Genomic DNA, 57,671 nt, shown 5'->3' with positions numbered 1-57,671 from the left:
GGCCGGGCGAATTCCCAGGGATTGCCCTCGGCCAGCCAGGTCTCCGGCGCCTCGCGCTGCCAGCCGTCCTCGAAGGACTGGCGGAACAGGCCGTGGTCGTAGCGGATGCCGTAGCCCATGGCCGGGATGCCGATGCTGGCCATGCTCTCCATGAAGCAGGCGGCGAGCCGCCCGAGCCCGCCATTGCCCAGGGCCGCGTCGGGCTCTGCGTCCTGCACGGCGTCGAGATCGATCCCGAGCTCCCGGAGCGCGCCGCGGGTCGTCTCGGTGAGGCCGAGATTGTTCAGCGCGTCCGACATCAGCCGGCCGATCAGGAATTCCAGCGACAGGTAATAGACGCGCTTGTTCGGCACGCTCCGCTCGGAGGTCAGCGCGGCGGCCACGATCCGCTCGCGCAGGGCCAGCGCCGTCGCGGCGAACCAGTCGCGCGGGCGGGCGGTCTCGGGCGTGCGGCCGAGCGTGAAGGTGAGCTTGGCGCGGATCGCCTCGCGCAGGTCCACCACCGCGTCGCCGCTGCCGGACAGCACCGGAGCGGTCCAGGCGGCCGGGGCGGGCGCCTCGGTTGCGCGCTCGTCGCGCGAGACATCTTGTGGCACAGGCCGGGTCAGAACATCGTTCAACACGTGCGGGTCCCCCAAAGTCGTCGCCCCGGATTCTAGCGCCGGGGGTATCGTGGGCGGATTATCTCTTTTGATGGATTGCCGCCGCATGAACGGACGGGCGATCCGTGCCCCGAAGCGTCCGACGATGCGGTCGGCTTCCGGCGAAGTCGTGGCAGCGCCGCTCCGGCGGAGCGCACGGGCACGGCGGAGGAGATATGGCAGGGCGGCGTGACATTCCAGGCACAGCCGCGCGGCGTCGCCCTGCGTGAGGGGCATGCGCACAGGTTTTGAGGGCCGCAGCCATTCCCTGGGCGACGCTGGCTCGGGGCGTTCCGCGCGCGGCGCGCGCTCTCGGCGCATCTGTCACCGGTCGCCAGCGCGCGGGTCAGCGGTTAAGCGTGGGCCGCCGATGCGAGGGGCGCAGCATGACCGACACCGTCTGGTGGAAGCGCGGGACCGTCTACCAAGTCTACCCACGCTCCTTTCAGGACACGAACGGCGACGGGGTCGGCGACCTGCCGGGCATCACGGCGCGGCTGGACTACCTCGCATGGCTAGGGGTCGACGCCGTGTGGATCTCGCCGGTCTACCCCTCGCCCATGGCCGATTTCGGCTACGACGTGGCCGATTACTGCGGGATCGACCCGCTGTTCGGCACGCTGGCCGATTTCGACGCCCTCGTGGCCGAGGCCCATCGGCGCCGGCTGAAGGTGATCCTCGACTTCGTGCCGAACCACTCCTCGATCGCGCATCCCTGGTTCTCCGAGAGCCGGTCGTCGCGCGCGAGCCCGAAGCGGGACTGGTACATCTGGCGCGACCCGGCGCCCGGCGGCGGCCCGCCCAACAACTGGCTGTCGAATTTCGGCGGCCCGGCCTGGACGCTCGATGAGTCCACCGGCCAGTACTACTACCATGCCTTCCTGGCCGAGCAGCCGGACCTGAACTGGCGCAACCCCGCGGTGCGGGCGGCCATGCACGACGTGCTCCGCTTCTGGCTGGAGCGCGGGGTCGACGGGTTCCGGGTCGACGTGATCTGGCACCTGATGAAGGATGCGGGTTTCCGCGACAACCCGGCCAATCCCGACTACGCGCCGGGCGCGCCCGAGATCAACCGCTTCACCCAGGTCTACTCCGCCGACCGCCCGGAGGTGTTCGACGTGATCGCCGGGATGCGGGATGTGCTGCGCGGTTACGGCGAGCGGGTGCTGATCGGCGAGATCTACCTGCCGGTGGAGCGGCTGGTCGCCTATTACGGTCCGGACCTCACGGGCGCCGACCTGCCGTTCAATTTCCAGCTGATCCAGACCCCGTGGCGGGCCGAGGCCGTGGCCGACCTCGTGGCGCAGTACGAGGCGGCGCTGCCCGAGGGCGGCTGGCCGAACTGGGTGCTCGGCAACCACGACCAGCCGCGCATCGCCGCCCGCGTCGGGGCCGATCAGGCCCGCATCGCCGCGATGCTGCTCCTGACCCTGCGGGGCACGCCGACCCTCTACTACGGCGACGAGATCGGGCTCGGCCACGTGCCGATCCCGCCCGACCGCGCCCGGGATCCCTGGGAGCACAACGAGCCCGGGCACGGCCGCGACCCGGAGCGCACGCCGATGCAGTGGGACGACAGTCCCCAGGCCGGCTTCTCCACGGCCGAGCCCTGGCTGCCGCTGGCGGCGGATTGGCCAGCCTGCAACGTCGAGAGCCAGCGCTCGGACCCGGGCTCGATGCTCACCCTGCACCGGCGGCTGCTCGCCCTGCGCCGCGACCACGCGGCCCTCGCCGTGGGCGGCTACCGGGAGGTGCCGCTCGGGGTCGCCGAGATCTTCGCCTACGAGCGCTTCGCCGACGGGGCTGTCCTGCGCGTGCTGCTGAATTTCGGCGCGGCGTCGCAGGACCTGCTACTGCCCGAGGGGGCCTGGACCGTGCTGCTCTCGACCCGTCCGGGGCGCGCGGGCGAGCCGGCCGGCCTCACCATGGCGCTGGGGCCCGCCGAGGGGGTGATCCTGCGCCGCGCGGAGTGAGCGGAGCCCGATCCCGGCACCCGTCGGGCCGAATCACGTCACCGGCGCGCGCCGCTCGTCGGCCACGGACGGTCGGCCGGGCCCCGCCCCGGGGCGCCGGTTGCCGTCGTTCTGGGCCGGAACGCCGTATCCAGGGACCGAAATCCGCCGTTCCGGCGCGATTTCTCGCTGCGATGCCACATAGGTAAGTGACGCTTAATCACCACGGTGGCCTATTTTGTGCGTCGCAACGGAACCGTCGCGGCGAAGGAGCATTGGCCGTGGTTGAGATCGTGACAGCCGTGCCTGCCCGATCCTCTGCCAGACCGGGGCATTCCGCCCGGCCAGGATCAATGCTGATGCTCGATGCGCGCCGTGGTGGTTCCTTCGCCGAGTGGTCGTCCGGCGAGGAGAACGGCGTCGGTCCCGTGCCGGTTCCGGCCCGGCCGGCCTCGCTGCGCCGCCGCATCCTCTACGCGACGCCCGAGATGGCGGATTTCGTGAAGACCGGCGGCCTCGGCGAGGTCTCGGCCGCCCTGCCCCGGGCCCTGGTCCCGCACTACGACATCCGCGTCCTGATCCCGGGCTACCGGCAGGTCCGCGCCGCCTTCCCGGAGATCCCGGTCGTCGCCCGCCTCGAGGGGTTCGCCGGCATCCCGGCCTGCGACCTCGGCCTGGTCGAGGCGGCCGACGGCCTGCGGATCTACGTCCTGCTCAGCCCCGACCTCTACGAGCGCGACGGCACGCCCTACGGCGACCAGCACGGCGATTTCGGCGACAACGACCTGCGCTTCGCCCGCCTCAGCCTCGCGGCGGCGGACCTCGCCGCCGGCGCCGATCCCGACTGGGCGGCCGACCTCCTGCACCTCAACGACTGGCAGGCGGCCCTGGCGCCGGCCTATCTCGCGTGGCGCGGCCGGCGGGTCCCGAGCGTGCTGACGATCCACAACCTCGCCTACCAGGGCCTGTTCCCCCGGGACGCCCTGCCCCGGCTCGGCGTGCCGGACGCGGCCTTCCAAGTCGACGGCGCCGAGTTCTACGGGCAGCTCTCCTTCCTGAAGGCCGGCATCTTCTACGCCTCGCAGGTCACCACGGTGAGCGAGACCTACGCGCGGGAGATCCAGACGCCCGAGCTGGGCTGCGGCCTCGACGGGCTGCTGCGCACCCGCGCCGGTCAGGGCCGGCTCGCCGGCATCCTGAACGGCATCGACGAGAGCTGGGATCCGACCACCGACCCGCACCTCGCCACGCGCTTCGAGATCGACGACTGGAAGGGCAAGCGCGCCAACACCGAGGCGGTGCGCCAGCAATTCGGCCTCGCGGTCTCCCGCGGGCCGCTCTTCGCCATCGTGTCGCGCCTCGTGCACCAGAAGGGCATCGACCTGAGCCTGCAGGCGGCCGAGACCATCGTGGCCGGGGGCGGCCAGCTCGTGGTGATCGGCCGGGGCGAGGGCCGGTTCGAGCAGGCGCTGCAGGGGTTGGCCAAGCGCCATCCGGACGCGGTCGGCGTGCATGTCGGCTTCGAGGAGGCGCAGGCCCGGCGGATGTTCGCCGGCAGCGACTTCCTGCTGATGCCCTCGCGCTTCGAGCCCTGCGGCCTCGCCCAGATGTACGCGCAGCGCTTCGGCTCCCTGCCGATCGTGCGCCGGACCGGCGGCCTCGCCGACACGGTCGAGGACGGCGTGACGGGATTCACCTTCGGGGAGGCCTCGGCCGCCTCCTTCGGGGCGGCGGTGCGGCGGGCGCTGGAGGCCTTCGGCCAGAAGAAGCGCCTCAACGCCATGCGGCGGCGGGCCATGGCGGCCCATTTCGGCTGGGACCGGGCCGCCGAGGACTATGCCGGGCTCTACGGCCGGGCCATCGGCAACAGCGTCGGGCTGCGCTGGCGGGCGGCGTAGGACCCCGGCGGCAGGACGCATTTCCTGTGCGAGGCCGCCCGGATCGGTGGATCCGGCCCGGCGGCTCTGCATGGTCGGGCCATGCTGACTTGGTCGACCGAATCGCTGCACCCGCGGGACCGCTTCGAGCAATGGCGTGAGGAGCGCGCCAGGCGGCTGTTCGGCGTCAGCATCGAACTCGAGCCCGGGAAGCGCCGGCACTTCCAGGGGGCCTACACCCTCCGCAGCCTGGGCGCCGCCGCGATCGCCGCGCTGACGGCCTCGGCCTACCGGGTCCGCCGCGGGCCCTCCGAGATCGCCGGCGGCCCGAGCGATGCCTTCTGCATCTGCCACCAAGTCGCGGGCGGCGGCCTGCTGGTGGCCGGCGGCCGCGAGATCCCGGTCACGCCCGGCACCGTCGTGGTCGGCCAGCTGGACCTGCCCTACGACACCGTCCCGGCGGTGCAGGAAGGCTTTTCCTGCCGGATCGTGCGGTTGCCCCTGTCGCAGGTGGCACGGGTCGCCCCGGGCGGCGGGGCGTACCCGTTTCGGCCGCTCTCGCCCGGGCCCGGGCTTCCGGCGCTCTTCGCCGCCTACCTGGACTCCGTCATCGCCCAGGCGCCGCATCTCACCGGAGCCGCCGCGGACGCTGCCGCCGACACGCTCCTGCACCTCGCGCTGCTCGCCCGGGAAGCCGGCGAGCCGCGGGCCGACTCGGCGCGCGGAGCCGTCCGGACGGCCCTGCTCGACCGAGTCCACGCCCTGATCCAGCGCCGCCTGCACGAGCCCGGCCTGTCGCCCGGGCAGGTCGCGGCGGCGCTCGGTGTCTCGGTCCGGCAGCTGCACATCCTGTTCGCGCCGACCGGCACGAGCTTCAGCCGCCATCTGCGGATGCGGCGGGTCGCCCGCGCCCGCCGCATCCTGGAGACCGCGCCCCGGACGAGCGTGACCGAAGCCGCCTATGCGAGCGGCTTCGACAGCCTGTCGACCTTCTTCCGAAGCTTCCGTGCCACCTATGGCTGCGCACCGGGGGATGTGCGGCCGTGAGGTCGGGAGCGCGCAGGACAACCGCCGAGGGGACAGGCGGTGGTGCCATGCCGGCGAGGGTCCGGGCGATGGGCTCGGCCCGCCGCGTCGGCCGGGCGGGCCGGGGCCTCCGAACGGGTGATCAGCGGCTACGCCACCTGGCCTTCCGCGAGCAGGCCTCCTGCTCCTCCGGATGCCGCTTCTCCCAGGCCGTGATCGAGAGGGTCTCGTCGCTCGACATCTTGTTGTTCATGCAGGTGCAGTAGACCGCGAGCGTGTCGGCGCTCTGCCCCTCGTCGGCATTGTCGGAGATGCAGCGCTTGATCCAGGCGATGTCGTCGGCATTCGCCAGGGCGGTGGTGGGAACGGCCAGCAACAGCGTGCAGGCGAGGGTGGGGATCGCGCGTCTCATAAGGTCCTCCGCCGGATCGGCGGAGGGTTTATCGGGGACGCGGCGCGCACCATCGTCTCATGGCGCGCAGATTTTATCCCGATGCGCGCAGATCGGTGCCTCTAACCCCCATCACGACCGGATCGGGGCCCGGCTTGGGAGAACTCTCCCACGCAGGCACCTCATCCCGAGGTGCCGGAGCGCAGCGGAGGCCTCGTAAGGAGCCCTCCCGCCGGTCGCGCGATCCCGGGAGCCCTCCGTTCGAGGCCCACCGGCGCGGGCGCCTCGAGATGAGGTGCGTCCGTGAGAAGCCGTCCTCATCCCAGCGCCTCTGATCCTCACCCCTCCAGCAGGAAGATCATCGTGGCGAGCGGCGGGAGGGTGAGCGACAGGCTCTGCCCCTGGCCGTGGCTCGCCTGATCGTCGGTGTGGCGGCCGCCCTGGTTGCCCAGGTTGGACCCGCCGTACACGCCGGCATCCGAGTTGAACGCCTCCCGGTAGAACCCCGCCTGCGGCACGCCGATCCGGTAGCCCTCGCGCGGCACCGGGGTGAAGTTCGACACCACGATGGCGATCTCGCCGGGCTTCGCGCCCTTGCGGGCCCAGGCGATGACGCTGTTGTCCTGGTCGTCCGCCACCAGCCACTGGAAGCCGGTATGCTCCACGTCGCGGCCGTAGAGCGCCGGAGTCGACACGTAGAGCCGGTTGAGGTCGCGGATCACGCTCTGGACGCCCTCGTGCAGGGGATCGTCCAGCAGGTGCCAGTCCAGGCTGTTGTCGTGGTTCCACTCCCGCTCCTGGCCGAACTCGCCGCCCATGAACAGCAGCTTCTTGCCGGGATGACCCCACATGAAGCCGTAATAGGCCCGGAGATTCGCGAATTTCTGCCAGCGGTCGCCGGGCATCTTGCCGAGCAGCGAGCCCTTCCCGTGCACGACCTCGTCGTGGGAGAGCGGCAGGATGAAATTCTCCGAGAAGGCGTAGAGCAGCCCGAAGGTCAGGTTGTGGTGGTGGTAGCGGCGGTGGATCGGATCCTCCTGCATGAAATGCAGGGTGTCGTGCATCCAGCCCATGTTCCACTTGAAGCCGAAGCCCAGGCCGCCCGTGTAGGTCGGGTGCGAGACGCCCGGCCAGGAGGTCGATTCCTCCGCCACCGTGATCGTCCCCGGGGCGTGGCTGTAGGTCGCCTCGTTGGTCTTGCGCAGGAAGTCGATGGCGTCGAGGTTCTCGTTGCCGCCGTAGCGGTTCGGGATCCACTCGCCCTGGCGGCGCGAGTAGTCGAGGTAGAGCATCGACGCGACGGCATCCACCCGCAGGCCGTCGAGGTGGTAGTGCTCCAGCCAGAACCGGGCGTTGGCAGCCAGGAAGGTCGCGACCTCGGTCCGCCCGAAATTGTAGATGTAGGTGCCCCAGTCCTGGTGGAAGCCCTGGCGCGGGTCGGCGTGCTCGTAGAGGTGCGTGCCGTCGAACAGGCCGAGCCCGTGGGCGTCCAGCGGGAAGTGGCCCGGCACCCAGTCGAGCAGCACGCCGATGCCGGCCTCGTGGGCGGCGTCCACGAAGGCCGCGAAGTCCTCAGGGCTGCCGAAGCGGCTCGTCGGCGCGAACAGCGAGACCGGCTGGTAACCCCAGGACCCGTCGAACGGGAACTCGGTGATCGGCAGCATCTCGATATGGGTGAAGCCGAGATCCTTCACGTAGGGGATCAGCCGCTCGGCGAGTTCCCGGTAGGTCAGGTAGCGGTTGCCCTCCTCGGGCACCCGCGCCCAGGAGCCGAGATGGACCTCGTAGACCGAGATCGCCGCGTGGCGCGGGTCCTTCGCGCCGCGGGTGCTCATCCAACCGGAATCGCGCCAGTCGAAGTCGCTCGACCCGTGGGTGACCGAGGCGGTCTCCGGCGGGTGCTGGGCCGCGAAGGCGACCGGGTCGGCCTTGAGCGGCACCAGGGCACCGTCGGGCCCGCGGATCTCGAACTTGTAGCGCACGCCGGCCTTGAGGCCCGGCACGAACAGCTCCCAGATGCCGCCGTCCTGCCAGAGGCGCATCGGGTGGCGCCGCCCGTCCCAGTCGTTGAAGTCGCCGACGACGCTGACCTTGCGGGCGTTGGGCGCCCAGACGGCGAAGCGGAAGCCGTCGATGCCGTCGAGCTGGCCCGACTGGGCGCCGAGCATCCGGTAGACGAGGTTGGTGCCGACCTCGCGGAGCGCCGCCACGTCGTACTGCTCGATCGAGGAGCCGAAGCCGTAGGGGTCGTAGCGGCGGCGCTTCGTCCCGTCCCAGAACTCGACCTCGATCTCGTAGAGGGGCCGGTGCTCGCCCTCGGCCTTCGCGACCCAGAACCCGTCCGGGTGGCGCTTCTCGAAGGGCGCGGTGCGGCCGTCCATCACCAGGGTGGCGGCCCGGGCCTCGGGCAGCACGGCGCGCACCTCCCAGGCCTTCGGCCCGACCCGGTGGGGGCCGAGCACCGCGAAGGGGTCGCCGTGGTTGGCGGCCATCAGCGCGGCGACCGCGTCCGGGTGGACGCTCGGCGGTTGCGCGGCGCCGGCGCCCGGGACATCCGCGGACCGCGCCGTCGCCCCCTCCGGGTCGACCCGCGTTGCGAAGGTCTCGTCGATCGCCGTCATTCGGTTGCTCCGGGCTCGTGTCCGTCCGTGTCCAGAATGGTGAGAACCCCACGGGCGGGGATTTCGATCCAGTCCGGCCGGTTGTTGGCCTCGTAGTCGACCTCGTAGAGCGCCTTTGTCAGCAGGCAGAGGCGCAGCAGCCGGGTCCGGCTCTCCGGATCGGTCACCACCGCCCGGGAGCCCTCGACCGCGGTCTCGTAGCCGGCGAGGAACGCCGCCTCGATCATGCCGCGCCACGCGGTCGCCGCGTCCCGCGCCCGCTCCTCCGAATCGGCGAACCGCGCGGTGATCTCCCGGATCACCGTCTCGGCGCCGTACGCGAAGGAGCGCATCAGCCCGGCGACGTCCCGCAGGGGCATCGACTTGGCCCGGCGCTCGTCGGCCGGGCGCGAGGGCTCACCCTCGAAGTCGACGATGATCAGGTCGTTCTCGGCGACCAGCACCTGGCCCAGGTGGTAGTCGCCGTGGATGCGGGTCTTGTGGGCGCCCCGGACCGGCGCTTCGGTGAGGGCGGCGATCAGCGCCTCGACCTCGCCCCGGCGCAGGCCGAGTTCCGCGCAGGCCGGCTTGCCGGCGTCGAGGCCCCGGTCGGCGAGGCCCTTGAGCGCCCGGAAGGCGCGCTCGGCCTGGTGGCGGGCGTCGCGCGCCAGCACGCCGAGGTCGTCCCCGGTGAACGGCTCGGCCGCGAAGGCCGGGTCGTCGGTCTCGATGGCGAGCGCCGCGTGCAGCTCGGCGGTGCGCCGGCCGAGCAGGTCGGCCCACGGCCGGTGGGCCTGGAACGCCTCCTCTGGGGTCGCGGCCTCGCTCTCGGGCGTGAGCACCACGGTCTCGAAGTCCCGGCGCAGGCCCTCCAGCATCAGGGTCCAGGCGTCGCCCTGGTTCATGACGAACCTCTGCAGGACCGCCAGCGCCGTCCGGGTGCCGTCCTCGGCGACGTGCTCCAAGGTGCCGAGCAGGGCGGGTGTATTCGAGAAGCCCGCCTTCTCGGTGAGGAAGCGCCCGACCTCGATCTCGGGATGCAGGCCCGGCTGCAGGCGGCGCAGCAGCTTGAGCATCATCTTCGAGCCGATGGCGATCGAGGTGTTGCTCTGCTCGCCCGAGAGCCGGCGGATGTCGGCCACGTCGACCGTGACGTCCGGGTCGAAGGCCGAGGTGACGGCGAAGACGAGCCGCCCGGTCTCCGTGGGGATCTCGCGGGTCTGCCGCATGTCGTCGATCAGGCAGGCGGCGAAGTCGTTGGAGCCGGCCGCCCCGTAGAGCAGGCCGGTGCGCGGCCCCCGGCGCACCCGCGCCACCGCGAAGGGCATGAGGGTCTCGTCCTCGCGGCCCTCCTCGACGCCCACGGGCACGAAGTATTCCTGGGTCTCGCCGCTGGCGAGTTGCACCTGCAGCCGCGGCAGCAGGAAGCGCGCGCTGCCGTCGACGTCCTTCAGGGCGGCGCAGTCGACGACCTTCGTGGCCTTGATCCGCGAGCCCTTGGCGCCGAACCAGCGCCGGCTCGTCAGGAACGGGGGCACCACGGTGCGCTCGAAGGCGACGCGCTCGCGCCCGCTCATCAGGGTCTCGATCCCGCCGGTGAGCACCAGGGTGAACAGCTCGGGCGGCTCCTGCTGCGGGCCGATCACCCCCGACCGGGCGGCGCTCAGGGAGAACCAGTAGAAGCCGTAGGACGGCAGGGTCAGCAGGTAGGGCAGGTCGCCGATCGGCGGGAACTCGGTGCCGCCGGTCAGCTCGATCGGCACCGCGGTGCGCAGCTCCGACAGGTCGAGCTGCACCGCCTGCGGCGCGCGCGACAGGTTCGCCACGCACAGGATCCGCTCGTCCTCGTGCTCGCGGATCCAGGCGAGCACCTTCCGGTTCGACGGGTACAGGAACTGGATCGTGCCGCGCCCCAGCGCGACGCTGTTATTGCGGATCGCGATCATGCGCCGCGTCCAGTTCAGCAGGCTCGTCTGGGCCTGGGTCTGCGCCTCGACGTTGATGGCGTCGAACCCGTAGATCGGGTCCTGGATCGCCGGCAGGAACAGCTTCTGCGGGTTCGCCCGCGAGAAGCCGCCGTTCCGGTCGGGCGACCACTGCATCGGCGTGCGCACGCCGTCGCGGTCGCCGAGGTAGATGTTGTCGCCCATGCCGACCTCGTCGCCGTAGTAGAGCACCGGCGTGCCGGGCATCGACAGGACGAGGGACTTCATCAGCTCGATCTTGCGCCGGTCGTTCTCGAGGAGCGGCGCGAGGCGGCGGCGGATGCCGAGGTTGATCCGGGCGCGCCGCTCGGCGGCGTAGAACGACCAGAGGTAGTCACGCTCCTCGGCCGTGACCATCTCGAGCGTCAGCTCGTCGTGGTTGCGCAGGAAGATCGCCCACTGGCAGCCCTCGGGGATCTCCGGGGTCTGGCGCATGATGTCGGTGATCGGGTGCCGGTCCTCCCGGGCGATCGCCATGTACATCCGCGGCATCAGCGGGAAGTGGAACGCCATGTGGCACTCGTCGCCGTCGCCGAAGTACTGCGCGGTCTCCTCGGGCCACTGGTTGGCCTCGGCGAGCAGCATCCGGTCGGGGTAGCTCGCGTCCAGCGCGGCGCGGATCGCCTTGATGACGTCGTGGGTCTCGGCGAGGTTCTCGCAGTTCGTGCCGTCGCGCTCGATCAGGTAGGGGATCGCGTCGAGCCGCAGGCCGTCGACGCCCATGTCGAGCCAGTAGCGCATCACGTCGATGACCGCTTCCAGCACCTTCGGGTTGTCGAAGTTGAGATCCGGCTGGTGGCTGTAGAACCGGTGCCAGAAATACTGCTTGGCGACCGGGTCCCAGGTCCAGTTCGACGCCTCGGTGTCGAGGAAGATGATCCGCGTGTCCTTGTACGGCTCGTCGGTGTCCGACCAGACGTAGAAGTCGCGCTCGGGCGAGCCGGGAGGGGCCTCGCGGGCGGCCTGGAACCAGGGGTGCTGGTCGCTGGTGTGGTTGATGACGAGCTCGGTGATGACCCGCAGGCCCCGGTCGTGCGCCGCCTCGACGAAGGCCTTGAAGTCCTCCATGGTCCCGTAGGACGGGTTGATGTCCCGGTAATCGGCGATGTCGTAGCCGTCGTCGCGCAGCGGCGAGGGATAGAACGGCATCAGCCAGATCGCCGTGACGCCGAGATCGCGCACGTAGTCGAGGCGCTGGGTCAGGCCCTCGAAATCCCCGATCCCGTCGTTGTTCGAGTCGAAGAACGACTTGACGTGGATCTGGTAGATGATGGCGTCACGGTACCATTGCGGGTCGCTGCGATCGATCATCGCGTCGCTGCCTCATCGGTCGAGTCTGACGGGACCGGCGGGGGACCCGGCCGGGGCGCGGGCGGCGGGCCGCCGCGCGGGTGCGAGGGTCGGCGACGGGAATTCCCGCCGCCGCATTCAAGGGCCATGGCCGAGTGCCACGCGCGGCCTCAGCCCGCAACCCGCCGCGGCGCCCGGAGGCGCCAGATCACGCAGGATCGCTCGGCCGGATCGAGGGCGATGCGGTGGGTCTTGCCGCGCAACTCGAACGTGTAGCCTTGCAGCAGGTCCTCGACCTCGACGGCGCCGTCGTCGGGCAGGCCGAACAGCCAGAGCGGCACCTCGTAGGTGCATTCCTGGCGGTTCTTCGGGTCGAGGTTGACCATGGTGAAGACGCAGTTGTCGCGCTCCGGCGTCGCCTTGGCGTAGGCGATGATGTTGTCGTTCCAGGCGCCCGTGAAGGTCACGTTGCGGAAGTCCCAGAGGGCGGGGTTCTCGCGCCGGATCCTGTTGAGCTTGACGATGTGCTCGCGGATGTTGCCGGGCCGGTCGTAGTCCCAGGCCTTCAGCTCGTACTTCTCGGAGTTGAGGTACTCCTCCTTGCCGGGATACGGCGCGGCCTCGCACAGCTCGAAGCCGTTGTAGATGCCGTAGACCGACGACAGGGTCGCGGCGAGCGTGCCGCGGATGACGAACCCCGCCCGCCCGCTGGTCTGGAGGAAGTACGGGTTGATGTCGGGCGTGTTGGCGAAGAAGTTCGGGCGGTAGTACTCGCCCATCTCGCCGGCCAGCTCCAGGGCGTAGTCGGTGAGCTCCTGCTTGGTGTTGCGCCACGTGAAGTAGGTGTAGCTCTGCTGGTAGCCGGCCTTGGCGAGCTTCTTCATCATCTTCGGCCGGGTGAAGGCCTCGGCGAGGAAGATCGCGTCCGGATAGCGGCCGTTGACCTCGCCGATCACCCATTCCCAGAACGGGATCGGCTTGGTGTGCGGGTTGTCGACCCGGAAGATGCGCACGCCCCGGGCACACCAGCCGAGCAGGATGTCGCGCAGCTCGATCCAGAGCGAGGGCAGGGCGCCCCCGTAGAAGTGGACGTTCGAGATGTCCTCGTACTTCTTCGGCGGGTTCTCGGCGAATTTGAGCGTGCCGTCTGGGCGCCACTCGAACCATTCCGGGTGGTTCCTGATCCAGGGATGGTCGGGCGAGCACTGGATCGCGAAATCGAGGGCGATCTCCATGCCATAGGCGTGGCTCGCCGCGACCAGCCGCTCGAAATCCGCCAGCGTGCCGAGATCGGGATGCACGGCCTCGTGGCCGCCCTCCTCCGCGCCCACCGCGTAGACCGAGCCGACATCGCCGGGCTCGGCCTTCAGGGTGTTGTTCTTCCCCTTGCGGTTGGTGCGGCCCACGGGGTGGATTGGCGTGAAGTAGAGAACGTCGAAGCCGAGCTCGCGGATCTCGGGCAGGCGCCGGATGACGTCGTCGAAGGTGCCGTGTCGGTTCACGTCCATCGACTGCGAGCGCGGGAAGATCTCGTACCAGGCGGAGAACCGGGCCGCGAGGCGGTCGGCGATCACCGGCAGGGTCACGGGGTAGCGGGTCAGGTTCACCCGCTCGGCGTTCCGGCGCACGAGGCTCGACGCCTCGGGGGCCAGGATCCGGTCGAGCTGGGCGGCCGAGCCGGTCTCTTCGGCGGCGAGCGCGGCCACGAGCGCGGCGAGGCGCTCGGCGTCGCGGCCGCCGCGGGTCCGGGCCAGAGAGGCGGCGGTCCCGACCAGCGCCACGCCCTCGATCGTCTCGAGCCGCACGTCGACGCCGGCGGCGCGCTTCTTCAGGGTGTCGCGCACCCACGATGAGAAGGCGTCGCGCCACGCGATCAGGGTGAATTCGTAGCGGGCGTTCCGCTCGAGGGGGAAGTGTCCGGCCCAGCGGTCGTTGTCGACGAAGACCATCGGGTCCTCGCGCCAAGTCTCGCCTCCAGACGCGTCGGTGCCGGCGACCCGCGACAGGATCGCGGCGTCGATGATCTCGTGGCCATCGGAGAAGATGTCGGCCTCGACCCGCAGGGACTCGCCGACGACCCGCTTCACCGCCGAGCGGCCGCCGTCGATCTCGGGGCTGACCGCCTCGATCACCACCCTTCCCTCTCCGTCCGGGGTGCCGCGCGCCGGCTGGCGGGCGACCTCCTGGGCGCTGGCGGCGAGGATGCGCAACTCACCGGGCATCAGGTCGATGGCGCTGCCAGGGTGGAAGGCGATCGGCTCGGCCTCGGGCGTCCGGTCGACGAAGGCGCCGAGCATCCCGCCGGTGCGGGCGACGAGCGCGCCGGCCTCGACCGGCACCGGCCGATCGGTCGGGTTGAAGAGCACGATCAGCCCGTGCCGCGCCGAGGCCGGGTGGCCGGTGTCGAAGCGGGCGAGCGCCACCAGATCGCTGTCGGGTGCCGAGATCCGGATCTGCGCGCCCTCGACATTGGCGGCCGGCAGCTCCGCCCGCAGGGCGTTGATGGCCCGGACGTAGCCGGAGATGTCGATGCCGGTCTCGTTCTCGCGGTCGCGCGGGGTGGTCTCGACCACGTGCAGCGCCCGGCGGTAGCCCCACTCGTAGCCGATCGGCATGAGCACGCCGGCTGAGAAGAAGGAAGCGAGCGCGTAGCGGGTGCGCAGGTGCGCCGCCACCGCCTCCGGGCCACCGCCGATCTCGGCGGCGAGCCGCGTCATGTCGTGATTCTCGGGGAAGGCGATGGAGGGCGCGAGCACCCGCAGGCGCTCGTACTGCTCGAGCGCCCAGGGCTTCCTCAGGTCCCACCACGCGAAGGAGTTGAACAGGTAGTCGAAGCCGGCGCCGGCCGTGGCCCGGGTCTCCTCGAAGGTGCAGCCCAGGGTCTCGGCGGCGAACAGGCAGGCGGGGTCTTGGCTCTTGGCCTGCCCGATCAGGACGCGCCAGGTCTCCGGCGGCACCTTGTAGGCGGCGTCGCACCGGAAGCCCTTCACGCCGAGGCCCTGGAGATGCGCCACGTAGGCGCCCCAGATCCGGGTCAGCTCATCCCGGACGGAGGGGGTGTGGTAGTCGAGCTCGGCCAGGTCGCCCCAGACGGTGCGGATCGACGGGTCGTCCGGGTCGACGGCGGCCGGGTGCATGATCGAGCCGTCGGGCTCCTTCATGAACAGGTCGGGCCGCTCGGTGGCGAGCCGGGCGTTGTCGGCCGTGTGGTTGATCACGAGATCGGTCATCACCGACAGGCCCAGAGCCTCGGCGGCGGTGCAGAAGCGGCGGATCTGCTCGTCGTCGGGCGTGCCGTCGGGGTCGCGGAACCGCTCGTCCAGGCGCTCGGGATCGGCCACCGCGTAGAGGCTCCGCGAGCCGCCGGTCTGGTGGAACGGGTTGAGGTAGACCCAGTCGAAGCCGAGGGCGGCGATCCGCGGCAGTTCGGCCGTCCAGTCCGAGACGCGCCCGACCAGGAGCGGGAACAGGTTGTAGATCCGCGGCCCCTCGGCCCGGGGGGCCAGCGCGGCCGGCAGGACGGCCGCGGCCCCGGACGTCGCAGCGGCTTTGGTCGGTGCGTTCATGCTGCCTCTCGGCTCCCGTTCCCAGTGTCGTAACGCCCGAACCGCCGGGCTGTGCCGCGCGATCCGGTCCGACGTGTCTCAGCAGAGTCGCGTGACAGGGTTGCGGAGGGGCCACCCGAAGACGCGCCCGGACCGCCGCCGTCTCTGCGAGCGGAGCGGGGCGATCCAGCGGCGCCACGCTGATCCAGGGTGCGCTGCCCTGGGTCGCCTCGCTCCGCTCGCGATGACGGCGCGGTCACGGTTCCCGCCGCAGCACCGCGTAGGGCAGGTCGCGCAGGAGGGCGCCGAGATCGGCCCCCTCCCCCTCCACCACCCGCCCCGAGGCGAGGTCCCGCCAGCGCGTCCCCGCCCCGAGATCGACCCGGGTGCCGGCAAAGGCCTCGCCCGACCAGACGGCTTCCCCGACGAAGCCCGCCACCAGCCGCGGCACCGCCACGAACAGGTCGCCGCCCTCCTGGACGGGGTCGGTCCGCCGGTACGCGATGACGTGGTCGGCCCGGGCGCCGGTGGCCGCGACGGGCTCGTAGGCGGCGCTGGCGTAGAAGTCCGGGCGTTCGGCCCGCTCGGCGAGCAGCCGCGTCAGCGTCGCCTGCTTGACCCGCCCGTCCGGCCAGTGGCCCAGCAGCTCCGCGGGCGCCCCGCCCTCCTCCAGCATCCGCTCCAGGGCCGGGTAATCCACCGGGCGGCGGTTGTCGGGATCGACGAAGGAGAAATCCCAGATCTCCGTGCCCTGGTAGGTGTCGGGCAGGCCCGGCAGGGTGCATTTCAGGACCGTCCGGCCGAGGCTCGCCAGCATGCCGAGATGGGCGAGCCGCCGGGCGAAGGGCCGGAGCGCGCTCAGGAACTCCGAGTCCGGGGCGATCAGCGCCGTGAACAGCCGCTTGACCGCGCCCTCGTAGACCTCGTCGACGTTGACCCAGCTCGACCGGCGCTTGCCCTCCCGCATGGCTTTCTCGCCGTAGGCGATCAGCCGGTCGCGGAACGCCGCGATCGCCCCGGCCTCGTCCCGCTCCAGCAGCTCCAGCGGCCAGGCGCCCAGGATCGCCTGGAAGAACATCCACTGGTCGTTGGCGTCGGGGGCCGGCTCGCCGTCGATCCGGGCGAGGTGCGGGCCGGCGACCCGCTGCCACAGGTCCCAGGCCCTGGCCCATTCCTCGGGGATCTCCGAGAGGGCGAGCATCCGCGTGCGGGCATCCTCACCGCGCTTGGTGTCGTGGGTCGCCGTGGTGATCATGGCGCTCGGCCAGTCGCGGGCGCGGGCGGTCTGCAGGTCGTGGAAGTGCTCCGCGTCGATCCCGTACTCGCCCGGATCGCCGCCGACCTCGTTGAGGCCCAGCAGGCACGCGTAGCGGTAGAACAGCGTGTCCTCCAGGCTCTTGGCCATGACCGGGCCGGTGAGCTGCTGGAACCGGCGGCGGAAGCGCAGGACCACCCGCGGGTCCGGCCGGCCCGGCCCCGCCGTCTCGATCCGCCCGAGCAGGACCGCGGCGGCGAAGTCGTGGACCGAGCGGTCCGGCAGGCTCGACCAGCGCTTGGCCTTGGCGACGGCCCCCTCGATCAGGCGCACGTCCTCCGGCTCGACCTCACCCTCCTCCAGGTCCGACGGCAGGTAGCTCCGGTAGGTCGGGAAGCGCGCGATGATCTCGATCAGCGCCCGGCGCAGTGCGTTGACGGTGAAGTCGCGGGTGCGCCGGTCGGCGTCGGCCACCTCCTTGAGGTCGGTCGTCAGCACCTCCAGCTCGCTCGCGAAGCTGATCTCCAGGATCTCGGCCTTGGCGGCGCGGAGCTGGAAGCCGTAGGGCTCGTCGAAGCCCGTGGCCCAGGTGTAGAGCCGCTCGACTTTCCCGCGCCGGGACTTGTCGACTAGGATCCCGTCGAGCTGGTTCAGCACGTCGTAGCCCGTGGTCCCGGCCACCGGCCAGGGCCGCAGCCGCTCGCCCGGCTCCAGGATCTTCTCCACCACCACGTAGAAGCCCGGGCCCACGGCCGCCTGGAGCGCCCGCGCGTAGCCCAGCGGGTCGGCGAGCCCGTCGATGTGGTCGATGCGCAACCCGTCGATCCGGCCCTCGCGGACGTGCCGGAACACGGTCTCGTGCGAGCGGTGGAAGATGTCGGACAGCTCGACCCGCAGGCCGGCGAGCGAGTTCACGTCGAAGAAGCGGCGGTAGTTGATGTCGCTCGACGCCACCCGCCAGTGGGCCAGCCGGTAGGCCTGGGCCTCCAAGAGCCGGTGCAGCGGCCCGAAGCTGTCCGGGCGGCCCTTGAAGCCGTTGAGCAGCGCCAGCGTGCTGGCGGTGGCCTCCTGGATCAGCGGCGACACCCCGTAGATCTCGGCGAGCCGGCGCTTCAGGCCCTCGGCCTCCTCGGGGAAGCTCCTGCGGCGGGTCTCGTCGGTGTCGATCGACATGGCCCGCAGCCGCTCGGAGATGGCGAGCAGCTCCGCGGTGGTGTCGTCGTCCACCGCGCCGATGGCGGCGATCACCCGGTTGAGGATGGTCGGGTAGCTCAAGGGGCGGATCGGCAGCTGGTGCTCGTAGTGCCAGACGCTGAAGGCGCCGGTCTCGGGATCGAATTTCAGCTCCAGCGTGCCCTTCTCCAGGGCCTCGCCGTAGCGGTCGCCGAGGAACGGGATCACGAGGTTGCGCCCGGCCCCGAGCCGCTGCCAGTCGATGTCGAAGGCGTCGGCGAAGGGCGACAGGGAGCCCCATTCCAGGACCGACAGCCACCACGGATTGTCGGCGCCGCCGACGCCCATGTGGTTCGGGACGATGTCGAGCAGCAGCTTCATCCCGTGGGCGTGGAGCGTCTCCGAGAGCCGGACGAAGCCCGCCTCGCCGCCGAGTTCCGGGTTGATCGCGCCGTGGTCGACGATGTCGTAGCCGTGGGTCGAGCCGGGCCGCGCCGTCTGGAGCGGCGAGGCGTAGACGTGGCTGATCCCGAGCCGGTGCAGGTACGGGACGATCCGGCCCGCATCCGCGAAGGTGAAGTCCTTGTGGAACTGCAGCCGGTAGGTCGACCGCGGCGGCGGCGCGGCGAGGCGCGCGGCGCCCGAGCGCGGGCCCCGCGCCTCGGCCGAGAGGGCGGCCGCGAGCTTCGCCAGCGGCCCGCCGGGCGCGGCGATGTCCACGAGATCCCGGTCGAGCTTGCGCCGCCAGTTCGGGTAGCCCTCGGTCGAGCCGGGCACGTTGGCCTGGGCGAGTTCCGAGACCACGTCCTCGTACTGGACGGCGGTGAGCATCGCGGGCGCCCGGGCGAGGTAGCGGGCGGCGGCCTCGAAGGGCGCGGAATCCGGCGGCTCGGCGGAGGGCAGCAGCTGCTCGGCCGCCAGCGCCTCGGCGAGGCGGCGGCGCTCGACGACGCGCTCGCCCCGCTCGACCTCGGCCCGCTCCTGGTCGTAGAGGCCGAGCGACTGGCGGGTGTCGGTGTCGACCCCGCGCCACCAGCCGACGAAGGTCGGCAGGTCGTGGGTGGTGATGGCGGTGAGCGCGTCCCGCGGGTAGGCCGCGGGCGGCTTGAAGCGTCCGTCGGCCTCGCGCTCGAAGGCGAGGATCCGGTAGCTCAGCACCCCGGCCCGCATCAGCGCGTCGGAGAAGCCTTCCGGCGCCGTGCCGAGATCCTCCGCGATGACGAGGCACTTGTTGCGATGGCTCTCCAGCCGCAGCACCGCCAGCATCGGCTCGAACGGCATGGCCACGTAGGCGCCGGCCTGGGCCCCCGCCCCCAGCGGGATCAGGAACAGGCGGGCGAGCTGGAAGGCGTGGTCGATCCGGATCGCGCCGGCGTGGCGCATGTTGGCCTGGACCAGGGCCCGGAAGGCCGCGAGCCCGTCGCGCTCCATCGCCAGCGGGTCGAAGGCCGGCAGGCCCCAGTTCTGGCCCTTCGGTGCGAGCAGGTCCGGCGGCGCGCCGATCGACACCTTGTCGGCGAAGCGCTCGGGATGCGACCAGATCTCGGAGCCGCCCCGGTCGGCGCCGACGGCGAGGTCTCGGTAGAGCCCGACCCGCATGCCCGCCCCGAGCGCCGCCGCGGAGGCCTCGGCGAGCTGCCGGTCGGCGAGGTACTGCAGCCACGCGTGGTAGCCGACCAGCTCGGCATTCTCCGCCGCGAAGGCCCGCACCGCCTCGGTGCCGGCCCGGCGATAATCCTCCGGCCAGTCGCCCAGCCAGTGGGCGCCCTGCTGCCGGAAATGCTCGGACAGCGCCTCGAACACGGCGTGCGACTCGAGATCCGCGCCGCCCTCCTGACGGAAGCGCTCGAAACCCGCATCGGTCCCGGCCCGGGCCGGCGACTCCGCCCAGAGCGCCCGGAGCACCGGATCGAGGACGTCGTGCACGCCCTGGTGATCGACGAGGGCGGCCTCGCGCAATGCCCGGATCGCGTCTTCCCGCTCGGCGAGCAGCGCCTCGGCCCGCGACCCGGCGAGCCCCGGAAGGCTGCGCGGGGCGATGAACAGGGTCTCCAGGAACAGCCGCGAGGACGGCGAGTAGGGCGAGATCTTGGTCCGGTCGGAGCCGAACAGGGCGTGGACCGGGCTGAGCCCCAGGAATGCCGCCCCGCGCAGGGCGGCCTCGCGGGCGGCCTCGCCGGCATCCGCGTAGGTGCCGATGCCGATATTGGTGGCCGAGCGGAGGCCGTAGAGCTGGGCGGCCATGCCCCAGTCGGAGGCGCCCTCCTCCGTGTAGGGCCGCGGGCGCCAGCAGCGCTGCGGCGCGGCGATCACCCAGGATTCGGTGCGGGTCTGCCCGGCCTGGACGGTGAGGCGGTGGTAGCCCGGGGTCAGCGGCGGCAGCTCGAAGCCGGGCTCCGACCCCTGCGGGTTGGCCCGGCCCTCGCGAGCGGCGCCGCGCTCGTCGACGAGGCGCCAGACCAGGGTATGGGGCGCGCCGTCCTGCGGGCGCACCGGCACCCGGGCGGCCCGGCGCGCCTCCACCGGCAGGAGCGGCGGGATCAGGCCGCGGCGCAGGCGCTCGACCTCCGCGAGGCTCGCGGCGATCGCCGGCTCGTCCTCGACCGCGAAGCCGAGGGCCGCCAGCAGGCCGCGGCGCACTTCCAGCGACGTCTCGACGGGCTGGCCGAAGGCGTCGGTGTAGCCGGGGGCGACGCCGACGAGGTCGGCGAGTGTCTCGAGGCGGCTCACGCGCGGGACTCCGTCAGGAACACGCCGGTCCAGGCGGGCAGCTCGCGCCCGGCCCCGTCCGGGGCGTTGGTCCAGACCACCCGGGCGCCGCCCGGATCCAGCGCGAAGGGCTCGGCCCCGACATTGGCGACGAAGCGCAGGGTGCCGGCGCCGAAGCGCCACGTGCAGTCGACCACGTCCGGGCGCGGCATCGTGGCGGCGGCGCCGTCGTAGCCGGACTTCGCCAGGGGCACGACCACGTCTCGGCGCAGCCCCAGGAGCCGCGTCGTCTCGGCCAGCACCTCGCGGTGGGGCGAGCGCTCCCGCTCGGACCAGTCGAGCTTCGAGGCCTCGAAGGTCTCCCGTTCCGTGGGATCGGGGATCTTCGAGGTGTCGTCCGCGAACGCTGCGAAGCTCTTGAACTCCCGGCGGCGGCCATCGCGCACCGCCTTGTTCAGGTCCTCGTCCGGCGCGAAGTCGACGAAGAACAGGAACGGCGCCGAGGCCGACCATTCCTCGCCCATCCAGAGCATCGGGATCTGCGGCGCGAGCAGGAGCCCGGCCCGGGCGAGGTCGAGCTTCTTCGGGTCCGCGAGGTGGTTGAGCCGCTCGCCGAGCGCCCGGTTGCCGACCTGATCGTGGTTCTGCAGGAAGGTCACGAAGGACGAGGGCGGCAGGTGACCGGAGGGCTCGCCGCGCGGGTGGTTGTCGAGCGTCGGGAAAGGCTCGCCCTGATAGGCGAAACCCTCCGCGAGGCAGCGGGCGAGGTGGGCGACCGGTTTGTCGGCAAAGCTTTTATAGTAGCCGGCGTCCTCGCCGGTGAGCAGGACGTGCCAGCAATGGTGCAGGTCGTCGGCCCACTGGGCGTCGTGCATCTTCGGGCGCCCGGCGGCGTCCCGCTCCAGCCAGCGGGCCTGGTTGGCCTCGTTCTCCAGCATCAGGTGGATTCGGCGGTCGGGAAACGTCTTCCGGATGGTCTCGCCGAGCTCCGCCAGGAAGTGCCGGGACGAATCGTCGAGGATCGCGTGGACGGCGTCGAAGCGCAGGCCGTCGAAGCGGTACTCCTCCAGCCAGTACAGGGCGTTTTGGATGAAGAACTGCCGCACCGTGGCGCCGCTCTCCTTGCCGTCGAAATTGATGCCGGCACCCCAGGGCGTCTGGTGCCGCTCGGTGAAGAAGGTCTTGGCGTAGGCGTGGAGGTAGTTCCCGGACGGGCCGAAGTGGTTGTAGACCGCGTCGAGATAGACCATCAGGCCGAGCCCGTGGGCGGCGTCGACCAAGCGCTTGAGGTCGTCGGGGCGGCCGTAGGCGCCGTCCGGGGCGTAGGGCTGGACGCCGTCGTAGCCCCAGTTGCGCGAGCCCTTGAAGTCGGCGAGCGGCAGCAATTCGAGGGCGGTGACGCCGAGCGCCTTGAGGTCGGGCAGCCGGGCCTGCAGGCCGGCATAGGTGCCCTCTGGCGTCGCGGTGCCGACATGGCACTCGTAGATCACCGCCTCCTCGAAGGGCCGCCCGGTCCAGCCCGCGTCGGACCACTCGAAGCTCAGCGGGTCGATCACCTCGCTGAGGCCCGAGACGTCGTCCGGCTGGAAGCGCGAGGCGGGATCGGGCACGACGAGGTCGCCGTCGACGCGGAAGCCGTAGCGGGCGCCGGGCTTCACCCCGGGCAGGGCGGTGCGGCGCCAGCCGCCGCCGGATTCGGGCAGCGGGTGGTCGACGCCGTCGACGACGAGGTCGACGCTCTGGGCGGTGGGCGCCCAGAGGGCGAAGCGGACGCCGCCCCCGACCATCTCGGCCCCGAAATCCATGCTGTGGGCGCGCCGCATCGGGCCACCGTCCTCGTCATTGGCCGCGCGACCGGGACGCAAGCGCGGCAGGATCATCTGTCGTGGGAGAAGGCCCCGGGCCCGATCCGGTTCCCGCAGCGCAGCTATGGCGGAGCGGCCGCGTGGCAATGGGGTATCGGCGGGAGTGACGGGAGGGGGCAGCGGCGTGACGGCGGGCCGCGCGGAAACTAAGCCGCAGTTCCGTCCGCGCGGGGCGGCCCTATCTTGCCCGGCCGGCACTCTCGTCGGTCTGGGAGCGGACACTGGGTCGGGCGCACATCATCGGCATCCACGGGCTCGCCAACAAGCCGCCCCGGGACGAGAAGGCCGCCTGGTGGCGCGCCGCGATCCGCGAGGGGCTCGACCGCAATCTCGGGCTCCGGATCGCGGAGCCCGACCTGCCCTTCACCTTCGTCTACTGGGCGGACCTGCGCTACCCGCAGCCGCTCGCGGGCGACCGCAACCGCGAGCCCTACCGCCCCGATCACGGCCTCGGGCCGTTCCCCTCCCCGGCGGGAGAGCCCGACCGCGCCGAGCCGACCCTCACCGACCGGATCTACCGCGGCCTGTCGCACCTGCAGGAGGCCGCCGGGCTGACGCCGGTGGACGACCTGATCTTGGAATACCGCCTCGACGACCTCTGGGGCTACTACGAGGACGCGGATTTCCGGGCGGCGGCGCGGGCGCGCCTGCGCGACGCCCTGGCGGCGGCCGCGGCGGACCGCGTGCTGATCGCCGCGCACTCGATGGGCGGCCTGATCGCCTACGACGTGCTGCGCGCCGCCGAGGCGGACGGGACGCCGATGCCCCGCTGCGACCTCGTCACCCTCGGCGCGCCCCTCGGGCTCGCCGAACTCAAGCTGAAGCTCGCCGACGAGCACGGCGACCTCCGGGTGCCGGCGGCGCTCGCCGCCTGGACCAACCTGATGGACCGCCAGGACATCGCCACGGTGGGCGACGACCTCGCAGCCCTCTACACGCCGAACGCCGCCGGGGTGCGGGTGCGGGACGTGCCGGTGATCAACGCCTACCGGAGGCCTGACGGCGCCGAGAACCGGCACAAATCCTACGGCTACCTGCGGACCCCGGAACTCGCCCGGGTCGTGGCCGGGTTCCTGGACGCCGCGGCGTGAGCGATCCGGGGGAGGTGACGCGCTCCGCCGCGCGCCTCCCCGACCCGGGACGCGCGCCGCCCGGGTCGGAGCGCGAACCCGCCGGGCCTCAGAGCCGGCCCGGCACCACCTCGCGCAGGACGCGCTCCGTGGCGGCGTCCTCGATCTTGTTGATCAGCCGCTTCGCCTCGTGCTCGTCGCGCAGGGTCTTGGCCAGGGTGAAGGTCGTGCCCGTGAGGAACAGCGACGCCATGGCGAGGTAGCCCTTGATCCAGATGTCGGCGGGCAGGAAGAAGATGCCGAACGTCAGCATGGCGGCGGCGACGGCGAAGCTGACCAGCGTGAAGGTCTTCCAGGCGCCGGTATGGGGCATCTGCGGTGTCATGGTGCGGTCTCCTGAGGAATGATCGACGGGGAAGCGGTGCGGCGCCGGTCAGGCGCCGGCCCTGAGGCGGTCGAGCACGGCCCGCGGGTCGGTGCGGGGGCGGCCGTAGCCCGCCGCCTCGAGATCGGCCTCGATCCCGCCCGCGGCCTCGGCCTCGAGCTCGGTCAGCGCGGCGGCGACGTCCGCCTCGGCCGCCTGCCGCTCGCGCAGGCGCGCCAGCGTCCGCTCGGCCTCCCCGAGCGCCCCCGCCGACAGGGTCGTGACCCGGCGGCCCTCCAGTCCGGCCCGCCGCAGCGCCTCGGTGGTGCGGGCGGTCTGGAGCCCGCGGTCGAGGTCCCGCAGCCGCTCGCCGCCCTGCGCGACCAGGCGCTTCAGCCGCTCGACCTCCGCGGCGAAGCGCTCGGCTGCGGCCCGGCGGTCGGCCCGCTCGTCCTCCAGGGCGGCGATGTGGATCGCCGCCTCGGTCCCGAGATCCTCGCGCCCGTCGCTGAGCGCCCGTCGCGCCCCGTCCGACAGGGTGTCGATGCGGGTGCCGATGGCGTCGAGGGCGCGCGCCTCGGCGGCGTGGTAGGCCATGGCGACGGCGAGTTCCCGCCGGGCGGTCGCCAGGGCACCGGCGGCGTCCCGGATCTGCTGGCGCAGGATCGTCACGGCATGGGCGTCGTGGATCGCCTGGGCGTTGTCGGCGATCACGCCGCGCATCAGGAAGGAGAGGGTCCTCATCACGGTTCACCTCGCGGGAACGACGGGCCGGACCGCGTCCGGATTTGATTGAACGTCGTTCATGAAACAAGTAAACACGGGACGCGCCGGGCCGCAAGAGATAAAATGAACGAGGTTCATAAAAAAGTGAGGGGCCGGCCGCGGAAGGAGCCCGGCGATCGGGCGGCCGATCGCCAGGCCCTGATCGCGGCCGCGGTGGCGATCCTGAACACGGGCGGCGCGGCGGCGCTGACCGCCCGCGGCGTCGCGGAGCGGGCCGGCACGGCGGTCGGCTCGGTCTACACGCAGTTCGACAGCCTGGAAGTGCTGCGGCTGGAGGCGAACGCCGTCACCATGCGCCGGCTCCGGGACACCCTCGCGGGGGCGCTGGCGGCCTGTCCGTCGCGGGAGACGGAGGCGCGGCTCCTGTGCCTGGCCGACGCGTATCTCGCCTTCGCGGCCGAGCACCACGCCGCCTGGGCGGCGATCTTCGAGCGGCGCACGGTGGCGGCGCCGGACTCGGTGCAGGCCGACATCGCGGCCCTGTTCGGGATCCTGGAGGGGGTGCTGCGCGACGGCGGCCGCCTCGGCGAGGCGGCGATCCCCGTGATGGCGCGGGCGCTGTGGTCCAGCGTCCACGGCATGACCTACCTCGCCGATCTCGGCAGCCTGGGTCCCCTCGGGGTCAGCGACGTGCGGCCGATGATCGACGCGCTGGTGCGGGCCGCGGTCCGGGGCTTCTCGGCGGGCTGAGCGCCGCGCCCTGCTCGCCCGCGGGCCCCGCCCCTCAGGCCACCCTCAGGCCACCCTCAGGCCGCGCCCTCAGGCAGCCTGGACCTCCGCCAGGAAGGCCTTCACGGCGTGGTCGAGCTCGTCCGAGCCGCGGGTGAGGTCGCGGGCGGCCGCCAGCACCTGCTCGGAGGCGCTGCCGGTCTCGTCGGCGCCGCGGCGCAGGTCGACGACGTTCTCGGACACGCCCTGTGCCCCGGTGGCGGCGCTCGCCACGCCGCGGACGATCTCCTGGATGGCGGCGTTCTGCTCCTCCATGGCGGCCGCGACCCCGACCGCGATGCCGCGCATCTCCTCGATGGTCCGGCCGACCGCGCCGATCGCCGCGACCGCGTCCCGGGTCTCGCCCTGAATCCGGCCGATCTGGCCGGAGATCTCCTCGGTCGCCTTGGCGGTCTGCTCGGCCAGCGCCTTCACCTCGGAGGCGACCACCGCGAAGCCGCGCCCGGCCGCGCCCGCGCGGGCCGCCTCGATCGTGGCGTTGAGCGCCAGCAGGTTGGTCTGGCCGGCGATCGAGGCGATCAGCCCGACCACGTCGCCGATCTTCTCGGTGCCGGCGGCGAGCGCCCGCACGGTCGCCTCGCCCTGGCGGGTGCTGATCGCGGCCTGCCCGGCGATCTCCGAGGCGCGGTTCACCTGCCCGGCGATCTCCTGGACCGAGGCCGACATCTCCTCGGTGGCCGCCGCGGCGGTCTGGACGTCGGCGGAGGTGCCGGCCGCCTGCGCGGCCACCGCGCCGGTGCGCTCGGTGGTGTGGGCGGCCGTGACGGTCAGCGTCCGCGCCGTCGCCTCGAGGTCGGCGGCCGCCGTCGCGAGTCCGCGGCTCAGGGTCCCGGCCCGGGTCTCGAAGGACCGGGTCAGACGGTCGAGGGCGGCGGCCCGCCGGGCATCCCCGTCGGCGCTGGCGGCGGCGCGGGCGTCGGTCTCGGCCTTGGCGATCAGCGCGTCCTTGAACACCTGCACGGCGCCCGCCATGGCGCCGATCTCGTCCCGGCGCTCCCGCGCCGGCACCGGCACGGCGGTCTCGCCGGCCGCGAGGCGGTGCATGGCGCCGTTCAGCGCGCGCAGCGGCCGCGTCAGCCGCCGGCCGATCAGCGCCGCGAGCAGGCCGATCAGCGCCACCACCACGAGCATGCCGGCCGCCGCCTTCCAGGCCGCGTCCCGCAGGATCGCCGCGGTGTCGTCGGCGTAGATGCCGGTGCCGATCACCCAGCCCCAGGGGGCGAAGCCGCGCACGTAGGAGAGCTTCGGCACGGGGGCGTCGGCGCCGGGTTTCGGCCAGTAATAGTCGACGAAGCCCTGGCCCTGCCGCTTCACCGTCTCGACGAAGTCGACGAACAGGCGCTTGCCGGTGGGATCCTGCACGGCGGCGAGATCCTTGCCCTCCAGCTCGGGCTTGATCGGGTGGGCGACCATGCGGGGCTGCATGTCGTTGACCCAGAAGTACTCCTTGTCGTCGTAGCGCAGGGCCTTGAGGGCCCGGATCGCGGCACCTTGCGCGTCCGCCCGGGACAGGCGACCGGCCCGCTCCTCGCCCTCGAAATAGGCCGCGACCCCGTAGGCGACGTCCGTGAGGTTCCGCGTCTTGGCCATCCGGTCCTGCTCGACCTGGGATTTCAGGCTGACGAGCCCGATGCCCGAGACCGCGACGATGCCGACCAGCGCGGTGGCCGTGATGGTGTGGAGCTTCGCTCCGAGCCCGATCTTCACCCACGCCCCCGCGATGATTTCAAGAAGATGATTTCAACGTGCGGTATTTTGCAGCTTCTGCGTTAGCGGAGCGTGAAGACGGCCTTGCGCGCGCCGGCCCGAGCCTGTCCACTCCCCGTCCAACGAAAGCCCGGCGCCGCTCAGGATCGTGCCGGGCCACAGGGAGAAGCGTCATGGTGCGTACGTCTCGGACGGGCTCGCTGCTGCCGGGCCGCCGCCGGCTCCTGCGAGCGGGATCGGTCCTCCTGCTGGCCGGGCTGGCGCTGGCCACCCCCGCCCGGGCCGACGATGCCAAGGTCCGGATCAGCCGGCAGCCGGGCTTCGTCTACCTGCCCGCGGTGCTGGCCGAGCAGCACAAGCTGATCGAGAAGCACGCCAAGGCCGCGGGCCTCGGGGACGTCACGGTGGAGTGGGTCAACCTGACGAGCGGCGCGGCCGGCAACGACGCGCTGCTCTCGGGCAACATCGACATCGTCGACAGCGGCTCGACCAACATGCTGCTGCTCAACGACCGCACCAAGGGCGACGTGAAGGGCCTGTGCGGGGTCGGCACCACGCCGATGATGCTGCTCACCCGCAATCCGGACGTGAAGGAACTCAAGGACTTCTCGTCCAAGGACAAGATCGCCCTGCCCTCCGTGAAGGTCTCGTCGCAGGCGGTGCTGCTGCAGATCGCCGCCAAGAAGGCGTTCGGGCCCGAGAACGCCACCAAGCTCGACCCGCTCACCGTCCAGCTCGGCCATCCCGACGCCGTGGCGGCGCTGGCGAGCCCGCACAACGAGGTCAACAGCCACTTCTCGCTGCCGCCGTTCCAGCAGCGCGAGCTGCAGGACCCGGCGATCCACAAGGTGCTCAATTCCTACGAGATGGTCGGCGAGCCGGTGAGCAACGCGATCTTCTACGCCCGGACCGGCTGGTACAACCGCAACCCGAAGCTCGCCGCCGCCATCGTGGCCGCCATCGACGAGGCCAATGCCGAGATCGCCCGGGATCCGCTGAAGGCCGCCAAGGACTACGTCGCGGCCACCAACGAGAAGACGCCCCCCGAGACCCTGGTCGCGATCATGAAGGAGCCCGGGACGAACTTCTCCACCACGCCCTACGGCATCATGCTCCAGGCCCGGCACTTCTACGCGATGAAGACCATCAAGACCGAGCCCAAGGACTGGAAGGACACGTTCTTCCCGATCGTCCACAACCTGCCGGGGCGGTAGGACCCCGGCCGCTCAGTGCGCCTCCACGGGCCCGGCGGCGCGCTGCGGCTTCTTGAGGATGGCCACCACGGCGAGGCTCGCCACGAGGCTCACGCCCACCAGCCAGAACCCGTCCGCATAGGCCATCACGTAGGCCTCGCGGCGGACCTGGGCGGCGAGCTGGCCCAGCGCGACGCCCTTGGCGGCCAGCGGGTCGGCGATGCGGGCGTGCATCCCGGCGGCGAGCGCCGCGAGCCGGTCCTGGGTGCGGGTGGCGTTGACGGTGATCGCCTCGGCCAGCATCGAGAAGTGGAAGTGCTCCCGCCTGTCGATCATCGTCGACAGCATGGCGATGCCGATCGAGCCGCCGAGGTTGCGCATCATGTTCGACAGGGCGGAGGCGTCCGCGGTGTCGCGCGGGGCGAGACCGACGGTGGAGAGCTGCGACAGCGGGATGGTGAAGAGCGGCTGGCCGATGGCCCGCATCAGCTGCGGCAGGATCAGCTGGTCGGCGCCGACATCGTGGGTCAGGCCGACGTTGATCCAGCAGCTCGCGATGAAGAACAGCGTGCCGGTGACCACCAGCACCCGGGCGTCGAAGGTCCGCATCAGCAGCGGCATCATCGGGAAGAGGACGAGCTGCGGCAGGCCCGACCACATCACCACGTAGCCGATCTGCTGGGCGTTGTAGCCCTGGATCTGCGCGCAGTAGACTGGGATGATGTAGATCGACCCGAACGAGACCGCGCCCAGCACGGTCATCAGCACGCAGGCGCCGCCGACCGAGCGGTTGGCCAGGACGCGCAGGTTGATGAACGGGCGCTCGGTCGTGAGCTCGCGGACGATGAAGCCGGCGATGCCGGCCGCCGCCAGCAGCGACATGTTCACGATGATCTGCGAGCCGAACCAGTCCTTGCGCTGGCCCTCCTCCAGCACGTAGGTCAGGGCCGGCAGGCCGATCGCCATCAGGCCGATGCCGATCCAGTCGCCCTTGAGCAGCTCGCCCCAGCGCGCCGGCACGCTGTCGAAGGCGCCGAGCTGGATCGCCGCCGCCACGGGGCCGAAGATCAGGTTCAGGTAGAAGATGTAGTGCCACGACAGGTTGTCGGTGAGCCAGCCGCCGACCGTCGGGCCGATCGCGGGCGCGAAGGTCGCGGTCAGCCCGAACAGCGCGATGCCGATGGGCTGCTGCGCCTTCGAGAGCCGGGTGCGCACGATCACGATGGCGGTGGGGATGAGCACGCCGCCGGTGAAGCCCTGGCCGGCCCGGAACAGGATCATCTGGCCCAGGGTCGTCGACAGCGCGCAGGCCAGCGAGAAGGCGGTGAACAGCATGGTGTTCACCGCGAGGTAGCGGCGCAGGCCGATCACCGAGGACAGCCAGCCGGTGAGCGGGATCACGATGATCTCGGCCATCAGGTAGGCGGTGGAGATCCAGCTCCCCTCCTCGGTGGAGGCGCCGAGCGCCCCCTGGATGTCGGCGAGCGACGCGTTGGTGATCTGGATGTCGAGGATCGCCGTGAAGGCGCCGAGGATCGCGCCGAACACGGCGAGCCAGTCCCGGGCGCTCGCCTTCGCCTCGGGCGCGGCCACGGCCGGCACGGGGCTCGTCGGGGCCGGGCTCATCGGGGCAGGGCCTCGCTGACGAGGGCCGGAGCGGGCTTCGGCCGGGCGGGCCGCACCGGCTCCACCGGATCCTGGGTGTGGACCGTGGCCTCCACCGACAGGCCCGGGCGCAGGCGGGCGATGAGCGGATCCGACGGGTCGAGGGCGACGCGCACCGGCACGCGCTGCACCACCTTGGTGAAGTTGCCGGTGGCGTTCTCCGGCGGCAACAGCGCGAATTGCGAGCCGGTGCCCGGGGAGAAGCTCTCGATCCGGCCCCGGAACGCGTGGTCGCCGAAGGCGTCGACCGTGAAGGTGACGCGCTGGCCCTCGACCATGCGGCCGGTCTGGGTCTCCTTGAAGTTCGCCACGAGGTAGATGTCGCGGCCCATCGGCACGAGGGTCAGGAGCCCGGTGCCGGCCGAGACGACCTGCCCGATCCGCAGCGCCCGGTCGCCGGCCACGCCGTCGATCGGCGCCAGGATGGTGGTGTAGCTCAGGTCGAGCCTCACGCCCTCGACCTTGGCCTGCGCGCCCTCCAGGCTCGCGCGGGTGCTGGCCTCGAGCGCCTGCAGGCTGTCGATCTGCTTCTGCGCGGCGTCGAGCGAGGCGGCGGCCTTGTCGCGGGCGGCGTGGCGCTGGCGGAGGTCGGACTCCGCCTGCTGCTGGCGCTGCACCGTGCCGGACCCGGTCTGCAGCAGGTTCTGGTAGCGGGTGTATTCCTGCTGCGCGAAGGTGAGGGCGGCCTCGGCGTTGGCGAGGTCGGCCCGCGACGAGGCGACCTGCGCCCGCTGCTGGACGATCGCCGAGGCGACGCCCAGGATCTGCGCCCGGTCCTTCTCGACCTCGGCCTCGGCCTGCTTGAGCTGGACCCAGTAGGACCGGTCGTCCAGGCGGGCGATGACGTCCCCGGCCTTCACCGGCTGGTTGTCGCCGACCAGCACCTCGGCGACGGTGCCGGCGATGCGCGGCGCCACCGTGACCTTGTCAGACTGGAGATAGGCGTCGTCCGTGACCTCGAGGAAGCGCCCGACGCTCCACCAGTGCCAGCCGTAGGTCCCGGCCCCGCCGAGCGCGAGCGCGCCGAGGAGCGGCAGCACGACCCGCGCCCGGCGGCGGCGCGGCGCCGGGTTGGTGCTCGGGGCCGGGGTCGTGACCGCCGCGGTGGCCGGCGCGGTGACCGGGGTCGTGAGCGGGGCACCCGCGACCGGGTCGGTGCTCTTGAAGCTGTCGCTGCGACGTGCGTCCATCGGGTCTGGCCAGAATCAAAACGGTACGGTATCGTTTTGATAGGACGAACGGCGCCGGTGGGCAAGGAGGATCGTGGGGTGACGGTCACGGAGATCGAGCGGGCGGAGGCGGGCCCGCGGCGCGGCGGGCGGCCGACCCGGGCGGAGGCGGCCCGGCGCGAGGCGCACCTGATCGCGGTGGCGACGACCCTGTTCCTGGAGCGCGGCTTCGACGCCACCTCCATCGACGCGGTGGCCGAGGCCGCCGGCATGAGCAAGCCGACGGTCTACGCGCGCTACCGCGACAAGCGGGCCCTGTTCGAGGCGGTCCTGCGCGAGCGGATCGCCGCGTGGCTGGCACCGCTCTCGGCGGCCGCCGAGGCCCAGGCCGCGCAGGGTGGGAGCGACGACGTCGAGACCGCCCTGGAGGATCTCAGCCGCACCCTGCTGGCCCACGGGCAGTCGCCGGGCGCGGCGATGCTCAAGCGCAACCTCGTGGCCCAGGCGCTGCAGTTCCCCGAGCTCGCCCGCCTCGCCCACGAGGAGGGCTGGCTGCGCGGCGTGCGCGCGGTGGCGCAGCTGCTCGACGCCTTCGCGCGGCGCGGGCGGATCGCCGTGGCGGATCCGGAGATCGCGGCCGACCTGTTCCTCAGCCTCGTCCTCGGCCGGTCGTCCCAGGCGACCCTCTACGGCATCGCCACCGACCCGGAAGCGCAGGAGCGGCGGCGGCAGGCGGCGGTGCGGCTGTTCCTCGACGGGGTGCGCCCGCGCTGAGGGGCGGACCGGAACGTTGTTGCGCGGCAAGGGCTGCGTTATCTTCGGGAGTGGGACCGACGGCGGCTACCGCCGGTCCCTGGCATTCAGCGTTTCAGGTGTTGCCGAGGCCAGAGAGGAATGGCGAGGCGGAGCGTCAATCTCCACTCGCCATTCGCTTTTCTGGACCATGCCAGAGAGATGACCATCCTCTGCACTCCCGGCCGCAACCGGCCGCGCGCGGCCTTCGCGGGTGAGTCGGTCAGGCTCACGGCACAAGCTTAGCCTTATCTCCGGGACCCGGAGAATCCGCGTCGGCGCCTCGAGCCCGCGATTGCGCCCCTCCCCGCCCGGGCCTATAGTGCGTCATCCCCATTCGACAGCGTGAGACGGGACATCCGGATCGGTCATCCGGAGCCCGCGGCCCGATGCCCGGCCCCCGTCCCGCCAGGCCGGAGCACGAGAAGCATGTCCCAGGGTCCGCTGATGCCGAAGGCGACCGCCGTCTGGCTGGTCGAGAACACCTCGCTCGCCTTCGAGCAGATCGCCGATTTCTGCAAGCTGCACCCGCTTGAGGTGAAGGGCATCGCCGACGGCGAGGTCGCGGCCGGCATCAAGGGGCTCGACCCGGTCTCCACCGGCCAGCTCACCCGCGACGAGATCGAGAAGGCCCAGAAGGCGCCGCACTACAAGCTGAAGCCCGCCGTCTCGAAGGTGAAGCTTCCGGAGGTGAAGCGCACCACCAAGGGCCCGCGCTACACCCCCCTCTCCCGCCGGCAGGATCGGCCGAACGCCATCCTGTGGCTGCTGCGCAACCACCCCGAGCTGAAGGATTCGCAGATCATCCGGCTCGTGGGCACCACCAAGTCGACGATCCAGCAGATCCGCGAGCGCACCCACTGGAACTCGGGCTCGCTCCAGCCGATGGACCCGGTCACCCTCGGCCTGACCACGCAGATCAACCTCGATTTCGAAGTCCAGCGCGCGGCGGCCGATCGCCCGGCCGCGGTGGCGGCCGAGTCCGGCGCCTCGCTGCTGCCGACTGAGGTCTCCACGGCCCGCGACGCCGACGAGCGGGAGCACGAGGACGATCACGGCGGTCGCGAGGAGCGGCTCGACGCCGATTCGGTCTTCGCCAAGCTCAAGGGCCGGCACCAGGACGAGGACGACGAGGACTAGGACTAGGACCAAGACTAGGACCGGCCCCCGCCCCGACGGGGCGGGGGCCGGACCGACCTATTCCGGCAGCGGCCGGCCCCGCGTCTCCGGCATGAACCACGGCACCACGAGGCCGATCACGTAGACGCTCGACAGGGTCAGCGCCGCCGCGGCGACGCCCCCGAAGGCGGTCACGATCTGCCCGGCCAGGATCGGGAAGATCCAGGCGATCAGCCGTGCGCCGTTGAAGACCGCGCTCGACGCCGTCGCCCGGACCGCCGGGGTGAACAGCTCCGCGAGGTAGATCGCCATCCACGAGAAGGCGAAGCCCAGGGTGAAGAACCCGTTCAGGAAGGCGAGCGCCATGAACGGCACGAGCCCGCCGGTCCAGAGGTAGCAGGCGAGCGACGTGGCGATGCAGCCGGCATAGGTCACGAGCAGGAAGGCGCGGCGCCCGATCGCGTCGGCCACGAAGCCCGAGATCACGTAGGCGGCGATCGCCCCGATATTGTAGACGATGCCCATGCGCGGGCCCCAGACATTGGCCGGTGCGCCCGCGGCCTTGGCGAGCCCCTCCGTGTAGGCCGGCAGCCAGGACGAGACCGCCCACCAGCCCACCGTGGTGGCGAAGGACAGGAGCGTGGCGAGCAGGACCCGCCGCCGGCTCTCGGGCTCGCGGAAGATCTCCGTCAGGGAGAACGGGCGCCGTGCGCGCCGCGGGGCGCGGTCCGCTTTCTCCGCGTCCTCCGCGGTGGCCGCCCAGCGCTGCGCCTTGAGCGCCCGCATCCACTGCTCGGATTCCTCCAGCGCCCGGCGCAGGTACAGGCACACGAAGGCCGGCAGCGCGCCCAGCGCGAACAGGATCCGCCAGGATTCCGCCCCCAGGGGCTCGGTGGCGGCGAGCACGGCCCACACGATGGCGGCGAGCACCGCGCCGCCGCCGAAGCCCGATTGCAGGAAGCCGCAGCCCTTCGGGCGGGCCCGGTTCGGCCAGGTCTCGGCCACGAGGGCGATGCCGGTGGACCATTCCGAGCCGATGGCGAGCCCGGTGATGAAGCGCAAGACGGCGAGCTGCGTGAAGCTCTCCGCGAAGGCGGTGAGCCCCGTGAACAGCGCGTAGCCCAGGATCGACACCATCATCATGCGCTTGCGGCCGATATAGTCGGCCGCGATCCCGCCCATCAGGCCGCCGATCCCCCAGCCGAGCAGGGTGATGCCGATGGCGAGGCCCACGTAGAAGGCCGGCGCCTGGGCCTGCTCGGGGGTGAGGATCGAGGCCAGAGCCGGGCGCAGGGCGTAGACCAGGGCCACCGCCTCGTAGCCGTCGAAGATCCAGCCGAGGTAGCTGCCCCACAGGATCCGCCAGTGGCGCCGGGTGAGACCCGCGTGCCACGGAGCGCCGGCCGCCTCGCGCATGCCCACGTCGCCCGCGTCCATCGCCCGTTCCTCCCGCCCGGGACGCGTCGGCGGCGCCCGCCCCGTCCTGATAGGTCGGTTGTGGCATCGGGTCGACCACATCCGGGCGGCCGGTCCGGCGCGCCGGCGATCACGATCGCATCACGTCTTCACTGCGCACCTTCACTGCGCACCTTGCACTGCGCGCCCGCGGCGTTCGGCCTAGCGCGCGGCGTCGAAGGCGGCGAGGAAGGCCGCGAGGTTGTCCGGCAGGGCCGCGCAGAGGTAGCCGCCCTCCTGGACCAGCGCCGTGGGCAGCCCGGCCCGGGCGATCCGCTCCGCCGCCCCGACGAAGCCCGCCCGGGAGACCGCGAGGGCGCCGATCGGGTCGTCCGCGGCGGCGTCGAGGCCGAGCGCCACCACGAGCGCCCGGGGCCGGTGCGCGGCGATCGCCGCGAGGCCCGCCTCGACGGCCTCGAGCCAGGGCGCGTCCCCCGAGCCCGGCGGCAGCGGCAGGTTGCGGTTGAACCCCGCCCCCGCCCCGGCGCCGGTCTCGTCGGCGTAGCCGGCGAAGAACGGGAAGTAATCGGACGGGTCGGCGTGGACCGAGACGGTCAGCACGTCGGCGCGGGCGTAGAAGATCCCCTGCGTGCCGTTGCCGTGATGGACGTCGATGTCGAGGATCGCCACCGGGCCGCCGGTCGCGGCGCGCATCCGCTCGGCCGCGATGGCGCTGTTGTTGAGGAAGCAGAAGCCGCCGGCGGAATCCGCGTAGGCGTGGTGGCCGGGCGGGCGGCACAGGGCGTAGGCGTGCCCCGCCGCCAGCGCCGCGTCGGCGGCCGCGACCGCGCACTGCGCCGACCCGTAGACCGCCGCCCAGGTGCCGGCGCGGATCGGCGTCGAGGTGTCGGCGGTGTACAGGCCCAGGCGCCCGAGGAGGCCGGCGGGCTTCCGGTGCATCTGCGGCCGGGCGAAGGCCCCGGTCAGGATCTCGTCGCCGATGCCGGGAATCGCGTCCCGGCGCGACCAGGCCTCGGCCAGGAACGCCACGTAGTCGGGATCGTGCACCGCCCGGATCGGGTCGAGGCCGTGATCGGCCGGCTCGGCGAGGTCGTGGCCGCCCCGGACGGCCGCGTCCCGCAGGATCGCGTAGCGGGCCGCCTGCTCGGGATGCGGGATCGGCGCGCCGCGCCGCATGTAGCGTTCGGGATCGTGCCGGCTCGAATCGGGCGTGTGGACGATGCGCATGCCGGCAGGTTAGGGCCCGCCGGGCCGCGCGTCATCCGCCCGAGACGGCCTCGCGGGAGGCGCCCGCATGGGATGCACCCGCATGGGACGCACCCGGATGGGACGGGCTCAGATGAGGTAGACGGTGCCGTCCGCGCGGAAGACCTTCGGGCAGTTCGCCCCGTCCACGAGGCGCTGGGCATCCTCCAGGGAGATCCCGTGCGCCAGGGCGATCTCCGGCAGCGTCTTCCAGGTCGGGGTCATGGTCCGGCTCCGTCCGTGATCCGTGCGGGTCGGGGATCAACGGCGCAAACGCCTCCGGGTTCGCCGACAGGGCCGATGACGGCTCCAGGATCCTGTCGAGGGTGTCGGCGCGCCACTCCGCCGGGCCGGGCGCCGCGGGCGCGACCTCGCGCAACAGGGTCGGGACCCGGGCCCAGGGTTCCGTGACCGGCCCGGCGCTCGGCCGCATGCCCGCCCGGTTCCGCCCGCCGGCGACGCGGATGTCCGGGAAGCGCGCGCAGAACGCCGCCACGCAGTCCGGGTCGAAATGCCGGCCGCTCTCGGCGCGGACGCAGTCCAGAGCCGCCTCGAAGGGCATCGCGTCCTTGTAGGGCCGCGCCGTGGTCAGGGCGTCGAACACGTCCGCCACCGCGACGATCCGGGCCGAGAGGGGGATGGCGGCGCCGGCGAGCCCGTGCGGGTAGCCGCCGCCGTCCCACCGCTCGTGGTGGAACTCGGCGATCTCCGCGGCCAGCCGGATCAGCTCGGAGGCGCTCCCGCCCAGGATGCGCCGGCCGATCGCCGGGTGCGTCTTGACGAGGTCGAACTCGTCCCGGTCGAGCCGGCCGGGCTTCAGCAGGACGGCGTCCGGGATGCCGACCTTGCCGACATCGTGCAGCGGCGCCGCGAGGTAGAGGTTGCGGCAGGTCTCCGGCGCCAGCCCGAGCCCCTCGGCCACGATCTGGCTGTAGCGGGCCACCCGCCACGTGTGGTCGCCGGTGTCGTTGTCGCGGTACTCGACCGCCAGCGCGAGCCGGAAGATGATCTCCTCCTCGCGCTCGCGCATGTGGCGCAGGGCGGCCTCCACCTCGCCGTCGAGCCAGGCGGCCTGCTCGGCCAGCCGCCGCACCGCCCGGGCGAGCCGGATCATGTTGCGCAGGCGGACGGTCAGCTCGACGCCCTGCATGGACTTGTCGAGGAAATCGGTCGCCCCGGCCTCCAGGGCGGCGAGCCGCACCGCGTCCGAGATGTCGCTGGTGACCATCACGATGGGCACCTGCGCGTAGTGCGGGATGGTCCGCATCTGCCGGATGAAGGCGATCCCGTCGATGTCGGGCATGTGGCAGTCGACCAGGACGAGGTCGAAGGCCCGCGTCCGCGCCTCGACCATGGCGGCGACCGGGTCGCCGTGATCGGTGACGGACACGTCGGGCTTGGCCTCCAGCAGGAGGCGCAGGCGCATCCGCATCGTGGCGCTGTCGTCGACGAGGAGCGCGTCCATCAGCGGCTCCCGGGCCGGCGCAGGCGGTCCCGGGGCGGCCGCCGGACCGGGTATGTCGACACAGGAACCATCGCCGCGACGCCTCGAGAGACTGTCGAGCAGCATTGAATGACGCGCCATTAACGGGCGGTAAATCGTCGCTCTCGGCTATATTGCGGAGATTTATTTTAATCAGAGGCGTAGTGCGCGTGAATTCCTGTCCTCGTCTGTCGGAGACAGGTGAGGCCGCGGCGATTGACGGGCGGAGAGCCGTCCTCGCCCGCTCCGGGGCGCCTGAAGGATCGGCGCGTCTGTAACGGGGATCGCCGCGGCCCTGCTTCGAGACGAAGGGTTGACGCGGCCGCGCGGCCCCCCGACGGAGACGGGGACCGGGACGGGTCCCAGGCGGCCCGGCGCGCGCCGGCCGGCCGGCGCGGCGGGAGGCGCCCTCGCGATGATGCGGTTCGATCTCGTCGATCTCGGCCTGTTCCGGCACGTGGTCGAGGCCGGCTCGATCACCCACGGAGCCGCGCGGGCGAACCTCGCCCTGGCGGCCGCCTCGACGCGGATCCGGCTGATGGAGGACTCCCTGGGCGCCGCCCTGCTGACCCGGGGCCGGCAGGGCGTCAGCCCGACCCCGGCCGGGCGCGCGCTCCTCGTCCATGCCCGGGAGGTCCTGGCCGGGGTGGAGCGCCTGCGCGAGGAGATGGCGGCCTTCTCGGGGAGCGCCTTCGGGCAGATCCGGGTGCTGGCCAACACCAACGCGCTCACCGAGTTCCTGCCGGAGGCGCTCTCGGCCTTCCTGGCCGATCACCCCGGGATCGGCGTCGAGATCGACGAGCGCACCTCCGAGGAGATCGTCGGGCTGGTGGCCGAGGGGGCGGCCGATCTCGGCATCCTGTCCGGCACGGTGGATACCGGCTCGCTGCAGACCTTCCCGTTCCGGGAGGACCGGTTCGTGCTGGTGGCGGCCCGGGACCATCCCCTGGCCGCGCGCGGGACGATCCCGTTCGCCGAGGTGCTCGGCCACGACCTCGTCGGCCTCGACCGGCGCAGCGCCATCAGCCGCTTCCTCGTCGCCCAGGCGGTGCGCGAGGGGCGACCGATGCGCCTGCGCGTCCAGCTCCGGGACTTCGACGCCGTCTGCCGTCTCGTCGAGGCGCGGGTCGGGCTGGCGATCCTGCCCGAGAGCGCCGCCGCCCGCGCCGCGCAGGGCCTCGCCCTCGCGGTGGTGCCCCTCGCCGACGCCTGGGCGCGGCGCGACCTGACCCTGTGCCTGCGCGACCTCGACGGGTTGCCGCCGTTCATCCGGGCCTTCGTGGCGGAGCTGCGCGCCTGAGCGGAACCCGCCCCGGAACCGCGCGATCCGCGCGGACACGATCCGCCTCGCCGCGGACGGGCCGCGGCGTCCCCGCCGCTCAGCCTCGCACCGGGGCCGCTGGGCCGCCCGCCGCGCGCGGCGGCGTCAGCGCCACCGCTCGTCCGTGCAGGCCAGCAGGTAGACGACGTGCATGCAGCGCGCCTGGGCGGCCTGCGAGGGCGCGTCGCCCATGCAGGCGCGCATCCCGACGGAGAGCAGGTCGCGATCGACGTCCTGATTGCGCGCGCAGGTGAAGATCGGCTGGAAACCCTCGAACCGGCTCACCTGCCAGAAGATGACCATGACCGCGAGCAGGCAGAACGTGCAGACCAGGATCCGGCTATCGTAGAACCAGTGCCGCCGTCCGGCATCCGCGGCGTCGCGCACGCTCATCCCGTCACCAGGCCCGTCACCGGGAGCGCCGACGGGAGCACCGCCCGGATCCCCATCCTTCTCGGCATCGGCTCGCCCTCTCCCTCGCGCCGGATCCCCGGCCGGCCGCCCGGGCCGTCAGTCGATCACCTCCACGATCCGGCGCGACCGCGGGTCGACGAGGACCGGGTGGTCGTTGACGATCGTGTAGCTGTAATCCGGCAGGGCGAACTCCCGCGGGACATCGTAGTACACGATGCCGTCCTCCGGGAGCACCGTGCCGACCCGCACGGGTCCCGCGAGCGCGATGGAGGGGCGGCGCTCGCCGCGGGCGTAGATTCGGAACCGCTCCCGCCGGTCGACGCCGAGGATGCCGTTGGCCGTGCCCACGGCCGCACCGATCGCGCCGCCGACGATCGCCCCGAGGGGACCCGCCATCTCCTCGCCGCGCGAGGCGCCCTCCTGGGCCCCGCGCTCGAGCCCCTGCGCCCGCGCGTCCGCGGCGAGGCCCAGGAGGGCTATCGGGGGAGCCACCAGGGTGGCGAGGAGCGCGAGGGGCGCCGCGATCCGCATGATGTGTCGTCCTGGTCGGTGGCGTGGATCGGCGGGCCTGCGCCCGGGGGCGCGGGCGCGTCCCGGCCGGAGGCTACGCCGAAAAGGCTGCCGATCGGTTGCCGGTCAGTTGCCGCCCGGCGCGGGGCGGCGCGGGGCGGTGCCGGCATTGCCCCGGTCCGCCCATGGGGTAGCCTCCGGCTGATTCCGTCGGAGAGGACAGGGCATGCCGATCGAGACCGTGGAGACCGCCGGCCGCCGCCGGGGCGCCGACCTCCTGGTGGAGGTGCTGCGCTCGGAGGGCGTGCGCTACATCTTCGGCAATCCCGGCACCACCGAGTTGCCGCTCATCGACGCGCTCACCGAGGCGCCGGACATCGCCTACATTCTCGCCCTGCAGGAGGCGACCGCCGTGGCGATGGCGGACGGCTACGCGCAGGGCGCCCGCCGGCCCGCCTTCCTCAACCTGCACACGGCGGGCGGCCTCGGCCACGCCATGGGCGGGCTGGTGAATTCCCAGGTCTCCGGCACGCCGCTGGTGGTCACCGCCGGGCAGCAGGATCTCCGCCACGCCCTGACCGACCCGCTGCTGATGGGCGACCTCGTCGCCATCGCCGACCCGGTGATGAAGTGGGCCCGCGAGGTGACGAGCCCCGACCAGATCCCGATCCTGCTGCGCCGGGCCTTCCACGACGCGGGCGCCGCCCCCTCCGGGCCGGTCTTCCTGTCGCTGCCCATGGACGTGATGGAGGCGATGAGCGCGGTCCCCGCGGGCGAGACCTCGACCATCGACCAGCGGGCGGTGGCGGGCTCCCTCGACCGGCTGGCGGAGAAGCTCGCCGCCATCGCGCCGGGCCGCCTCGCCCTGATCGCGGGCGACGAGATCGATGCCTCGGACGCCTCGGCGCAGATGGTGGCGCTCGCCGACCTGCTGGCGGCGCCGGTCTACGGCTCGTCCTGGCCGGCCCACATCCCGTTCCCGACCGCGCACCCGCTCTGGGCCGGGAACCTGCCGACCCGGGCGGACGCCATCGCCGACATCCTCGGGCGCTACGACGCGGTGTTCGCGCTGGGCGGCAAGTCGCTGATCACCGTCCTCTACTCGGAGGTCTCGGCGGTGCCGCCGGGGGTGCAGGTGTTCCAGCTCTCGGCGGACGTGCGCGACCTCGGGCGGACCTACGCCACCTGCCTGTCGACGGTCGGCGACATCCGCGCCTCGCTGGACGCCCTGTTGCCGCTCCTCGCGCCCCGCCTCGCTGACCGGGCCGACGCCTTCGAGCGGCTGCGCGCCCAGGCCGTGACCGCCCGGGCCGAGCGCCGGGCGAGGCTCGCCGCAGCCGCCGACGCGGCCTTCGAGGATCCGGTGATCGCGCCGCTGGTCGCCGCCCGGGAGGTGGCCCGCGCGGTCGGGGCCGAGACCACCATCGTGGACGAGGCGCCCGCGACGCTCACCCACCTGCGCACCTTCCTCGACAGCCCCTCGGCGCACCAGTACGCGGCGATGCGCGGCGGCGTGCTCGGCTGGGGCATGCCGGCCGCGGTGGGGTTTTCCTTAGGCCTCGACCGCGCGCCCGTGGTCTGCGTGGTGGGGGACGGGGCCGCGATGTACTCGCCGCAAGCTTTGTGGACCGCCGCGCACGAAAAACTGCCGGTCACCTTCGTGGTGATCAACAACGCCGAGTACAACATCCTCAAGACCTTCATGAAGGGCCAGGCGCACTACGCCTCGGTGCGCGCCAACCGCTTCATCGCCATGGACCTCACCGACCCGCGGATCGACTTCCCGGCGCTGGCCGCCTCGATGGGCGTGCCCGCCCGGCGGGTGACCCGGGCCGCCGACATCGCCCCGGCGATCGAGGCCGGGATCCGCTCGGGGGGCGCCAACCTCGTGGAGGTGGTGGTGCGGGCGACCTGAGTGGGGCTGCCGCCGGGGCTGTCGTCAGGGCTGCCGGCGGGGCTCTCACTCCAGCCCCGGTACCGGCACCCCGAAGGCGACCGCCAGCAGCACCATGTTGAGGGCGAGCACCAGGGCGGCCCCCGCCACGGCCGCGGCCTGGGTGACGGGCCCGTTGGCGAAGGGCCCCATCACGCTGCGGCGCCGGGTGAACACCACCAGGGCCACCATCGGCACCGGCAGGGCGAGCGACAGCACCACCTGCGACAGGACCAGCGCCTGCGTCGGGTCGACGCCGATCGCCACCACCGCGAAGGCCGGCAGCATGGTCACGAGCCGGCGGACGAGGAGCGGGATGCGCCAGCCGGTGAAGCCCTGCATCACCAATTGCCCGGCGAGCGTGCCCACCACCGAGGAGGAGATCCCGGAGGCGAGCAGCGACACCAGGAAGGCCGCCCCCGCGGCGGGCCCGAGGAGCGGCGTCAGGGTGCGGTAGGCCTCGCCGATCTCCGCCACCTCGCTGTGGCCGACGTGGAAGGCGGCCGCCGCCATGATCACCATCGCCATGTTGACGAGGCCCGCCAGCAGCAGCGCCACCACCACCTCGCGGTTCGAGTAGCGGACCAGCAGGCGCCGGTCGGCCTCGGTGCGGGGATTGCCCCGGCCCTGAGTCAGGCCCGAATGCAGGAACAGCGCGTGCGGCATCACGGTGGCGCCGATGATCCCGACCGCGATGGTGAGCGCCTGCGCGTCCGGGATCCGCGGGGTGACGAGGCCCTTGGCGGCCTCGCCCCAGGCCACGGGCGCGATCAGGAGCTCGACCGCGTAGCAGAGGCCGATCGTGCCGACCATCGCGCCGATGGCGATCTCCAGCGGCCGGAAGCCCTCGTGCTCCAGGAGCAGGATCGCGTAGGTGACCACCGCGGTGATCGCCATGCCGGCCATGAGCGGCATGCCGGTGAGCAGCGACAGGCCGATCGCGCCGCCGAGGAACTCCGCGAGGTCGGTCGCCATGGCGGCGACCTCGCTGATGCCCCACAGGGCGAGGCGCACCGGCCGCGTCGTCGCGTCCCGGCAGTGCTCGGCGAGGTTCTTGCCCGTGACGATGCCGAGCTTGGCCGACAGGGCCTGGAACAGCATCGCCGTCAGGTTCGCGAGCAGCACCACCCAGAGTAGGCCGTAGCCGTAGCGGGCGCCGGCCTGGATGTTGGTCGCGAAATTGCCGGGGTCCATGTAGGCGATCGACGCCGTCACGGCGGGGCCGGCGAACAGCAGGAACCGGGCGCGGCCGCCGGGACGGCCGTCGAGGACGTCGCGGATCGCGCCCTCGGTCCGCCGGCTCATCGCCCCGGGCGCGGCGCGCCCGGGGGCCGTCGCGGCGTTCGGCGCCACCATGCTCGAACCCTCTCCTCAAAGATATAGCGGAGGCTATATTCAGGGTTCGCGGCCAGGATTCAAGGGGTTGGATTCAAGGGGTTAGATTCAAGGGGCTGGCAGCGGCCGCCGGTATCGGCCCCGCGGGACTCCCCTCGAGGTGGCGGTGTTTGCTAGACAGGGGTCGGGGCGGCCCGCGCGGACCGCGGTGGGGGAGAGCCGATGCAGGAACCGTCCGAGCCGGGCTCGCCCGAGACCGCGCTGGTCGATCCCGAGCGCCACGTGGAGAGCTTCCGCCAGGCCCGCGAGGCCCGGCGCTCGGAACTCGTGGAGGATTACGTCGAGCTGATCGACGACCTGATCGGCGACGGCGGCGAGGCGCGGCAGGTGGACATCGCGGCCCGGCTCGGCGTGGCGCAGCCGACCGTCGCCAAGATGCTGAAGCGCCTGTGCGAGGACGGGTTCGTCCAGCAGCGGCCCTATCGCGGCGTGTTCCTGACCGAGGCCGGCCGCCGGCTCGCCGCCCAGGCCCGGGAGCGCCACCGCATCGTCGAGCGCTTCCTGTGCGCGCTGGGGGTGAGCCCCGAGACCGCGCGGCGGGACGCCGAGGGGATCGAGCACCACGTCAGCGCCGAGACGCTCGCGGCGTTCCGCGCCTTCGCGGAGCGGCACGGGGGGGCGTGAGGCGCCCCTCCGACCGTCATCGCGTCGCGCCGCTCGCAGAGACGGCGTGCCTGCCGCGACCGCCACCCTCACGCCGTCGGCGCCGCCACCTTCTGGCGCAGGCCCAGGATCACCGCGCGGAGCATCTCGGCTCCCGCCGCGCCGGCATCCGGCAGGGTGCCGGTGCGGGAGGCGTAGATCCGCTCGTGCACGAAGGCGAGCTTGGCGATCACCGCGGGTGTCAGCTTGAACGGGTAGAGTGCCGGCTGGCCCATGCTGTGGGACAGCGAGTTGATCGCGTAGGTGAGCGGCAGCCACGCGGCGATCAGCCGGTCGAGGTCGGCCGTGTTGTACGGGTCGAAGTCGATCACGGTCGGCGCCTGGGGCCCGGAAGGCCCCCGCTGGCGCAGGCGCGGGCGCACGTGCAGCTCGAAGGTCGAGGCGGTCTCCACCGTGTCGACGATGTGCAGGTAATGCGCGAAGGTCTCGGCGAAATCCTCCCACGGATGGGCCGTGGCGTAGGCCGAGACGTAGGCCTCGTCCCAGTCGGCGGGGGCGCCCCTCGCGTAGTGGTCCTGCAGCGCCTGGACGTAGTCGCGGCGCTCGTCGCCGAACAGCGCCCGGAACGCGTCCCAGTCGGGGCTGTTCAGCACCAGCAGGTACCAGAAGTAATGCCCGATCTCGTGCCGGAAATGGCCGAGCAGCGTGCGGTAATGCTCGCCGAACAGGATCCGGCGGCGCTCCCGCTCGACGTCGTCGGCCTCGGCGATGTTCATGGTGATCAGGCCGTTGATGTGGCCCGTCAGCACCGGCGGCCCGCCGGAGACGCTCTCGGACGGGTCGACCAGGAAGTCGAAGGCCAGCCCGTCCGTGTACTGGGCGCGGGTGGCGAGCGGCAGTTCCAGGCGCAGCAGCGAGTAGAACAGCCGGTGCTTGGCCGCCTCGATCTGACGCCAGCGGGCGAGATTCCAGGGCTGCGACAGGTCCGGCACCACGCGGTTGTGGCGGCAGGCGGTGCAGTAGATGTCGGGGCTGTCCTCCGGCACCAGCCAGTTGCAGGCCTGCGCGAGGGCGTTGTTGCACAGCCGGTAGCGCCGGCCGGGATCCGCGTAGGCGTGGAAGACCTGCGCCCCGCCCATCAGCGGGTGGACCGAGAGCCCCTGCGGCTCCAGCGCCGAGACCTCGTGGACCGCGCAGGCGTAGCCCAGCGGCCGGGCGCAGCTCTCGCAGGCGGTCGCCTCGAAGGTGACCGGCTGGTCGCAGGCCTGGCACTGGAAGATCTTCATCGCGCGGTCCCGGGCCGGCGGCCGGCCCACCTGCCGGTCAAGCGGGGCCGGGCGGCAAAGTTCCTGCCAGCGGCCCGGGCACCTGGGCGACGCACGGAAATTGCTTGTTGCGCGATCCGTGTCGCATAACCGTGCGGTGGGCGCCGGCGCCAGGGACCGGCAGCGCGACCGCGTTCGATCCTTCCGACGGAGCCATCGTGTCGATCAGAGCCGCCCTGCACCACGTCACGCATTACCGCTACGACCGGCCGATCAGCCTGGGCCCCCAGGTGATCCGCCTGCGCCCGGCCCCCCACGCCCGCACCAAGGTCCCGGCCTACGCGCTCACGGTCACGCCCGCCAACCATTTCCTGAACTGGCAGCAGGATCCGAGCGGCAACTGGCTCGCCCGCCTGGTCTTCCCCGAGAAGACCGACGAGCTGAGGATCGAGGTCGACCTCACCGCCGACATGGCGGTGATCAACCCGTTCGACTTCTTCGTGGAGGATTACGCCCAGGTCCGGCCCTTCGCGTACGACCCCGCCCTCGCCGGGGAGCTGGCCCCGTACCGCACGCCGGTCGACGCGGATTGCCCCGAGATGGAGGCGCTGCTGGCCCGTCTCCCGGAGGAGCCGAACACGGTCCAGTTCCTGGTGGCGCTGAACGGCCTGATCGCCCGGGAGACCGCCTACGGCGTCCGCATGGAGCCGGGCGTCCAGACCCCCGCCGAGACCCTGCGGCTGAAGAGCGGCTCCTGCCGCGACTCGGCGTGGCTGCTCGTGCAGGTGCTGCGCCGGATCGGCCTCGCCGCCCGGTTCGTCTCCGGCTACCTGATCCAGCTCGTGCCCGACACGACCGCGGTCGACGGGCCGACCGGCGCGTCGGCGGACTTCACCGACCTGCACGCCTGGGCCGAGGTCTACCTGCCGGGCGCCGGCTGGGTCGGCATGGACGCCACGTCGGGCCTGCTCACCGGCGAGGGCCACATCCCGCTCGCCGCGACGCCGCACTACCACTCCGCCGCGCCGATCTCGGGGGCGATGGAGCCGGCCGAGACCAAGTTCGACTTCGCGATGACGATCACCCGCGTCGCCGAGACGCCGCGGATCACCAAGCCGTTCTCAGAGGACGTCTGGGCCGCCATGGACGCGCTGGGCGAGCGGGTCGACGCCGACCTCACCGCGCAGGACGTGCGGCTGACCATGGGCGGCGAGCCGACCTTCGTGTCGGTGGACGATTTCGAATCGCCCGAGTGGAACATCGCGGCCGTCGGCCCGACCAAGCGCGGGCTCGCCGACCAGCTGATCCGGCGCCTGCGCGACCGGTTCGGCCCGGGGGGGCTGCTCCATTACGGCCAGGGCAAGTGGTATCCCGGCGAGAGCCTGCCCCGCTGGGCCTTCGCGCTCTACTGGCGCAAGGACGGCAAGCCGATCTGGCGCGACCCGGACCTGTTCGCGCCGGAGGTGGCCGCCGGGGAGGCGGGGCACGCCACCATCGCGCAGGCCGGGGCGCTCGCCGACGCGCTGGCCCGCCGCCTCGGCCTCGCCGACTACGTCTTCCCGGCCTTCGAGGACGGGGAGCTCTGGGAGCGGAAGACCGCGGAGCTGCCGGTCAACGTCACGCCGGCCGACGCCAAGTCGGGCTCGGTGGAGTTCGACGCCCGGATCAGGCGGGTCTACGCGCGGGGCCTCGGGGAGGCGGCCGGCTACGTCCTGCCGCTGGCGAGCCTGCCCACCGGCAAGGGCGGCGAGGCCGACCGCGTCTGGATCTCGGAGAAGTGGGACTTCCGGCGCGGCGCCGCCTTCCTGGTGCCGGGGGACTCGCCCGTGGGCTTCCGCCTGCCGCTGTCGTCCCTGCCCTACGTGCCGCCGGAGCACTACCCCTACTACCAGCCGCAGGACCCGCTGGAGCCCCGCGCCGCCCTCCCCGACGGGCATCCCGAGGGGCATCAAGGCGCCGCGGTGGTCAACGGCGCCGGCGTCACCGGCGTGGCGGTGCGCACGGCCCTGTCGTTCGAGCCCCGCGACGGGGTGGTGCGGGTGTTCATGCCGCCGGTGCAGCGCGCCGACGAGTATCTGGAGCTCGCCGGCCACCTGGAGGCGGCCGCCGCCGCGCTGAAGCTGCCGATCCACCTCGAGGGCTACGAGCCGCCCTACGACCCGCGGATCGGCGTCATCAAGGTCACCCCCGATCCCGGCGTGATCGAGGTGAACGTCCACCCGGCCGCCTCGTGGCGGGAGGCGGTCGCCATCACCACCGACCTCTACGCCGAGGCCCGCCAGACCCGGCTCGGCGCGGAAAAGTTCATGACCGACGGGCGCCACACCGGCACCGGCGGCGGCAACCACGTGGTCATGGGCGGCGTCACGCCGGACGATTCCCCGTTCCTGCGCCGGCCCGACCTGCTCAAGAGCCTCGTGCTCTACTGGCAGCGCCACCCCGCGCTCTCGTACCTGTTCTCGGGCCTCTATATCGGGCCCACGAGCCAGGCGCCGCGCATGGACGAGGCCCGCCACGACGGGCTCTACGAGCTGGAGATCGCGCTCGCCCAGGTGCCGGCCCCGGACGCGCCCAACATCCCGCGCTGGCTGGTCGACCGGATCTTCCGCAACATCCTCGTCGACGTCACCGGCAACACCCACCGGGCCGAGATCTGCATCGACAAGCTCTACTCGCCGGACGGGCCGACCGGGCGCCTCGGCCTCCTGGAGTTCCGCGCCTTCGAGATGCCGCCGGACGCGCGGATGAGCCTCGCGCAGCAGCTCCTGCTCCGCGCCCTCGTGGCGTGGCTGTGGCGCGAGCCGCAGACCGGCGGCTGTGTCCGCTGGGGCACGAACCTCCACGATCGGTTCATGCTGCCGCATTTCCTATGGTCCGACTTCCTCGCGGTGCTGGAGGATCTCCGGGCGGCGGGGTACGCTTTCGATCCGGTCGCCTTCGAGGCGCAGGCCCTGTTCCGGTTCCCGGTCTTCGGCACGGTCGAGCAGGGCGGGGTCCGGATGGAACTCCGCCAGGCGCTGGAGCCCTGGCACGTGATGGGCGAGGAAGGGACCAGCGGGGGCACCGTGCGCTTCGTCGACAGCTCGGTCGAGCGGCTGCAGGTCAGGGTCGAGGGCTTCGTGCCCGAGCGGCACGTCATCGCCTGCAACGGCCGCCGCCTGCCCATGACCTCCACCGGCCGCGGCGGCGAGGCCGTGGCGGGGCTGCGCTTCAAGGCGTGGCAGCCGGCCTCCTCGCTGCACCCGACCATCCCGGCCCACTCGCCGCTGACCTTCGACATCCTCGACGCCTGGAGCGGTCGCTCCCTCGGCGGCTGCCGCTACCACGTCGCCCATCCGGGCGGGCGCAACTACGAGACCCATCCGGTCAACGCCTACGAGGCGGAGGGCCGGCGCCTCGCCCGGTTCCAACCGAACGGCCACACGCCGGGCCGGGTGGAGATGCCCCGCCCGGAATCGAGCGCCGAGTTCCCGCTGACCCTCGACCTGCGGACGCCGGCCCCGCAATGACCGGGGATCCGTGATGGAGGCGGCGCTCGCGGGCAGCCGCGGCCGGGCCGAGCGGCCGGAGGGCGCGCGGGAGCGCGTCGCCCGCTGGTGCGCAGGCTACCGCCCCGCCCCCGGCCGGCCGGACGAGTTCCTGGGCCCCGACGGTTCGCCCCGCGGGGCGTGGCCGCGCCTGCTCGACCGCCTCGGCGGCCTCACCGAACCGGAGATCATGGCCCGCTTCGTCGCGGCGGAGCGGCACATCCGGGACGCGGGCATCTCGTTCCGCATCGCCGGCGACCAGCGCGAGCACCCCTGGCCGCTGGGCTGCCTGCCCCTGGTAATCGAGGGGCCGGAATGGGCGGCGCTCAGCGCCGGCATCGTCCAGCGCGCGGAGCTGATGGAGGCGATCCTCGCCGACGCCTACGGCGAGGGCCGGCTGGTCGCCGAGGGGCTGCTCCCCGCCGCGATCGTGGCCGGCACGCCCGAGTTCCTGCACCCGCTCCACGGGGTCGCGCCCCCCGGCGGCCACTACCTCAAGCTCTACGCGGCCGATCTCGGCCGGGGGCCGGACGGGCGCTGGCAGGTGCTCGCCGACCGGACCCAGGCGCCCTCGGGCCTCGGCTGGGCGCTGGAGAACCGCATGGTCCTGGCCCGGACCTTCCCGGACTTCTTCCAGGACCTCCACGTCGAGCGCCTGCCGGCCTTCTTCCAGGCGTTCCGCGACGGGCTGGCGCTCGGTGCCGAGCGCGCCGACCCGCGGATCTGCCTGCTGACCTCCGGCCCCTACAGCAGCACCTACGTCGAGCAGGCGGCGCTCGCCCGCTACCTCGGCCTGATGCTGGTGGAGGGCGACGACCTCGTCATGCGCGACGGGCGCCTGCACGTGCGCACCGTCTCGGGCCTGAAGCGCGCCGACGCCCTGTGGCGGCGGATCGACGCCGACTTCCTCGACCCCCTGGAGCTGAACCCGGCCTCGCGCCTCGGCGTGCCCGGCATCCTCGACGCCCTGCGCAACGGCTCCCTGGTGATGGCCAACATGCCGGGCGCGGGGCTCGTCGAGTCGGCCGCCCTCGCCCCCTACCTCGACGGCATCGCCCGGCGCCTCCTCGGCGAGCCCCTGCAGCTCGGCCACCCGCGCACGTGGTGGTGCGGCGACCTCGAGGGCCTGGCGCACGCGCGGGCCAACCTCGACAGCCTGACCCTGCGCCCGGCCGCCACGCCCCAGCGCGGGGCGGGGCGCGACGCGATCCTGGCCGGCCCGGTCCTGGCGGCGGAGCGGGAGCGGGTCGTGGCGGCCCTGCGCGACCGGCCCTTCGACTACGTCGCCCAGGAGGCGGCGCCGCTCTCGACCATGCCGGGCTGGGAGCGCGGCCCGGACGGCCTGTTCCTGACGCCCCGCCCCTTCGTGGTCCGCGTCTTCGCCGCGCGGACGCCCCTCGGCTGGCAGGTCATGCCCGGCGGCTTCTGCCGGGTCTCGGAGCGCGAGGACGTCGACCCGATCGAGCTGCGGCTCGGCATCCGCTCCGCCGACGTCTGGGTCCTGTCCGAGGAGCCGGTCGCCGCGCCCCTGATCGGCGCGCAGGCGGCGCCGCGGGTGCGGCGGGTCGGCGGCCACCTTCCCGCCCGGGCCGCCGACGGCCTGTTCTGGCTCGGCCGCTACCTGGAGCGCGGCGAGGCGGTGATCCGGCTGGTGCTCGCCCACCTGCGCAGCGTCGGCGACGCCGTCGGGACCGACATCTCGGGCGCCCTCGACACGCCGGCGGCCCTGGCGCTCCGGGCGCTGCTGCACGAGTGGGGCGCCATCGCGGCCGCCGACCTGCCCACCGCCCGCCTCGCCCAGGAGGCGCTGGCCGGGCGCGACCGGCCGGGCTCGGCCCGGTCCCACGTCATCGCGGCCCGCCGCAACGCCGCCGCGCTCCGCGCCCGCCTGTCGGGCGAGGCGTGGCGGGTGCTCGCCGACCTGAACGAGTTCCTGTCCCTCAACACCGAGCGGGCCTTCACCGAGTCGCAGCTCGCGGGCCGTGCCGAGCGGGCCCTGAGCCAGCTCGCGGCGCTCGCCGGCCTCACCCACGAGAACATGAGCCGCGCCGAGGGCTGGCACTTCATCGAGCTCGGGCGGCGGATCGAGCGGGCGATCAACACCGGCGCCTTCGCGCTGGCCTTCGCCAACGACGAGGCGACCCCCGGCTGCCTCGGGGTCATGCTGTCCCTGTGCGATTCGCAGATCAGCTACGGGCGGCGCTACCTGCAGGGAGCGGCCCTCGACCCCGTGCGCGACATGGTGCTGCTCGACCCCTACAACCCGCGCTCGATCGCCTTCCAGGCGGAGGCGATCACCCGGCACCTCGCCGACCTGCCGGCGCTCGCCGCGGACGGGATCCCCGAGCCGCATTGCCGCCTCGCGACCCGGATCCTGGCGGAGCTGCGCAGCGGCGAGGCCGCGGATTTCGACGCCGTGCGCCTGACCGCGCTCGCGACCGACCTCGAGCGCCTCGCCGACGGCATCGCGGCCCGCTACTTCCCCACCGGGCCGAACGCGCTGCGCCCCGAGAAGCTGACGGGGCTCGCGTGATCTACACGCTGCGCCACCGCACCGCCTACCGCTACGGCCGGCCGGTGCACTTCGCCCGCTGCACCCTGCGGCTCAAGCCGCAGGATTGCGAGGGCCAGAGCGTGCTGGCGAGCGCGGTCACGATCGACCCGAGCCCCGCCCGCGCGGTGATGCGGCGCGACTATCTCGGGATCGACGCGGTGGCGATCACCCTGGAGACGCCCCACACCACCTTCAGCGTCGAGGCGCTGTCCACCGTGCGGGTCGAGCGCCCGGCCCCGCCGCCGCCCGAATCCGGGATGCCCTGGGAGCGGGTCCGCGACGCCGTTCTCGCCGGGCGCGACCTCGGCGGCCGGGCGCCGGTGCACTTCCTGTTCCCGAGCAGCCGGGTGCCGCTGCTGCCCGCGATCACCGACTACGCGCGGCCGAGCTTCGCCGCCGGCCGCAGCGCTTACGGGGCGGCCCACGACCTGATGCTGCGGATCGGCCGGGATTTCCGCTTCGATTCCAAGGCCACCACCGTCTCGACGCCGCTCGCGGACTCCTTCGCGCTCCGGGCCGGCGTCTGCCAGGACTTCGCCCACGTGATGATCGCGGCCCTGCGCGGCATGGGCCTGCCCGCGGCCTATGTCAGCGGCTACCTGCGCACGGTGCCGCCGCCCGGCCGCCCGCGCCTGCGCGGGGCGGATGCGAGCCACGCCTGGGTGGCGGTCTGGTGCGGCGCCGGCTGGCTCGGCCTCGACCCGACCAACGGCGTCGCGGTGCGGGACGACCACATCGTGGTGGCCCGCGGCCGCGATTACGGCGACGTGGCGCCGGTCGACGGCATCGTCAGCGGCTCGGGCAAGCAGCGCCTCAAGGTCGAGGTCGACGTCATCCCCGACACCGAGACGCGGGATCTCGCGCTGGTGGGGTGAGGTGACGCTCCGTCATCGCGAGCGCGGCGAGGCGACCCAGGGCGGCGCGACATCCCCGAAGGTGGCGCGACACCGGATCGCTCCGCCCGCGAGGACGGGGATGTCGCGGACGCCACCCTCACCACCCTCACCACATCGTCTTGGCCGCCCGCTCCGGCCATTCCGCGTCGTAGCGCTGGCCGCCGACCTCGCCCGCGGTCAGCGCCGCCAGGATCGCCCCCGGCGTCGGCAGGCTTCCCGGGTCGACGCGGGCTTCCGGATCCCATAGCCCGGCCCGGATGATCGCCCGGGCGCATTGGAAGTACACCTCCGCGACGGTGATCACGAGGGCGGTGCGCGGCGCGTGGCCGTCGACCCGGAACGAGGCGAGCAGGTCCGGGTCGGCCGAGATCACCGCCCGCCCGTTCACCCGCAGCGTCGTGCCCGAGCCCGGGATCAAGAACAGCAGCGCCACCCGCGGGTCGCGCACGACGTTGCGGAGCGAGTCGATCCGGTTGTTGCCGCGCCGGTCGGGCAGGATCAGCGTGCGCGGGTCGGCGACCCGCACGAAGCCCGGCCGGTCCCCGCGCGGGCTGCAATCGAGCCCTTCGGGGCCGGCGGTCGCCAGCACCGCGAAGGGCGAGGCCGCGATCAGCGCCGCGTAGTCCGGCGTGATCGCGGCCGCCACCTTCACCGTCGAGGCGGGCGCCAGGGGCGCGTGGTAGATCGCCTCCAGCGCGGCGAGATCGTCGATGATCATCGCGCCCTCACGCGACCGGGGCGGCCTTGCCGGCCGCGAAGGCTTCGTGCTCGGCGACCAGCGCCCCCGACAGCGCCGAGGCGATCAGGCCCCGGGTCTCGTCGACGCCGTAGAGGGCCACGAAGGAGCCGAACCGGGGTCCGCGCGCCTCGCCGAACAGCACGTTGTAGAGGCTCGTGAACCACGCCTGCGACACGCCGGGCCGCCCGTCCGGGCTCTTGGCCTTGCCGGACGTGTCGGGGAAGTGGCGCCGGCCGACCTCGTAGACCGCCGCCTGCAGGGCCTCGGGATCGGTGGAGCCGGCATGCTCGGCCAGCGTCGCCGACAGGTCCTCCAGGGCCGCCCGCTCCTCGGGCGTCGGCGCCCTGTAGGTCTTGGCCGGCCGCACGAAGTCCGAGAAGTACTTCAGGGCGTGGACCACCAGCCGGTCGAGGCCCGGATGGGTCTCCGGACCGGTCCGCGGCGCGTAGCGGCGGATGAAGCCCCACAGCACCGCCGGATCCTCGGTGTTGGCCACCGCGGCGAGGTTGAGCAGCATCGCGAAGGTCAGGCTCGCGCCCTCGACCCGCTCGGGCTCCGGCGGGGTGCCGGCGTGGAGGTGCCAGACCGGGTTGCCCAGCCGCAGCTTCGCGTCCTGGCCGGCGTACCGGTCCAGGAAGCCGATATACTCGTCGACGTGCCGGGGGATCACGTCGAAGAACAGACGCTTGGCCTCGCGCGGCTTGTTGTACATGAACAGGGCCAGCGATTCCGGCGTACCGTACTTGAGCCAGTCGTCGATGGTCAGGCCGTTGCCCTTCGACTTCGAGATTTTTTGTCCTTTTTCGTCCAGGAAGAGCTCGTAATTGAAGCCCTCCGGCGGCTCGCCGCCGAGCGCCCGGGCGATCTTGCCCGAGAGCTTGACCGAGTCGATCAGGTCCTTGCCGGCCATCTCGTAATCGACGCCGAGCGCCACCCAGCGCATCGCCCAGTCGGGCTTCCACTGCAGCTTGGCGTGGCCGCCGGTCACCGGAGTCTCGTAGCGCTCGCCCGTGGCGGGATCGCGCCACACGATCGTGCCGCTCTCCGCCCTCACCTCGTCGATCGGCACCTGCATCACGTGGCCGGTGACCGGGTGGAGCGGCAGGAACGGCGAGTAGCTCGCCGAGCGCTCGGCCCGCAGCGACGGCAGCATGATCTCCATCACGGAATCGTAGCGCTCCAGCACGCGCAGCAGCGTCGCGTCGAACACGCCCGCGCGGTAGCACTCGGTCGCCGAGCGGAACTCGTAACTGAAGCCGAAGGCGTCGAGGAAGCGGCGCAGCTCGGCGTTGTTGTGCGCGCCGAAGCTGTCATGGGTGCCGAACGGGTCCGGCACGCGGGTGAGCGGCTGGTTGAGGTGCGCGGCCAGCATCTCCCGGTTCGGGACGTTGTCGGGCACCTTGCGCAGCCCGTCCATGTCGTCCGAGAAGGCGATCAGCCGGGTCGGCACCGCGTCGCGGGTGAGCACCCGGAAGGCGTGGCGCACCATGGAGGTGCGGGCGACCTCGCCGAACGTGCCGATATGCGGCAGGCCCGACGGGCCGTAGCCGGTCTCGAACAGCACCTCTCGCTTGCCGGATTTCTCCAGCCGCGCCACGAGCTTGCGCGCCTCCTCGAAGGGCCAGGCGGCGGCGTTGGTGGCGGCCTCGACGAGGTCGGGGTCGAGGGTCAGGGCTGGGGGGGCGGCTGGCATGTCTTCTGGGATGTACGCGAATTGGACGCGCGCACCCTAGAGCGGTTCGCACCGGAGCGGAACGCCCGGTCGTGCAAGGCGCTGATCCATTCGTCCGCACGCGCTCCATCGCGGGCATGTCGCTCAGGCTAGAGGCCGCTGCGCCGCGTGCCGGATGGTGCGCACGACGACCTCATCGGCAGTGACGCGATAGGTCATGATGTAGGGGTAAGGCGACACCACGATGCGCCGAATGCCGCGCCGGTCGGTCATCTGACCCGCATAGGGATGGCGGAGAAGGAGTTCCAAACACGCGCCGATCCGCAGCAGGACCGCGTCGGCACCCGATGGGTTATGGCGCGTGATGTCGGCCAGCACGTGGTCGAGCTGGCGCGCGGCGGTGCGGGTCAGCCGCAGCCTCACAGGCCATACTTCGCCCAGATGGCGCGCACCTCCGCCTCGGTGGCATACTCACCACGCGCCTCCTCGGCGTCGGCTTCGTCCTGCTCCGCCGCCTCCTCCGGGCTGAACCGGTAGACCGATCCCTCATCCCCCACGAAGGCCAGCATGAGGCGGGCAATCTCGTCCTGCATCTCCGGTGCGAGGACCCGTGCCTTCGCCACGGCCTTCTCGAGCAGATCGGTCATGCGCCGCTCCTGATCCATGGAGATCCGACGCCGTGCAGGATCCCCGATTCGCGCGTCTGGTGGAAGCCTTTCGCCCCTGTCAGAACGGGCTGACGGGGAAGAACCGCAGGTACAATTCGGTGTACTTGCCGTCGTCCCAGACACGCTGGAGCGCGTCGTCCAGCGCCCGGGAGAGGGCCGCGTCCTCCGGGCGGGTGATCAGGCCGATCCCCTCCCCGAAATAGCGGTTCTCCAGGTAGTCGCCGCCGGTCAGCGCGCAGCAACTCTCCGCGTCCTGGCCGCCGACGAAGAGGGCGAGGTTGAGGCCGTCGGCGAACAGGTAGTCGATCTCGCCGCGCTTGAGCGCGCTCTCGGCCGCCGTGAGATCGGTGAAGTCCTTCGGCACGGCCTTCGGGAAGAACGCCTTGAGGTAGGCCGCGTGGGCGCTGCCGGCGATGACCCCGACGCTGCGGCCGGCGAGCGCCGCCGCGGAGGGGACCGGCAGGCCCTTGTCGGTCCGGGCCGCGAAGCGCGCCGGCCAGCGGAAATACGGCCGCGTCGCCAGGAATCGCGACCGCAGGGACGCGGTCAGCGGGATGGCGGCCGCGACCACGTCGCCCTGCTTGCCGTCGAGGGCGTCGAGCAGGGTGTCGAAGCGGCGCGCCTGCACCGTGCAGGTGATCGTCAGCTTCTCGCAGACCGCCCGGGCGAGCTCGACCACGAAGCCCGTCGGGTTGCCGTCGGGGCCGGCGAAGTGCAGCGGCGGGAACTCGTCGTCCGTGAGGAAGCGGACCGCCCGGCCGGTCTGCGGCGCCTCCACGCGCTCGCCCCGGCTGCGCGGGTTCCAGAAATCCGGGATCGTGACGGCGGGGGTGGCGGTGACGCCCGTGGCCGGCGCGGCCGGGGGCGCCGCGGCGGCCGGCCCCGCGAGGAGCGCCGCGACCGCGGCCGCCGGGGGGGCGCCGCGACCGCGGCCGCCGCGATCCGGGATGGGATGGCTGTCCTATCGCCTCTTGACGACGGGGACGGGGCGGTGCTCCTCTCGGAGCGCGGGGGCGGGGACTGGCTCACCCCCCTCCTCTACCACGTCCTCGGGCCGCCGGGGGAGCGCGCGGCGTGTCGTTCCAGCGCCCGCCCGCGGGGCCGGAGGGCCTGCCGCCGGAGATCGCCTTCCTGCTCGACGAGGGCGTCGACGCGCGGCTGCTGGCCCGGGCCGGCGGCCCGGGCGCGGGGGTCCGGGCCCGCGCCGGGGGCCGGCCCGCCGCCGCGGCGGCGGCGGCCGGGACCGACGCGGCGACCGCGCTGATGAATGCCGGCCTGATGGCGGAATCGGCCTACTACGCGGCCCTGGCCCGGGCGCTCGGCGCCCCCTACCTCGACGGCCCGATCCCGTTCGGCCTGGGCCTGCGCTTCCCCGACAGCCTCGTGGCCGGTCTCGCGCCGCTGGCGCCGGGCGCGGTGGCGCCCTGGGTCCTGGCGCCCCGCGGGCGGGCGATCGCGGACCTCCTCGACGCCGCCGGCCGCGCCGCCGTGCCGGCGATCACCAGCCCCACCCGCCTGCGCGAGGCCGTGTTCGCGTCCGTGCCCGGGCAGGTGGCGGATCACGCGGCGCACGACCTCCGGCGGCACGGCCCCGAGTGGGCGGCCGCCCCCGAGCCGGCCTTCCGCTGGCTGCTGGTCCTCGCCCTCGGCGGGACCGCCGCCCTCTGCCTGTGCGCGGCGCTGCCGGCCCCGCTGGCGCGCGCGGTGATGACGGCCGGGCAGATCCTGTTCCTGGCCATGGCGACCCTGCGGATCGCGGCCCTCGCCATCGCGGCCCCGGTCGCCGCGGAGGCGGTGGTGCCCCTCGCCGAGGCCGACCTGCCGGTCTACACGATCCTCGTCCCCCTCCACCGCGAGGCAGCGGTGGTGCCGGACCTGCTCAGGGCGCTCTCCGCCCTCGACTATCCGGCCGCCAAGCTCGACATCAAGCTGCTGCTCGAGGCGGACGACGCGGAGACCGCCGCGGCCCTCCCCCGCGACACCCTCCCGGCCCGGTTTGAGGTGATCACGGTGCCGCCGGGCGGCCCGCGCACCAAGCCGCGGGCGCTCAACGCCGCGCTGCCGCTCGCCCGCGGCACCCTGATCACGGTCTACGACGCCGAGGACGTGCCCGATCCCGGCCAGCTGCGGCTGGCGGCCGCCCTGTTCGCGCGCCTGCCCGCGCGGACCGCCTGCCTCCAGGGGCGGCTCGTGATCGACAATGCCGGCGATTCGCGCCTCGCCCGCGCCTTCGCCCTCGAATATGCCGGGCTGTTCGACGTGCTGAACCCGGCCTTCGCCCGCTGCGGCCTGCCGGTCCCGCTGGGCGGCACCTCGATGCACCTGCGCACCGACGTGGTGCGGGCGCTGCACGGCTGGGACGCCCACAACGTCACCGAGGACGCGGATCTCGGCCTGCGCCTCGCGCTGGCGGGCTACACCGTCGGCGACCTGCCCAGCCCCACCTTCGAGGAGGCGCCGGCCCGCCTCGGGCCCTGGCTCGGCCAGCGCACCCGCTGGCTGAAGGGCCTGGTCCAGACGAGCCTCACCCACGGGCGGCGCCCGCTGGCCAACGCCCGCAGGCTCGGCGGCCTGGAGACGCTCTGCGCCGCCGCCCTCGTCCCCGGGACGGTGGTCTCGGCGCTCGCCTACCCGGCCTGCCTCGCCGCGGCGGCGTGGTCCTTCCTGGTCCGGGACATCCCGGCCGCCCCCGTCTTCCTGGACAACCTCTCCACGGGGCTCGCCATCACGCTGTTCGGGACGGGGCTCGCCGCCCTGGTCCTGCCCGCCCTCGTCGGCTGCGCCCGGCGCGGCTGGGGGGACCTCGCCCGGTCAGTCCCGTGGATGCCGGTCTACTTCCTGCTGGTCAGCCTCGCCGCGTGGCTGGCGCTGATCGAGCTGGTCCGGGCGCCGCTGCGCTGGAACAAGACCCGGCACGGCCTCGCGCGGACCTCCCGCAGCGGCCGCCGGCGCCGGGCGTACCCTGCGACAGCCTGCGACACCGGGACGTGACCGGGCGGCGGCGGATGCGCGGCGGCTTGATCTGGATCAGTCGCGGGCCAGCGCCGGGCCGCTAGCTTGGCCAGCCGGCTCCCGCCCCCGCCGCGGGGGGGGGGGGGGTCGCCGCTCGGGGGGGCCGGGGGGGGCG

Annotated in this window: 39 protein-coding genes (1 of these 39 running past the window's edge); 15 read left to right on the top strand and 24 right to left on the bottom strand. The window is 72.7% G+C overall.

The features are described 5' to 3' along the window. Positions 1-623: the 5' end (the start) of a glycogen/starch/alpha-glucan phosphorylase gene (locus ACLBYE_RS05545; protein WP_447693373.1), read on the bottom strand. Its footprint begins 1,915 nt before the window's first position; the window shows 623 of its 2,538 coding nt (coding positions 1-623); the start codon lies at positions 621-623; its stop codon lies off the left edge, out of view. Between the two features lie 404 nt (positions 624-1,027). Here ACLBYE_RS05545 and ACLBYE_RS05540 point away from each other — a divergent pair, with 404 nt between their 5' ends. The 3 genes from ACLBYE_RS05540 to ACLBYE_RS05530 all read left to right on the top strand — a co-directional run bounded on the left by ACLBYE_RS05540 (position 1,028) and on the right by ACLBYE_RS05530 (position 5,517). Then, positions 1,028-2,614 carry an alpha-amylase family glycosyl hydrolase gene (locus ACLBYE_RS05540; protein WP_447693372.1) on the top strand — a complete coding sequence of 529 codons (1,587 nt, stop codon included), beginning with the start codon at positions 1,028-1,030 and terminating at the stop codon, positions 2,612-2,614. Positions 2,615-2,952: 338 nt separating this feature from the next. Continuing rightward, positions 2,953-4,491: a glycogen synthase GlgA gene (gene glgA, locus ACLBYE_RS05535; protein WP_447693371.1), complete on the top strand. Its 1,539-nt coding sequence runs from the start codon at positions 2,953-2,955 to the stop codon at positions 4,489-4,491. A gap of 81 nt (positions 4,492-4,572) precedes the next feature. After that, positions 4,573-5,517: a helix-turn-helix domain-containing protein gene (locus tag ACLBYE_RS05530; protein WP_447693370.1), complete on the top strand. Its 945-nt coding sequence runs from the start codon at positions 4,573-4,575 to the stop codon at positions 5,515-5,517. Between the two features lie 121 nt (positions 5,518-5,638). Here ACLBYE_RS05530 and ACLBYE_RS05525 read toward each other — a convergent pair whose 3' ends face one another. The 6 genes from ACLBYE_RS05525 to treZ form a co-directional block, all read right to left on the bottom strand. After that, on the bottom strand, positions 5,639-5,908 hold the full coding sequence (locus ACLBYE_RS05525; protein WP_447693369.1) for a hypothetical protein: 270 nt from the start codon (positions 5,906-5,908) through the stop codon (positions 5,639-5,641). Positions 5,909-6,225: 317 nt separating this feature from the next. Then, positions 6,226-8,508 carry a 1,4-alpha-glucan branching protein GlgB gene (gene glgB, locus ACLBYE_RS05520; RefSeq protein ID WP_447693368.1) on the bottom strand — a complete coding sequence of 761 codons (2,283 nt, stop codon included), beginning with the start codon at positions 8,506-8,508 and terminating at the stop codon, positions 6,226-6,228. Further along, positions 8,505-11,783 carry a maltose alpha-D-glucosyltransferase gene (gene treS, locus ACLBYE_RS05515; protein WP_447693367.1) on the bottom strand — a complete coding sequence of 1,093 codons (3,279 nt, stop codon included), beginning with the start codon at positions 11,781-11,783 and terminating at the stop codon, positions 8,505-8,507. The genes glgB and treS overlap by 4 nt, the downstream gene beginning before the upstream one ends. Before the next feature lie 149 nt (positions 11,784-11,932). Beyond that, complete coding sequence (locus tag ACLBYE_RS05510; protein ID WP_447693366.1) at positions 11,933-15,328, bottom strand: maltotransferase domain-containing protein; 3,396 nt, start codon at positions 15,326-15,328, stop codon at positions 11,933-11,935. 235 nt (positions 15,329-15,563) lie between these two features. Beyond that, a complete protein-coding gene (locus tag ACLBYE_RS05505; protein WP_447693365.1) occupies positions 15,564-20,465 on the bottom strand; it encodes a malto-oligosyltrehalose synthase in 4,902 nt (1,633 codons plus the stop codon). Beyond that, entirely contained in the window at positions 20,462-22,267 is a 1,806-nt protein-coding gene (gene treZ, locus ACLBYE_RS05500) for a malto-oligosyltrehalose trehalohydrolase (protein ID WP_447693364.1), read from the bottom strand. Before treZ ends, ACLBYE_RS05505 begins: the two co-directional genes overlap by 4 nt. A 263-nt stretch (positions 22,268-22,530) precedes the next feature. On the opposite strand from treZ, the gene ACLBYE_RS05495 reads away from it, so the two are divergent. Continuing rightward, a complete protein-coding gene (locus ACLBYE_RS05495) occupies positions 22,531-23,400 on the top strand; it encodes a hypothetical protein (protein WP_447693381.1) in 870 nt (289 codons plus the stop codon). A gap of 88 nt (positions 23,401-23,488) precedes the next feature. Here the strand turns inward: ACLBYE_RS05495 and ACLBYE_RS05490 are convergent, their stop codons facing one another. Then, the gene (locus tag ACLBYE_RS05490) at positions 23,489-23,764 is read right to left on the bottom strand and encodes a YiaA/YiaB family inner membrane protein (protein ID WP_020093331.1); all 276 of its coding nucleotides are present in this window, start codon (positions 23,762-23,764) and stop codon (positions 23,489-23,491) included. A gap of 48 nt (positions 23,765-23,812) precedes the next feature. Beyond that, on the bottom strand, positions 23,813-24,487 hold the full coding sequence (locus ACLBYE_RS05485; protein ID WP_091677436.1) for a PspA/IM30 family protein: 675 nt from the start codon (positions 24,485-24,487) through the stop codon (positions 23,813-23,815). Positions 24,488-24,592: 105 nt separating this feature from the next. Here ACLBYE_RS05485 and ACLBYE_RS05480 point away from each other — a divergent pair, with 105 nt between their 5' ends. Next, complete coding sequence (locus ACLBYE_RS05480) at positions 24,593-25,219, top strand: WHG domain-containing protein (RefSeq protein ID WP_447693363.1); 627 nt, start codon at positions 24,593-24,595, stop codon at positions 25,217-25,219. Positions 25,220-25,288: 69 nt separating this feature from the next. Here the strand turns inward: ACLBYE_RS05480 and ACLBYE_RS05475 are convergent, their stop codons facing one another. Next, entirely contained in the window at positions 25,289-26,965 is a 1,677-nt protein-coding gene (locus tag ACLBYE_RS05475; RefSeq protein WP_020093328.1) for a cache domain-containing protein, read from the bottom strand. Between the two features lie 173 nt (positions 26,966-27,138). Here ACLBYE_RS05475 and ACLBYE_RS05470 point away from each other — a divergent pair, with 173 nt between their 5' ends. Further along, entirely contained in the window at positions 27,139-28,179 is a 1,041-nt protein-coding gene (locus tag ACLBYE_RS05470) for an ABC transporter substrate-binding protein (RefSeq protein WP_447693362.1), read from the top strand. 12 nt (positions 28,180-28,191) lie between these two features. Here ACLBYE_RS05470 and ACLBYE_RS05465 read toward each other — a convergent pair whose 3' ends face one another. After that, positions 28,192-29,784, bottom strand: coding sequence for a DHA2 family efflux MFS transporter permease subunit (locus ACLBYE_RS05465; protein ID WP_447693361.1), 1,593 nt, complete (start codon positions 29,782-29,784; stop codon positions 28,192-28,194). Beyond that, a complete protein-coding gene (locus tag ACLBYE_RS05460) occupies positions 29,781-31,013 on the bottom strand; it encodes an HlyD family secretion protein (protein ID WP_447693360.1) in 1,233 nt (410 codons plus the stop codon). Before ACLBYE_RS05460 ends, ACLBYE_RS05465 begins: the two co-directional genes overlap by 4 nt. 78 nt (positions 31,014-31,091) lie before the next feature. Between ACLBYE_RS05460 and ACLBYE_RS05455 the strand changes: the two genes are divergently transcribed. Continuing rightward, a complete protein-coding gene (locus ACLBYE_RS05455; RefSeq protein ID WP_091926397.1) occupies positions 31,092-31,766 on the top strand; it encodes a TetR/AcrR family transcriptional regulator in 675 nt (224 codons plus the stop codon). 447 nt (positions 31,767-32,213) lie between these two features. After that, on the top strand, positions 32,214-32,924 hold the full coding sequence (locus ACLBYE_RS05450) for a DUF1013 domain-containing protein (RefSeq protein ID WP_331318772.1): 711 nt from the start codon (positions 32,214-32,216) through the stop codon (positions 32,922-32,924). A gap of 57 nt (positions 32,925-32,981) precedes the next feature. On the opposite strand, the gene ACLBYE_RS05445 is transcribed toward ACLBYE_RS05450, so the two are convergent. The 3 genes from ACLBYE_RS05445 to ACLBYE_RS05435 form a co-directional block, all read right to left on the bottom strand. Continuing rightward, positions 32,982-34,340 (bottom strand): MFS transporter, encoded by a 1,359-nt coding sequence (locus tag ACLBYE_RS05445; RefSeq protein ID WP_447693359.1) that lies wholly within the window; start codon positions 34,338-34,340, stop codon positions 32,982-32,984. 180 nt (positions 34,341-34,520) lie between these two features. Further along, complete coding sequence (locus ACLBYE_RS05440; RefSeq protein WP_447693358.1) at positions 34,521-35,546, bottom strand: histone deacetylase family protein; 1,026 nt, start codon at positions 35,544-35,546, stop codon at positions 34,521-34,523. 31 nt (positions 35,547-35,577) lie between these two features. Further along, positions 35,578-37,029, bottom strand: coding sequence for an HD domain-containing phosphohydrolase (locus ACLBYE_RS05435; protein ID WP_447693357.1), 1,452 nt, complete (start codon positions 37,027-37,029; stop codon positions 35,578-35,580). Between the two features lie 433 nt (positions 37,030-37,462). Here ACLBYE_RS05435 and ACLBYE_RS05430 point away from each other — a divergent pair, with 433 nt between their 5' ends. Next, positions 37,463-38,347: a LysR family transcriptional regulator gene (locus tag ACLBYE_RS05430; protein WP_020093319.1), complete on the top strand. Its 885-nt coding sequence runs from the start codon at positions 37,463-37,465 to the stop codon at positions 38,345-38,347. 126 nt (positions 38,348-38,473) lie between these two features. On the opposite strand, the gene ACLBYE_RS05425 is transcribed toward ACLBYE_RS05430, so the two are convergent. Then, positions 38,474-38,761, bottom strand: a complete 288-nt coding sequence (locus tag ACLBYE_RS05425; protein ID WP_447693356.1) for a hypothetical protein — start codon at positions 38,759-38,761, stop codon at positions 38,474-38,476. 117 nt (positions 38,762-38,878) lie between these two features. Further along, positions 38,879-39,313 carry a DUF1236 domain-containing protein gene (locus ACLBYE_RS05420; RefSeq protein ID WP_091677457.1) on the bottom strand — a complete coding sequence of 145 codons (435 nt, stop codon included), beginning with the start codon at positions 39,311-39,313 and terminating at the stop codon, positions 38,879-38,881. Positions 39,314-39,518: 205 nt separating this feature from the next. Between ACLBYE_RS05420 and ACLBYE_RS05415 the strand changes: the two genes are divergently transcribed. Then, positions 39,519-41,207, top strand: coding sequence for a thiamine pyrophosphate-binding protein (locus tag ACLBYE_RS05415; protein ID WP_447693355.1), 1,689 nt, complete (start codon positions 39,519-39,521; stop codon positions 41,205-41,207). Positions 41,208-41,252: 45 nt separating this feature from the next. Here the strand turns inward: ACLBYE_RS05415 and ACLBYE_RS05410 are convergent, their stop codons facing one another. Continuing rightward, positions 41,253-42,581, bottom strand: a complete 1,329-nt coding sequence (locus ACLBYE_RS05410; protein ID WP_447693354.1) for an Nramp family divalent metal transporter — start codon at positions 42,579-42,581, stop codon at positions 41,253-41,255. 201 nt (positions 42,582-42,782) lie between these two features. Here ACLBYE_RS05410 and mntR point away from each other — a divergent pair, with 201 nt between their 5' ends. Beyond that, on the top strand, positions 42,783-43,244 hold the full coding sequence (gene mntR, locus ACLBYE_RS05405) for a manganese-binding transcriptional regulator MntR (RefSeq protein WP_020093314.1): 462 nt from the start codon (positions 42,783-42,785) through the stop codon (positions 43,242-43,244). Between the two features lie 68 nt (positions 43,245-43,312). On the opposite strand, the gene ACLBYE_RS05400 is transcribed toward mntR, so the two are convergent. Then, the gene (locus ACLBYE_RS05400; RefSeq protein ID WP_447693353.1) at positions 43,313-44,509 is read right to left on the bottom strand and encodes a zinc-binding metallopeptidase family protein; all 1,197 of its coding nucleotides are present in this window, start codon (positions 44,507-44,509) and stop codon (positions 43,313-43,315) included. A gap of 197 nt (positions 44,510-44,706) precedes the next feature. Between ACLBYE_RS05400 and ACLBYE_RS05395 the strand changes: the two genes are divergently transcribed. From ACLBYE_RS05395 to ACLBYE_RS05385, 3 genes are read left to right on the top strand one after another with little or no spacing between them, the layout of a single operon-like run. Continuing rightward, the gene (locus ACLBYE_RS05395; RefSeq protein ID WP_447693352.1) at positions 44,707-47,997 is read left to right on the top strand and encodes a transglutaminase family protein; all 3,291 of its coding nucleotides are present in this window, start codon (positions 44,707-44,709) and stop codon (positions 47,995-47,997) included. Positions 47,998-48,010: 13 nt separating this feature from the next. Next, the gene (locus tag ACLBYE_RS05390) at positions 48,011-50,548 is read left to right on the top strand and encodes a circularly permuted type 2 ATP-grasp protein (RefSeq protein WP_447693351.1); all 2,538 of its coding nucleotides are present in this window, start codon (positions 48,011-48,013) and stop codon (positions 50,546-50,548) included. After that, the gene (locus ACLBYE_RS05385; RefSeq protein ID WP_447693350.1) at positions 50,545-51,444 is read left to right on the top strand and encodes a transglutaminase family protein; all 900 of its coding nucleotides are present in this window, start codon (positions 50,545-50,547) and stop codon (positions 51,442-51,444) included. Before ACLBYE_RS05390 ends, ACLBYE_RS05385 begins: the two co-directional genes overlap by 4 nt. Before the next feature lie 127 nt (positions 51,445-51,571). On the opposite strand, the gene ACLBYE_RS05380 is transcribed toward ACLBYE_RS05385, so the two are convergent. The 5 genes from ACLBYE_RS05380 to ACLBYE_RS05360 form a co-directional block, all read right to left on the bottom strand. Beyond that, positions 51,572-52,183: a pyridoxamine 5'-phosphate oxidase family protein gene (locus ACLBYE_RS05380; protein WP_447693349.1), complete on the bottom strand. Its 612-nt coding sequence runs from the start codon at positions 52,181-52,183 to the stop codon at positions 51,572-51,574. A 7-nt stretch (positions 52,184-52,190) separates the two neighbouring features. Further along, a complete protein-coding gene (locus ACLBYE_RS05375; protein WP_447693348.1) occupies positions 52,191-53,897 on the bottom strand; it encodes a lysine--tRNA ligase in 1,707 nt (568 codons plus the stop codon). Between the two features lie 123 nt (positions 53,898-54,020). After that, positions 54,021-54,299, bottom strand: coding sequence for a type II toxin-antitoxin system RelE/ParE family toxin (locus ACLBYE_RS05370; RefSeq protein WP_447681773.1), 279 nt, complete (start codon positions 54,297-54,299; stop codon positions 54,021-54,023). Further along, positions 54,296-54,523, bottom strand: coding sequence for a hypothetical protein (locus ACLBYE_RS05365; protein WP_447681772.1), 228 nt, complete (start codon positions 54,521-54,523; stop codon positions 54,296-54,298). Before ACLBYE_RS05365 ends, ACLBYE_RS05370 begins: the two co-directional genes overlap by 4 nt. Positions 54,524-54,602: 79 nt before the next feature. Continuing rightward, on the bottom strand, positions 54,603-55,493 hold the full coding sequence (locus ACLBYE_RS05360; RefSeq protein WP_447693380.1) for a transporter substrate-binding domain-containing protein: 891 nt from the start codon (positions 55,491-55,493) through the stop codon (positions 54,603-54,605). Between the two features lie 125 nt (positions 55,494-55,618). Between ACLBYE_RS05360 and ACLBYE_RS05355 the strand changes: the two genes are divergently transcribed. Further along, positions 55,619-57,535 (top strand): glycosyltransferase family 2 protein, encoded by a 1,917-nt coding sequence (locus ACLBYE_RS05355; protein ID WP_447693347.1) that lies wholly within the window; start codon positions 55,619-55,621, stop codon positions 57,533-57,535. The last annotated feature ends 136 nt before the right edge of the window (positions 57,536-57,671 follow it).

Source organism: Methylobacterium sp. A52T, from assembly GCF_053346095.1.
Note: the sequence above shows the minus strand (reverse complement) of the source record. Positions and strands in the feature narration are given on the sequence as shown.

Bases quoted from the DNA above. Each gene is read 5' to 3' on its own strand.
- ACLBYE_RS05540 (WP_447693372.1), top strand. From the start codon at position 1,028: ATGACCGACACCGTCTGGTGGAAGCGCGGGACCGTCTACCAAGTCTAC.
- glgA (WP_447693371.1), top strand. From the start codon at position 2,953: ATGCTCGATGCGCGCCGTGGTGGTTCCTTCGCCGAGTGGTCGTCCGGC.
- ACLBYE_RS05530 (WP_447693370.1), top strand. From the start codon at position 4,573: ATGCTGACTTGGTCGACCGAATCGCTGCACCCGCGGGACCGCTTCGAG.
- ACLBYE_RS05525 (WP_447693369.1), bottom strand. From the start codon at position 5,908: ATGAGACGCGCGATCCCCACCCTCGCCTGCACGCTGTTGCTGGCCGTT.
- glgB (WP_447693368.1), bottom strand. From the start codon at position 8,508: ATGACGGCGATCGACGAGACCTTCGCAACGCGGGTCGACCCGGAGGGG.
- treS (WP_447693367.1), bottom strand. From the start codon at position 11,783: ATGATCGATCGCAGCGACCCGCAATGGTACCGTGACGCCATCATCTAC.
- ACLBYE_RS05510 (WP_447693366.1), bottom strand. From the start codon at position 15,328: ATGAACGCACCGACCAAAGCCGCTGCGACGTCCGGGGCCGCGGCCGTC.
- treZ (WP_447693364.1), bottom strand. From the start codon at position 22,267: ATGCGGCGCGCCCACAGCATGGATTTCGGGGCCGAGATGGTCGGGGGC.
- ACLBYE_RS05490 (WP_020093331.1), bottom strand. From the start codon at position 23,764: ATGACACCGCAGATGCCCCATACCGGCGCCTGGAAGACCTTCACGCTG.
- ACLBYE_RS05485 (WP_091677436.1), bottom strand. From the start codon at position 24,487: ATGAGGACCCTCTCCTTCCTGATGCGCGGCGTGATCGCCGACAACGCC.
- ACLBYE_RS05480 (WP_447693363.1), top strand. From the start codon at position 24,593: ATGAACGAGGTTCATAAAAAAGTGAGGGGCCGGCCGCGGAAGGAGCCC.
- ACLBYE_RS05470 (WP_447693362.1), top strand. From the start codon at position 27,139: ATGGTGCGTACGTCTCGGACGGGCTCGCTGCTGCCGGGCCGCCGCCGG.
- ACLBYE_RS05465 (WP_447693361.1), bottom strand. From the start codon at position 29,784: ATGAGCCCGGCCCCGACGAGCCCCGTGCCGGCCGTGGCCGCGCCCGAG.
- ACLBYE_RS05460 (WP_447693360.1), bottom strand. From the start codon at position 31,013: ATGGACGCACGTCGCAGCGACAGCTTCAAGAGCACCGACCCGGTCGCG.
- ACLBYE_RS05450 (WP_331318772.1), top strand. From the start codon at position 32,214: ATGTCCCAGGGTCCGCTGATGCCGAAGGCGACCGCCGTCTGGCTGGTC.
- ACLBYE_RS05445 (WP_447693359.1), bottom strand. From the start codon at position 34,340: ATGGACGCGGGCGACGTGGGCATGCGCGAGGCGGCCGGCGCTCCGTGG.
- ACLBYE_RS05440 (WP_447693358.1), bottom strand. From the start codon at position 35,546: ATGCGCATCGTCCACACGCCCGATTCGAGCCGGCACGATCCCGAACGC.
- ACLBYE_RS05435 (WP_447693357.1), bottom strand. From the start codon at position 37,029: ATGGACGCGCTCCTCGTCGACGACAGCGCCACGATGCGGATGCGCCTG.
- ACLBYE_RS05430 (WP_020093319.1), top strand. From the start codon at position 37,463: ATGATGCGGTTCGATCTCGTCGATCTCGGCCTGTTCCGGCACGTGGTC.
- ACLBYE_RS05425 (WP_447693356.1), bottom strand. From the start codon at position 38,761: ATGAGCGTGCGCGACGCCGCGGATGCCGGACGGCGGCACTGGTTCTAC.
- ACLBYE_RS05420 (WP_091677457.1), bottom strand. From the start codon at position 39,313: ATGCGGATCGCGGCGCCCCTCGCGCTCCTCGCCACCCTGGTGGCTCCC.
- ACLBYE_RS05415 (WP_447693355.1), top strand. From the start codon at position 39,519: ATGCCGATCGAGACCGTGGAGACCGCCGGCCGCCGCCGGGGCGCCGAC.
- ACLBYE_RS05410 (WP_447693354.1), bottom strand. From the start codon at position 42,581: ATGGTGGCGCCGAACGCCGCGACGGCCCCCGGGCGCGCCGCGCCCGGG.
- mntR (WP_020093314.1), top strand. From the start codon at position 42,783: ATGCAGGAACCGTCCGAGCCGGGCTCGCCCGAGACCGCGCTGGTCGAT.
- ACLBYE_RS05400 (WP_447693353.1), bottom strand. From the start codon at position 44,509: ATGAAGATCTTCCAGTGCCAGGCCTGCGACCAGCCGGTCACCTTCGAG.
- ACLBYE_RS05390 (WP_447693351.1), top strand. From the start codon at position 48,011: ATGGAGGCGGCGCTCGCGGGCAGCCGCGGCCGGGCCGAGCGGCCGGAG.
- ACLBYE_RS05380 (WP_447693349.1), bottom strand. From the start codon at position 52,183: ATGATCATCGACGATCTCGCCGCGCTGGAGGCGATCTACCACGCGCCC.
- ACLBYE_RS05375 (WP_447693348.1), bottom strand. From the start codon at position 53,897: ATGCCAGCCGCCCCCCCAGCCCTGACCCTCGACCCCGACCTCGTCGAG.
- ACLBYE_RS05365 (WP_447681772.1), bottom strand. From the start codon at position 54,523: ATGACCGATCTGCTCGAGAAGGCCGTGGCGAAGGCACGGGTCCTCGCA.